At 46.5% G+C, this 57,671-nt stretch carries 57 protein-coding genes, 4 tRNA genes and 1 riboswitch; of the genes, 21 read left to right on the top strand and 40 right to left on the bottom strand.

The window, feature by feature from the left end:
- Positions 1-107: 107 nt before the first annotated feature.
- From OW491_RS09240 to OW491_RS09275, 8 genes are all read right to left on the bottom strand, one after another.
- A tRNA-Thr gene (locus OW491_RS09240) sits at positions 108-182 on the bottom strand.
- A 70-nt stretch (positions 183-252) separates the two neighbouring features.
- A tRNA-Gly gene (locus OW491_RS09245) sits at positions 253-327 on the bottom strand.
- Positions 328-343: 16 nt separating this feature from the next.
- Positions 344-427, bottom strand: a tRNA-Tyr gene (locus OW491_RS09250).
- Between the two features lie 19 nt (positions 428-446).
- A tRNA-Thr gene (locus OW491_RS09255) sits at positions 447-522 on the bottom strand.
- A 20-nt stretch (positions 523-542) separates the two neighbouring features.
- A complete protein-coding gene (locus tag OW491_RS09260; RefSeq protein WP_290035710.1) occupies positions 543-995 on the bottom strand; it encodes a hypothetical protein in 453 nt (150 codons plus the stop codon).
- On the bottom strand, positions 995-1,726 hold the full coding sequence (locus tag OW491_RS09265; protein ID WP_290035711.1) for a type III pantothenate kinase: 732 nt from the start codon (positions 1,724-1,726) through the stop codon (positions 995-997). Before OW491_RS09265 ends, OW491_RS09260 begins: the two co-directional genes overlap by 1 nt.
- Positions 1,716-2,699 carry a bifunctional biotin--[acetyl-CoA-carboxylase] ligase/biotin operon repressor BirA gene (gene birA, locus OW491_RS09270; RefSeq protein WP_290035712.1) on the bottom strand — a complete coding sequence of 328 codons (984 nt, stop codon included), beginning with the start codon at positions 2,697-2,699 and terminating at the stop codon, positions 1,716-1,718. The genes OW491_RS09265 and birA overlap by 11 nt, the downstream gene beginning before the upstream one ends.
- Positions 2,700-3,206, bottom strand: a complete 507-nt coding sequence (locus OW491_RS09275) for a dihydrofolate reductase (RefSeq protein ID WP_075174270.1) — start codon at positions 3,204-3,206, stop codon at positions 2,700-2,702.
- A 255-nt stretch (positions 3,207-3,461) separates the two neighbouring features.
- Here OW491_RS09275 and OW491_RS09280 point away from each other — a divergent pair, with 255 nt between their 5' ends.
- From OW491_RS09280 to OW491_RS09290, 3 genes are all read left to right on the top strand, one after another.
- The gene (locus OW491_RS09280) at positions 3,462-4,040 is read left to right on the top strand and encodes a DJ-1/PfpI family protein (protein ID WP_178967735.1); all 579 of its coding nucleotides are present in this window, start codon (positions 3,462-3,464) and stop codon (positions 4,038-4,040) included.
- A gap of 97 nt (positions 4,041-4,137) precedes the next feature.
- The gene (locus OW491_RS09285) at positions 4,138-4,407 is read left to right on the top strand and encodes a ribbon-helix-helix domain-containing protein (protein WP_075174272.1); all 270 of its coding nucleotides are present in this window, start codon (positions 4,138-4,140) and stop codon (positions 4,405-4,407) included.
- A 164-nt stretch (positions 4,408-4,571) separates the two neighbouring features.
- Positions 4,572-6,743, top strand: a complete 2,172-nt coding sequence (locus OW491_RS09290) for a 4Fe-4S binding protein (RefSeq protein ID WP_290035714.1) — start codon at positions 4,572-4,574, stop codon at positions 6,741-6,743.
- Between the two features lie 83 nt (positions 6,744-6,826).
- Here the strand turns inward: OW491_RS09290 and OW491_RS09295 are convergent, their stop codons facing one another.
- Positions 6,827-6,985 carry a YqaE/Pmp3 family membrane protein gene (locus tag OW491_RS09295; protein WP_075174273.1) on the bottom strand — a complete coding sequence of 53 codons (159 nt, stop codon included), beginning with the start codon at positions 6,983-6,985 and terminating at the stop codon, positions 6,827-6,829.
- Positions 6,986-7,215: 230 nt separating this feature from the next.
- Between OW491_RS09295 and OW491_RS09300 the strand changes: the two genes are divergently transcribed.
- On the top strand, positions 7,216-7,518 hold the full coding sequence (locus OW491_RS09300; RefSeq protein WP_075174274.1) for an antibiotic biosynthesis monooxygenase: 303 nt from the start codon (positions 7,216-7,218) through the stop codon (positions 7,516-7,518).
- Positions 7,519-7,627: 109 nt separating this feature from the next.
- Here the strand turns inward: OW491_RS09300 and OW491_RS09305 are convergent, their stop codons facing one another.
- From OW491_RS09305 to OW491_RS09330, 6 genes are all read right to left on the bottom strand, one after another.
- The gene (locus tag OW491_RS09305; RefSeq protein ID WP_075174275.1) at positions 7,628-8,038 is read right to left on the bottom strand and encodes a hypothetical protein; all 411 of its coding nucleotides are present in this window, start codon (positions 8,036-8,038) and stop codon (positions 7,628-7,630) included.
- Positions 8,039-8,087: 49 nt separating this feature from the next.
- The gene (locus OW491_RS09310; protein ID WP_290035716.1) at positions 8,088-8,939 is read right to left on the bottom strand and encodes a thymidylate synthase; all 852 of its coding nucleotides are present in this window, start codon (positions 8,937-8,939) and stop codon (positions 8,088-8,090) included.
- Between the two features lie 17 nt (positions 8,940-8,956).
- Complete coding sequence (lgt, locus tag OW491_RS09315; RefSeq protein WP_290035717.1) at positions 8,957-9,760, bottom strand: prolipoprotein diacylglyceryl transferase; 804 nt, start codon at positions 9,758-9,760, stop codon at positions 8,957-8,959.
- A 25-nt stretch (positions 9,761-9,785) separates the two neighbouring features.
- A complete protein-coding gene (locus OW491_RS09320) occupies positions 9,786-10,586 on the bottom strand; it encodes a sulfite exporter TauE/SafE family protein (RefSeq protein ID WP_075179669.1) in 801 nt (266 codons plus the stop codon).
- A gap of 125 nt (positions 10,587-10,711) precedes the next feature.
- Positions 10,712-12,988: a phosphoenolpyruvate--protein phosphotransferase gene (gene ptsP, locus OW491_RS09325; RefSeq protein WP_075179668.1), complete on the bottom strand. Its 2,277-nt coding sequence runs from the start codon at positions 12,986-12,988 to the stop codon at positions 10,712-10,714.
- 38 nt (positions 12,989-13,026) lie between these two features.
- Positions 13,027-13,527, bottom strand: coding sequence for an RNA pyrophosphohydrolase (locus OW491_RS09330; protein WP_075174316.1), 501 nt, complete (start codon positions 13,525-13,527; stop codon positions 13,027-13,029).
- Positions 13,528-13,676: 149 nt separating this feature from the next.
- Between OW491_RS09330 and OW491_RS09335 the strand changes: the two genes are divergently transcribed.
- On the top strand, positions 13,677-14,333 hold the full coding sequence (locus tag OW491_RS09335; RefSeq protein WP_290035718.1) for an HAD family hydrolase: 657 nt from the start codon (positions 13,677-13,679) through the stop codon (positions 14,331-14,333).
- Between the two features lie 72 nt (positions 14,334-14,405).
- Here the strand turns inward: OW491_RS09335 and OW491_RS09340 are convergent, their stop codons facing one another.
- From OW491_RS09340 to trxA, 4 genes are all read right to left on the bottom strand, one after another.
- The gene (locus tag OW491_RS09340; RefSeq protein WP_290035720.1) at positions 14,406-15,467 is read right to left on the bottom strand and encodes a 2Fe-2S iron-sulfur cluster-binding protein; all 1,062 of its coding nucleotides are present in this window, start codon (positions 15,465-15,467) and stop codon (positions 14,406-14,408) included.
- 1 nt (position 15,468) lies between these two features.
- The gene (gene ubiD / locus OW491_RS09345; RefSeq protein WP_290035721.1) at positions 15,469-16,944 is read right to left on the bottom strand and encodes a 4-hydroxy-3-polyprenylbenzoate decarboxylase; all 1,476 of its coding nucleotides are present in this window, start codon (positions 16,942-16,944) and stop codon (positions 15,469-15,471) included.
- A 155-nt stretch (positions 16,945-17,099) separates the two neighbouring features.
- Positions 17,100-18,359, bottom strand: coding sequence for a transcription termination factor Rho (gene rho, locus OW491_RS09350; RefSeq protein ID WP_075174283.1), 1,260 nt, complete (start codon positions 18,357-18,359; stop codon positions 17,100-17,102).
- Between the two features lie 205 nt (positions 18,360-18,564).
- Positions 18,565-18,891, bottom strand: a complete 327-nt coding sequence (gene trxA, locus OW491_RS09355; protein ID WP_075174284.1) for a thioredoxin TrxA — start codon at positions 18,889-18,891, stop codon at positions 18,565-18,567.
- Between the two features lie 174 nt (positions 18,892-19,065).
- Between trxA and ppx the strand changes: the two genes are divergently transcribed.
- The gene (gene ppx, locus OW491_RS09360) at positions 19,066-20,589 is read left to right on the top strand and encodes an exopolyphosphatase (RefSeq protein WP_075174285.1); all 1,524 of its coding nucleotides are present in this window, start codon (positions 19,066-19,068) and stop codon (positions 20,587-20,589) included.
- A 92-nt stretch (positions 20,590-20,681) separates the two neighbouring features.
- Here ppx and OW491_RS09365 read toward each other — a convergent pair whose 3' ends face one another.
- From OW491_RS09365 to yrfG, 4 genes are all read right to left on the bottom strand, one after another.
- Entirely contained in the window at positions 20,682-22,229 is a 1,548-nt protein-coding gene (locus OW491_RS09365) for a phosphoenolpyruvate carboxykinase (protein ID WP_178967730.1), read from the bottom strand.
- A 174-nt stretch (positions 22,230-22,403) separates the two neighbouring features.
- Positions 22,404-23,279, bottom strand: coding sequence for an Hsp33 family molecular chaperone HslO (hslO, locus tag OW491_RS09370; protein ID WP_075174287.1), 876 nt, complete (start codon positions 23,277-23,279; stop codon positions 22,404-22,406).
- Positions 23,280-23,376: 97 nt separating this feature from the next.
- Complete coding sequence (hslR, locus tag OW491_RS09375) at positions 23,377-23,772, bottom strand: ribosome-associated heat shock protein Hsp15 (protein WP_083610192.1); 396 nt, start codon at positions 23,770-23,772, stop codon at positions 23,377-23,379.
- Complete coding sequence (gene yrfG / locus OW491_RS09380; protein ID WP_354669560.1) at positions 23,765-24,451, bottom strand: GMP/IMP nucleotidase; 687 nt, start codon at positions 24,449-24,451, stop codon at positions 23,765-23,767. Before yrfG ends, hslR begins: the two co-directional genes overlap by 8 nt.
- Before the next feature lie 39 nt (positions 24,452-24,490).
- Here yrfG and nudE point away from each other — a divergent pair, with 39 nt between their 5' ends.
- Entirely contained in the window at positions 24,491-25,033 is a 543-nt protein-coding gene (nudE, locus tag OW491_RS09385) for an ADP compounds hydrolase NudE (protein WP_290035724.1), read from the top strand.
- 32 nt (positions 25,034-25,065) lie between these two features.
- Here the strand turns inward: nudE and OW491_RS09390 are convergent, their stop codons facing one another.
- From OW491_RS09390 to OW491_RS09400, 3 genes are all read right to left on the bottom strand, one after another.
- Positions 25,066-25,812: an endonuclease/exonuclease/phosphatase family protein gene (locus OW491_RS09390; protein WP_290035726.1), complete on the bottom strand. Its 747-nt coding sequence runs from the start codon at positions 25,810-25,812 to the stop codon at positions 25,066-25,068.
- 9 nt (positions 25,813-25,821) lie between these two features.
- The gene (locus OW491_RS09395; RefSeq protein WP_290035728.1) at positions 25,822-27,231 is read right to left on the bottom strand and encodes a phospholipase D-like domain-containing protein; all 1,410 of its coding nucleotides are present in this window, start codon (positions 27,229-27,231) and stop codon (positions 25,822-25,824) included.
- Positions 27,232-27,494: 263 nt separating this feature from the next.
- The gene (locus OW491_RS09400) at positions 27,495-27,779 is read right to left on the bottom strand and encodes a hypothetical protein (RefSeq protein WP_075174292.1); all 285 of its coding nucleotides are present in this window, start codon (positions 27,777-27,779) and stop codon (positions 27,495-27,497) included.
- A gap of 257 nt (positions 27,780-28,036) precedes the next feature.
- Here OW491_RS09400 and OW491_RS09405 point away from each other — a divergent pair, with 257 nt between their 5' ends.
- From OW491_RS09405 to OW491_RS09415, 3 genes are all read left to right on the top strand, one after another.
- Complete coding sequence (locus OW491_RS09405; RefSeq protein WP_075174293.1) at positions 28,037-28,621, top strand: Fe-Mn family superoxide dismutase; 585 nt, start codon at positions 28,037-28,039, stop codon at positions 28,619-28,621.
- Between the two features lie 62 nt (positions 28,622-28,683).
- Entirely contained in the window at positions 28,684-29,100 is a 417-nt protein-coding gene (locus tag OW491_RS09410; protein WP_075174294.1) for a hypothetical protein, read from the top strand.
- A gap of 14 nt (positions 29,101-29,114) precedes the next feature.
- Positions 29,115-29,579: a hypothetical protein gene (locus OW491_RS09415; protein ID WP_290035730.1), complete on the top strand. Its 465-nt coding sequence runs from the start codon at positions 29,115-29,117 to the stop codon at positions 29,577-29,579.
- On the opposite strand, the gene OW491_RS09420 is transcribed toward OW491_RS09415, so the two are convergent.
- The 8 genes from OW491_RS09420 to OW491_RS09455 all read right to left on the bottom strand — a co-directional run bounded on the left by OW491_RS09420 (position 29,576) and on the right by OW491_RS09455 (position 36,603).
- On the bottom strand, positions 29,576-30,412 hold the full coding sequence (locus OW491_RS09420) for a hypothetical protein (RefSeq protein ID WP_290035731.1): 837 nt from the start codon (positions 30,410-30,412) through the stop codon (positions 29,576-29,578). The two genes, OW491_RS09415 and OW491_RS09420, sit on opposite strands and share 4 nt — an antisense overlap.
- 5 nt (positions 30,413-30,417) lie before the next feature.
- On the bottom strand, positions 30,418-31,233 hold the full coding sequence (locus tag OW491_RS09425; RefSeq protein ID WP_290035732.1) for a hypothetical protein: 816 nt from the start codon (positions 31,231-31,233) through the stop codon (positions 30,418-30,420).
- 41 nt (positions 31,234-31,274) lie between these two features.
- Positions 31,275-32,474 carry a hypothetical protein gene (locus OW491_RS09430; protein ID WP_290035733.1) on the bottom strand — a complete coding sequence of 400 codons (1,200 nt, stop codon included), beginning with the start codon at positions 32,472-32,474 and terminating at the stop codon, positions 31,275-31,277.
- 368 nt (positions 32,475-32,842) lie between these two features.
- Entirely contained in the window at positions 32,843-33,211 is a 369-nt protein-coding gene (locus OW491_RS09435; protein WP_290035734.1) for a hypothetical protein, read from the bottom strand.
- 107 nt (positions 33,212-33,318) lie between these two features.
- On the bottom strand, positions 33,319-34,338 hold the full coding sequence (locus OW491_RS09440; protein WP_290035735.1) for an LLM class flavin-dependent oxidoreductase: 1,020 nt from the start codon (positions 34,336-34,338) through the stop codon (positions 33,319-33,321).
- A 112-nt stretch (positions 34,339-34,450) separates the two neighbouring features.
- Positions 34,451-35,308, bottom strand: a complete 858-nt coding sequence (locus tag OW491_RS09445) for a fumarylacetoacetate hydrolase family protein (RefSeq protein WP_290035737.1) — start codon at positions 35,306-35,308, stop codon at positions 34,451-34,453.
- 58 nt (positions 35,309-35,366) lie between these two features.
- Positions 35,367-35,975, bottom strand: a complete 609-nt coding sequence (locus OW491_RS09450) for a DUF2799 domain-containing protein (protein WP_075179660.1) — start codon at positions 35,973-35,975, stop codon at positions 35,367-35,369.
- Positions 35,976-35,979: 4 nt separating this feature from the next.
- Positions 35,980-36,603, bottom strand: a complete 624-nt coding sequence (locus OW491_RS09455) for an arylesterase (RefSeq protein ID WP_178967720.1) — start codon at positions 36,601-36,603, stop codon at positions 35,980-35,982.
- Between OW491_RS09455 and OW491_RS09460 the strand changes: the two genes are divergently transcribed.
- The 5 genes from OW491_RS09460 to OW491_RS09480 all read left to right on the top strand — a co-directional run bounded on the left by OW491_RS09460 (position 36,602) and on the right by OW491_RS09480 (position 42,236).
- Positions 36,602-37,327: an ABC transporter ATP-binding protein gene (locus OW491_RS09460; protein WP_075174300.1), complete on the top strand. Its 726-nt coding sequence runs from the start codon at positions 36,602-36,604 to the stop codon at positions 37,325-37,327. The genes OW491_RS09455 and OW491_RS09460 overlap by 2 nt on opposite strands.
- Positions 37,324-39,798, top strand: a complete 2,475-nt coding sequence (locus tag OW491_RS09465) for an FtsX-like permease family protein (protein ID WP_290035741.1) — start codon at positions 37,324-37,326, stop codon at positions 39,796-39,798. Before OW491_RS09460 ends, OW491_RS09465 begins: the two co-directional genes overlap by 4 nt.
- 226 nt (positions 39,799-40,024) lie before the next feature.
- Positions 40,025-40,150, top strand: a complete 126-nt coding sequence (locus tag OW491_RS09470; protein WP_277252818.1) for a hypothetical protein — start codon at positions 40,025-40,027, stop codon at positions 40,148-40,150.
- Between the two features lie 163 nt (positions 40,151-40,313).
- Positions 40,314-41,315 (top strand): gluconate operon transcriptional repressor GntR, encoded by a 1,002-nt coding sequence (gene gntR / locus OW491_RS09475; RefSeq protein WP_075174302.1) that lies wholly within the window; start codon positions 40,314-40,316, stop codon positions 41,313-41,315.
- 67 nt (positions 41,316-41,382) lie between these two features.
- Positions 41,383-41,621, top strand: a riboswitch (FMN riboswitch).
- A 135-nt stretch (positions 41,622-41,756) separates the two neighbouring features.
- On the top strand, positions 41,757-42,236 hold the full coding sequence (locus OW491_RS09480; RefSeq protein ID WP_075174303.1) for a 6,7-dimethyl-8-ribityllumazine synthase: 480 nt from the start codon (positions 41,757-41,759) through the stop codon (positions 42,234-42,236).
- 18 nt (positions 42,237-42,254) lie between these two features.
- Here the strand turns inward: OW491_RS09480 and OW491_RS09485 are convergent, their stop codons facing one another.
- The gene (locus tag OW491_RS09485) at positions 42,255-43,448 is read right to left on the bottom strand and encodes a cytochrome-c peroxidase (protein ID WP_290035745.1); all 1,194 of its coding nucleotides are present in this window, start codon (positions 43,446-43,448) and stop codon (positions 42,255-42,257) included.
- 290 nt (positions 43,449-43,738) lie between these two features.
- Between OW491_RS09485 and OW491_RS09490 the strand changes: the two genes are divergently transcribed.
- From OW491_RS09490 to OW491_RS09505, 4 genes are read left to right on the top strand one after another with little or no spacing between them, the layout of a single operon-like run.
- Positions 43,739-45,007, top strand: a complete 1,269-nt coding sequence (locus tag OW491_RS09490) for an imelysin family protein (RefSeq protein WP_290035746.1) — start codon at positions 43,739-43,741, stop codon at positions 45,005-45,007.
- A complete protein-coding gene (locus OW491_RS09495) occupies positions 45,008-46,462 on the top strand; it encodes a di-heme oxidoredictase family protein (RefSeq protein ID WP_290035748.1) in 1,455 nt (484 codons plus the stop codon).
- A complete protein-coding gene (locus OW491_RS09500) occupies positions 46,463-47,554 on the top strand; it encodes an imelysin family protein (RefSeq protein WP_290035749.1) in 1,092 nt (363 codons plus the stop codon).
- Positions 47,544-48,671 (top strand): DUF1513 domain-containing protein, encoded by a 1,128-nt coding sequence (locus OW491_RS09505; RefSeq protein WP_290035951.1) that lies wholly within the window; start codon positions 47,544-47,546, stop codon positions 48,669-48,671. Before OW491_RS09500 ends, OW491_RS09505 begins: the two co-directional genes overlap by 11 nt.
- A 68-nt stretch (positions 48,672-48,739) precedes the next feature.
- Here OW491_RS09505 and OW491_RS09510 read toward each other — a convergent pair whose 3' ends face one another.
- Positions 48,740-50,215: a hypothetical protein gene (locus tag OW491_RS09510; RefSeq protein WP_178967707.1), complete on the bottom strand. Its 1,476-nt coding sequence runs from the start codon at positions 50,213-50,215 to the stop codon at positions 48,740-48,742.
- Positions 50,216-50,503: 288 nt separating this feature from the next.
- Between OW491_RS09510 and OW491_RS09515 the strand changes: the two genes are divergently transcribed.
- Both OW491_RS09515 and OW491_RS09520 read left to right on the top strand, forming a co-directional pair.
- Positions 50,504-50,833 carry a hypothetical protein gene (locus tag OW491_RS09515; protein ID WP_290035750.1) on the top strand — a complete coding sequence of 110 codons (330 nt, stop codon included), beginning with the start codon at positions 50,504-50,506 and terminating at the stop codon, positions 50,831-50,833.
- Positions 50,834-51,147: 314 nt separating this feature from the next.
- Positions 51,148-52,467 (top strand): PepSY domain-containing protein, encoded by a 1,320-nt coding sequence (locus OW491_RS09520; protein WP_290035751.1) that lies wholly within the window; start codon positions 51,148-51,150, stop codon positions 52,465-52,467.
- A gap of 66 nt (positions 52,468-52,533) precedes the next feature.
- On the opposite strand, the gene OW491_RS09525 is transcribed toward OW491_RS09520, so the two are convergent.
- From OW491_RS09525 to OW491_RS09540, 4 genes are all read right to left on the bottom strand, one after another.
- Positions 52,534-53,769: an MFS transporter gene (locus tag OW491_RS09525; RefSeq protein ID WP_075179643.1), complete on the bottom strand. Its 1,236-nt coding sequence runs from the start codon at positions 53,767-53,769 to the stop codon at positions 52,534-52,536.
- A 120-nt stretch (positions 53,770-53,889) separates the two neighbouring features.
- On the bottom strand, positions 53,890-54,771 hold the full coding sequence (locus OW491_RS09530) for a DUF2971 domain-containing protein (protein WP_075174311.1): 882 nt from the start codon (positions 54,769-54,771) through the stop codon (positions 53,890-53,892).
- 53 nt (positions 54,772-54,824) lie between these two features.
- Complete coding sequence (locus OW491_RS09535; RefSeq protein ID WP_290035753.1) at positions 54,825-56,270, bottom strand: mechanosensitive ion channel family protein; 1,446 nt, start codon at positions 56,268-56,270, stop codon at positions 54,825-54,827.
- 290 nt (positions 56,271-56,560) lie between these two features.
- The gene (locus OW491_RS09540) at positions 56,561-57,472 is read right to left on the bottom strand and encodes a hypothetical protein (RefSeq protein WP_290035755.1); all 912 of its coding nucleotides are present in this window, start codon (positions 57,470-57,472) and stop codon (positions 56,561-56,563) included.
- Positions 57,473-57,671 lie beyond the last annotated feature (199 nt).

Below are 57,671 nucleotides of genomic sequence, written 5' to 3' on the forward strand. Positions count from 1 at the left end.
TTACGTTCAAATGATTTCTTAGCCATCGTTAGCTTCCCAAAAAGGTAATACGTGAATCACAAATACAACAAAGGGCAGATATATTGCTACATCTACCCTTCAAATTCTGGAGCTCAAGAGCGGAATTGAACCGCCGACCTCACCCTTACCAAGGGTGTGCTCTACCCCTGAGCTACTTGAGCTTTACCCTAACAGCCTAAACTACAAACATATTAAGCTACTAGATTTACACTTTCGCCCAAAGACATACTCTGGAGCGGGTAGTGGGAATCGAACCCACCTCTTCAGCTTGGAAGGCTGAGGTAATAGCCACTATACCATACCCGCTAAACCGAGCATTATATGGTGGTGGGGGGTGGATTCGAACCACCGAAGCTTGCGCGTCAGATTTACAGTCTGATCCCTTTGGCCACTCGGGAACCCCACCATCAAGGCCACTTCGTAAATGGTGCCGGCACCAAGAGTCGAACTCGGGACCTACTGATTACAAGTCAGTTGCTCTACCAGCTGAGCTATACCGGCTTAACGAAGTGGCGCATATGTTAATGATCAGGTTTTATAGATGCAAGCCCTTTACACACTTTTTTTGCTATTTTTACGTCTGGTTTGCTATCTAAGAGGATTTCATTGATTTTATTGATCATTTTACGATCAAATTTTCCACTTTCGCTGATAAACACCGAGATTTTAACGTGCTCATCCAATTGCGTGTTAATCACCGGCTCTAACCCTTGCTCTACTAAAAAATCGCTAACTTGTGCAATATCGTCTTCATTAGCAGGTATTTCATAATCGAAGCAAACACCCGCCTGATTATTCTGCTTTTGAACAGAGATCGGATCTTGGCCCAACGGCAAATTTAGCTCATTGACCAGCCGTATAGTATGTATATCATTCGACGGCGCCTGCGTCGGGCCAGACGGAGATTCGAGCATACTGAATGCAAATAGCACAACCGCATTAGCCAACAGTAAAAATATAACCCACCATTTCATCACTGTTTATCAGCCCACATGAGTCCGTCCAGTACAAGGTCTGGCACCAATAGCGCACCCGGCATTTGCGCCTGCAGCAAATAACCATCACCACCTGTTATATAAAGCTGCGAACCAGACTTAGACACTTCTTCTAACAATTGACCAGCTAACGCCTGCAATAAGTATCGCGTACCATTATTAACACAGGCTCCGGTATGTGTCCCAGGTTCAATACTCAATAAGTCTTCATCATCATAGCGAACGTTAGCAGTATTATTTAACAAGCTAGCACGCATCATTTGTAAGCCTGGAACAATATACCCACCTAGGTGCTCTCCCTGCGCGCTCAAATAATCAATGGTGATTGCACTTCCGCAATCAACAACGGTAGAGGCCCCGTCATCCTGATGCCGTGCAGCTAACATTGCTAACCAACGATCAACCCCCATCCTAGTAGGCTCTATGTAACTATTGCGCACACCCGCTGCTGAACTTGCTGACACAGCAAATAAAGGCGTTATATCCCAACGTGTTTTTAGTGCCCGCGTGAGTGCTTCGTTAAATTCGCGACCGGCTACTGAGCCTATCCAAATATCGCAAAGCTCATCAAGCACCAATTCTGGCTCATCAATATCAGCAATACGAGACAAAAAGGGCTCTTTCAGACACCGAAGCGCTTTAGTAATCGTGCCGTCAGAAACCCAGCGCCATTTCACAAAGGTATTTCCCACATCTATTTCAAGACGCATGGTAAGCTCTCACGCTAACTTCACCTGCATGAAAATGCTCTACACCGTCAGAGTGATGGATGATCAAGGCTCCTTGCGCATCAACTCCCTGACACTCACCGACCACCTCTCGATGCCCCGAGATAATCCTAACCGGTTGCTGTTGATACGCATGGCACGCGTGCCATGCGTCCTGAAATGCCGCAAAGCCGTCCACTTTAAATTGCTCTAGCATGGGGATAAGGTGATTCAGCACAGTGGCCATTAATTGATTACGAGAGATTGGTGTTTGTGACAGTGAAGACAAATCCGCCCACGGTTGATCTATTCCCTCGCTTGCTTCATCTGACATCGTGACATTGATCCCAACACCAATGACTACTTGGCACTCACCTGATGCATCACCTTGCATTTCGAGCAAAATGCCCGCAAGTTTTTTCGAATCAACCAATAAGTCATTTGGCCACTTTAGCTCAATGCCTGATAAACCCATGGCGGTTAGCGCTTGTTGCAGGGCCAAACCCACAACCAAACTCAGCCCTTCTAGGGCCGCGGCGCCATGAGAAAAATTCCACACCAACGAAAAGTATAAATTACGAGCAAAAGGGCTGACCCATTGGCGTCCGCGCCGCCCTTTACCCGCCGTTTGATACTCAGCCAAATATAGGTGCGCATCCGCTAACCCTTGCTGCATATCACGCATGGCGAGCGTATTGGTTGAGTCAACCACGCGCTGTACGGTAATGTTACGAAGGTGGCGTGCCACCAAATCGCTGCAGTCGGATACAATTCTCTCTTCACAAAGCAGCTCTAAACCGCCGGGCACTCGATATCCGCGTCCACGGATGCTGTATATCTCAACACCCAAGGACTCAAGGTTTTTCATTTGCTTCCAGATAGCACTTCGGCTAATACCTAGATGCTGACCAAGCTCTTGCCCTGAATGAAATTGACCATCCGACAACGCCGCCAATAAACGCTCATCAATAACCATTTATTTGCTCCGCTGATAAACAATGAAGCTGTAGTCATAAGGGTTGGGGCCTTGCGCCGAAAAGTCTTCACGGCCGAGCTCGGTCCATTGCGAGCGATTAAATTCGGGAAAATAAGCATCTCCCTCTATATCCGCATGTACTTGCGTAATATACAAGCGCTCTACTTCAGGCAAAGCTAATGCGTAAATTTGAGCGCCACCAATAATCATTGCCTCGTCTACGCCATCAATTAGCGCCTGACTTTCGGCCAATTCAATGGCCTCAGGTAAAGACATAACAACTTTGATGCCCTGGGCCGTAAAAGAAGCATCTCGACTGATGACGATATTAAGACGCCCCGGCAATGGCTTCCCGATAGATTCAAAGGTCTTACGACCCATAATAATCGGCTTACCCATGGTGGCTTGCTTAAAATATTTGAGATCGCCCGGCAAATACCACGGCAATTTATTGTCTCGACCAATCACACGGTTAGACGACTGTGCGACTATCATTGCTAATCTCATGGGTGACTACCTAACTTAATAGGTAGCGCTCACACGGAGGCTGACCTATCGTTATTATCAATTCTAGGGTGGGCAGTTTACTACAGCCAGAAGCTTGTGCACATTAGCGGCACGTTTACACCGCTAAATACCAATATCTCGCGCTCATCTGCCGCTGAAATTATCGAATGTAGTAACCCACTATTACCCCAAGCCCTCCAACCAAGTCGATACTCCACTTATCGTGCACACATTCACAATAACAAGGAGCATGTAATGTCTAAAAAAATATTATTTTTAGTGGGCGACTACGTTGAAGACTATGAAGTTATGGTGCCATTTCAAGCACTTGCCATGGTTGGCTATACCGTAGAAGCCGTCTGCCCAGACAAGCAAGCTGGCGATTCGATCAGAACCGCTATTCACGACTTTGAAGGTGACCAAACTTACAGTGAAAAGCCCGGCCACAACTTTCAGCTTAATGCAGATTTCGATACCGTTAATACTGACGACTATGTTGGACTTGTCGTTCCCGGCGGCCGAGCACCCGAATACATACGTTTAAATGAGCGCGTTCTTGAGATTACTCGCGAGTTTGCTCAAGCCAATAAGCCTATTGCAGCCGTGTGTCATGGAGCCCAAGTACTAACAGCCGCCGGCATTGTAGAGGGCCGCAAAGTATCCGCTTACCCAGCATGCGCACCTGAAGTTCGCCTATGCGGTGGTGAATACCAAGACATTGCTGTTGACCATGCCTATACTGACGGCAACATCGTTTCAGCACCTGCATGGCCAGCACACCCGGCTTGGTTAAAGCAGTTTTTAGACGTTTTAGGCGCCAAGATAACACTGTAAGAACAAATCGTTCTTACCTAAACAACCTCATAGGTTGATGATACCTGTTACGTGATTTATAAAGAGAGCTAACCTTTGCAGGGAGCTCTCTTTTATTATGTGCCATTTATACTCCAGCACCAGCCCAAGCTTATACGAAACAACAACTCGCTCAGTTAGAATCGAAGGCGCGGTTACAAGCATTCGCTTGGAAAATCATTTTTGGAACATCATTGATGAAATAGCTGAAAGCGAAGAGTCCAGCACTCCCAAGTTCTTGAGCGACCTATACCGTGAAGTGGTCATTCGCCGTGGGGAAACCGGTAACTTTGCTTCACTATTGCGAGTGGTTTGCACTGTCTATCTCGAAAAAATAACGACCACATGATGCAATAACAAAGAATCAGAACTTTAGTCTCAAAAGCCCTACCCCTCTGTACTATTGATAAGCCAACGACTCTGCTCCACAGTTATACCTGATATTCGTTAAACGCCTCCTCCCCCATAACAATAAGTAAAAGCCGGATACCGTGCCGGTAAGGACCGTTTGATATGCTGTACCGTATATTATTGCCACTTTTTGTGGTTGTACATTTGTGGCTGCTAACGAGCGCCGCAGTTCAGGCCAATGAAGCCGTGATGAGCCCTACCTATGCGGGCAAACCACTGGTTGATGGTCTCCCACTACAAGCGCTATTCCCCAAAGCCACCCGTTTTGGCGATAAAGAAGCCGACTTACCTGTCTATGCGGCTTATCAGCTCGATGAGCTGCTTGGATATGCGTGGTTGTCTGATGAGATTAATAATCTTGCCGGTTTTGCAGGTAAGCCAATTAGACTACTGATAGGCCTTAAACCTGACGGATCATTTCAGGATGTCACGGTTATCGATCATCATGAACCCGTTTTTTTACATGGGCTGGGAAACGAATCGATGCATGAGTTTTTAGCGCAGTATCGCAATCGTTCGGTACGTAACCAAATCATTGTTGGCAGCGCACAAAACTCGCAGTTGAGCTCACAATCAGACGGAGGCGCAAGTGGCACGGTTGTTTTTGACGGCGTCACGAAGGCCACTATTTCCGTGATGATAATCAATGATGTCGTGCTATCGACTGCGCTGCAAGTAGCGCGCGCACGCTTGGAAGGCTTTGCATTGCCAACTCAGTCTCGCCTACTTGAAAAACCAATTATTTCGCAGAGCTGGGACGCACTTGCCAACAATAATCTCATACATCAATGGACACTATCGCAAACAGAAGTAGAAGAGTCGTTAGGTCGATCACTCAACAGCTACCCCGAATTTTCAAATACAACAGCGCCAAACACCCCTTTCATCACATTAGCTTATGCCTATCTAAACGCTCCTCAAGTAGGAGTAAACTTGCTTGGCGAAGCACGCTACAAAGCGCTGATGGACCGTTTAACACCTGGCGACCACCTTCTTTGGGTTGGCTCTAGCGGCCTTTACCCCCATGCCGAAGAAAACTACACACCAGCAACCGTTCCATCACGCTTGTCCTTAGACCAAGGAGGCTTATCGGTAGAAATACGCGATATCAATGCACCCAGCGAATTTAATGACATTATTACTCCTGGTGCGCCTCGCTTCTCGACGGCCCATTTTTTAAGAATTAAAGGCAGCGCAGGTTTTGACCCAGGCAGCCCTGTTGATCTTAAGCTACATGTAAACCTTGCAAGAAATCACTTGATTAGCGACAGCGCAACTTTCCTTAGCCACTACCAGCTTCCTGACAGTGAATGGGAACCCGTACAAATAGACACCGCAAAGCCACTACCGTTGTGGATAAAGCTTTGGATGGATCGCTGGGTTAGCGTATGTATTTTATTAATAGGCCTAACTGTTTTAATCGTTAGCTTTATCAAGCAAGACCGCCTAAGTCGCTGGAAACACTTCCATGCTTTTCGCTGGGGGTATTTGGCATTCACTCTCTTTTTCATCGGATTTTATGCGCAAGGCCAATTGTCCGTCGTTAACATTTTCACTTTGTTCCATTCGATAAAAGACGGCTTTGACATCACCATTTTTTTATTAGACCCCGTCATTTTTATCCTGTGGATTGTCACTTTTATTAGTTTATTTATCTGGGGACGCGGACTTTTTTGTGGATGGCTTTGCCCTTTTGGAGCCTTACAGGAAATGTCCTCTTGGTTGGGCAAAAAAATAGGCCTTAAACAGATACGCGTTCCGGCTACACTTCACCGTCGCTTAATCTATCTAAAATATCCCATTATAGGCGGGCTAGTAGCCGTCTCTTTCTATTCATTAACGTGGGCCGAAAAGCTATCTGAAGTAGAACCCTTTAAAACCAGTATAACCTTAGTTTTCATCCGCCATTGGCCATTTGTGCTTTATGCCGTAGGGCTGCTGATTGTAGGGATGTTTATTCATAAGTTTTACTGCCGCTATTTGTGCCCATTGGGCGCAGGCTTGGCAGCTATTGGCTGGTTGCGTCGCTTTGAATTACTAAAACGAGTCGACTTTTGCGGTTCTCCTTGCCAAACCTGCCACCATCGCTGTGAAATAAAAGCCATTAAGAAAAGCGGTGAAATAGACTACAACGAATGCGTACAATGCCTAGAGTGCATCGTTATTTTAAATGATGAGGAGCAGTGCGTTGATAAACTCCTCACACGCAAAAAACAGAAAAAAGCCACTGTTAGCCAACGTATTCCTAGCGTGCAAATACACCAACCGTCTTAACCCGTAGCTTTCTAAGATGCCAGCGCAGATCAAAAAAAGGGCTCACCAGAGCCCTTTTAAACTTAATACGGAAAACACCATCGCTAGCGCTTAGCGATCACCCAAATAGCATGGACAATACCGGGGATGTATCCCAATAAGGTTAATAAGATATTCAACCAAAACGCACCACCGATACCCACCTGAAGAAAAACACCCAATGGCGGCAACAAAATAGCAATAAGCACTCGAATCAAATCCATGACATATACCTCTTTATGATTAAATCATTTAGTAAAGGTAGAGCAGGAACCATGCCACAAATTAAGCTATTGATTTTTAAACACTTAAATAAACCACTATGCAGTTCAGGATAAATTTTTTACACTGATTTTGCAGCTTTTACCGACTGTTAAGGCACTTTATCGCTTTCATGTCGTCCACTCAATTACGCCACTATTCAGGCAAAACGCCACCAGCAAAGGATACTCTCATGTATATCGCTATGAACCGCTTCCGAATTGCATTAGGCAAAGAGCAGGAATTCACAGACATTTGGAAAAACCGAGACAGCCATTTAAGCGAAGTGCCCGGCTTTAAGTCATTTCAATTGCTACGTGGCTCTACCGATGACGAATGCACCTTATTTGCTTCGCATTCTATTTGGGAATCAGAGCAAGCGTTTCGTGATTGGACACAATCAGAAGCTTTCAGAAAAGCACACGCGAATGCGAGTACGTCAAAAGGCATTTATTTAGGCCCCCCTAAGTTTGAGGGCTTTGAGCAAGTCTTATAAAGACTTGCTTATATTCGTTGACTGACAAGCTATGCAGGCAGACCTTATCAACACTTATTCATAGCAGCCTGCGCCATCCGCTATCACTGCCGCAAAAAATAGAAACCCGTTAAGAGCTGCTCTTTAAAGTGCTAAAGTCCTCTTTGAGCAGCTCATGGTAGCGATCAATCATGCTTTGGGCGAGTTCGCTATTGCAACCATCTTGCTCAATAGCTGCTTTGGTTTTCTCGTTGATGGCTTTAGTAAGAACACCCAGCTCATCTCTCGCATCAGCTTCTGTCATTTCAGGGCGTACTTCACTCACTGTTTTAGCCGTCACATCAGTCACTGTTGCTATAGCGCTTTTATACGCGGCTTTTTCTGCCCCTTCATGTGCGTTGCACTCGGATGCAAAAGCTCCGGCAGTGGTGAGCACTTGATACAATTTAATGCTCATAGCTGCATCACGATTTTCTGCAGCATGAGCGCTAGAAAGAGGTAACAACAAGGGTACAAGGATACTTAAATACGATAGTTTCATAACTGACTCCTGTGAAACAGCTGCCCACAGACAGCCTGACAAGACACAATCACACCGAAAAAGGATATTGGATAGGCTCATGATGCTGATAACCTTCCACTTCAAAATCATCCATTGTGACCCAAGTTTCAAGGTCTTCTAGTGATTTTATATCCGGATTAATGTGTAACTTCGGTGGATCAAACGGTTCACGTTGGAGCTGTACATCGCGCATCAGTTCAACTTGATCTTCGTAAATATGTGCATTCACAATATTATGATAAGCCAAACCCGCTTTATGACCGGTAATTTGCGCGATTAATGCTAATAGCGTGAATACTTGAATTTGATTAAACACCAAACCCAGTGGCACATCACAACTGCGCTGATAAGAAGTTAAATGCAACGTATCATTTAATAAAGAGAAAGTGTGGGTATGCATACAAGGTCGCAAGCAGCCCATATGGAACTCACCCGGATTATAAAACGTCAGGATTTCCCCACGGTCATCTATACCTTGGCTTAGGTTATCAATCAGCTTTTTGAGCTGATCAATATGTCCACCATCAGGCTTAGACCAACGACGTCCCTGTACTCCGTATACACGCCCCATATCGTCATCCCCTGTTCGATACGGATTGTTCAGCCATGCCTCATTAAGGTTTGCATTGGCATCCCATGTTTTAGTGCCTAACCGACGGAAATCTGCTGCACTGTCATATCCACGCAAGTAACCAATTAGCTCTGCAATGGCTGATTTCCAAAATGTTTTACGGGTGGTCACCATAGGAAACTGGTTTTGGCCCACATTGTACGTCATGTTTGCATTGATCACGGTAAGACAACGCTTACCGGTTCGCTTATTTTCGATCCACTCGCCCTGATCAATTAACCGCTGACAAAGTGCTAAATATTGTTTCATATCGATGTCCGAACTGACTACGCCTGCTTAGGCTCAGTGTATACATTACGTTGGTATGCCCAAATGATAATAACGATACCAACCACAATCATTGGGAACGACAAAAGCTGCCCCTCTGTCAGCCAGCCAAATGCTAAATAGCCAATGTGCGCATCAGGCTCGCGGAAGAACTCGACAAAACTGCGGAATAAACCATACAGTAATAAAAACAGACCTGATGCCGCTGCTCGCGGTTTAGGCTTACTGGTATACCACCACAGCACCGCAAACATCACCAAGCCCTCTAAGGCTGCCTCATATAACTGAGAAGGATGGCGAGCTACATTATCGCCGATGCGTGGGAAGATAACAGCCCAAGGTACATCAGCTGCGCGCCCCCATAACTCTCCGCCGATAAAGTTCCCAACACGCCCTGCACCTAAACCGATAGGCACCAGCGGAGCTACAAAATCACCAATGTCAAAAAAGGTCTTATGATAACGACGCGCAAACAACGCCAACACCACCAGCACCCCTAACAAGCCTCCATGGAAAGACATGCCCCCTTCCCATACAGCAAACAGCCACAGTGGATTCGCAAGAAATTGATCAAAGTTATAGAACAATACATAACCAAAGCGACCACCGATAACAACACCCAGCGCACCCCAAAAAATAAGGTCTGATATTTGCTCTTCTGTCCACCCAGAGCCTGGCTGCTTGGCGCGCCAAGAGCCTAACCCCCACGCAGCAGCAAAACCAATCAGGTACATCAAGCCATACCAGTGTATCTGTATAAATCCTAAATCCAGTGCAATAGGATCTATGTCATGCACCCACATAAAACGACATCCTTCTTCTTGCTGGTTACAGCAAATTAGCCAGTAAAAAGCGCATTGACACTATGAACAAAAACGCTGCGAATATTTTTTTCAGAAGATCACCCGGTAAGCTATGCGCCCACTTCGCTCCTAATTTAGCAAACAAGGAGCTACTAATGACAATCCCAGCAAAAGCCGGCAAATAAATATAACCTAAGCTATAGGGTGCTACATTTTCATGATTCCACCCCGTGTAAATATTAGTAACAGCGCCCATAACCGCGATGGGCAAACCGCACGCTGCTGACGTTGCAACGGCTTGTTGCATGGAGATTTTTTTCCAAGTAAGGAAGGGTACGGTAAGAGTGCCCCCGCCAATCCCAAAGATCGCGGCTCCCCAACCAATAAAACCACCTGCCCCTGCCAACGTTGGGGTAGTTAGCTCTGAATCTCGGCCTTTGGGGGTAAAACCAAAGGCCATTTGGCAAGCCACCAAGAAAGCAAAAACACCAATAATAATCTGCAAATGGGGCCCGCTCAGCAAATCCGCGGTAAAGGCGCCGAGTACCGCACCGATTGCTATCCCAACCGCCAACGGCTTGAACAAATCCCAGCGCACCGCTCCTCGGCTATGATGAGCCTTAATAGAACTCACCGAGGTAAAAATAATTGTCGCTAACGACGTCGCCACCGCCGCATGCGTCAATACGTCTGCTGACATACCCTGCGCGCTAAAACTAAACACCAACACAGGAACAATAAGTATCCCGCCGCCAATACCAAATAGACCCGCAACGATACCCGCCGCGGCCCCAAGCACTAAATACATCACTAAAGTTAAGAGCATTCACATTTGTCCATACAGGCGTAAATAAGTGCCATTTTACATTAACTTGCTCCATACGCGATGCTCTGTGCGTATAAATGCCTCATGTAAAACGAATTGATAATAAAGAGAAAAATAAGCGAGCGTTATGCAGGCAAATCAGGCTGACTCAGTTGGCCAAGCCCCATTCGTCGAATGGCTTCCGTTAAGAAAGATTGAATTTTATCAGCATCATCCATGCGCCGCACTTTATAGAATAACGTCCTTGCCTGCTCCAACCGCACACCTCTAATGGCTGATTTAACTCGCGGCAGGTTCGTCGCGTTCATAGAGAGCACATCATAGCCCATGGCCATCAATAACAAAGCACCCGCAGGTTCTGATGCCATTTCACCACAGATAGAGACTTGGATTGCCTCTTTATGAGCTTCACGAGCAATATACTCTAAGGCTTTCAACACCGCCGGATGATAGGACATATACAAACCGGCCACGCGCGGGTTGTTGCGATCAACGGCAAGCAAGTACTGAGCTAAGTCATTTGAGCCAACAGAGATAAAATCCACACGTTTAGCAAACAATCGCACCTGATATACCGCTGCCGGAACTTCAATCATCACGCCAACTGGCGGACGCTTAATATCGTGCCCATCTTCTTGAAGCTCGCGAACAGCACGATCGAGCAACCGGTTAGACTCATCTACCTCGTACACACTCGTTACCATTGGCAACATGATACGCAAGTTATCCAAGCCCTCGCTAGCACGCAACATAGCGCGGATCTGAACAAGAAATATCTCCGGATGATCTAAGGTTACTCGGATACCTCGCCACCCTAAGAATGGGTTTTCCTCTTTAATTGGGAAGTAGGGTAGCGACTTATCACCGCCAATATCTAACGTGCGCATCGTTACTGGGTGCGGAGCAAACGCTTCGAGTTGTTTGCGATAAATTTGAGTCTGTTCCATTTCACTAGGGAAGAAGTCACGCACCATGAAAGGAATTTCCGTTCGGTACAAACCGATCCCCTCTGCACCGCGCTCCAATGCTCTGGAAACATCGGCCGTCAACCCCGTGTTAACCCACAAGGGCATACGATGACCATCTTTTGTAATGGCAGGTAGATCTCTTAAGGTTGCTAACTCGGCGGTGACCTCTGCTTGTTCTCGATGGATCTCACGGTAGATCCCCAGCAATTCTTCAGAAGGCTCTACGTACAAGCGCCCTGAGTAACCATCCACAATCACAAGACGGCCATCTAAACGACGAAATGGCAGGTCGACGATTCCCATCACTGTTGGTATACCCATCGAGCGCGCTAAAATAGCCGCATGCGAATTGCCAGAGCCATGTACCGAAACAAGCCCGGCAAGCTTGTCGGTTGAAACTTCCCCTAATATGGTAGGCGAAAGCTCTTCCGCCACTAATATAGCGTTTTCTGGCAGCTCTATATCGCCAGGGTTACTCGCCTCTTGCAAGTAAGTAAGCACTCGCCTTCCAAGATCTCGCACATCGGTTGCACGCTCGCGGAGGTAAGGGTCTTCCATCACAGCAAATTGCGCTGCATTCGTAGTAATCACCTGACTCAATGCCCCTTGAGCCCAGTTCCCTAAGCGGATAACCGTCACCACTTCGCCAGCAATCGCTGAGTCATCTAGCATGCGAAGGTACACATCAAACAGTGCCTTTTCGTCATGGCGTAACTTTTCCGCTAACCGTTCACTGACACCGCGAATATCATTACGTACACGCTCCAATGCGTTATAGAAAATCTGAATTTCTGCATCTATATCGGTAACCGTCTTATCGGGAACCGCATCAAGGTTAGCTAAAGATGCCATAACAACGACAGGACCAATAGCGACTCCCGCGCCGGCTGCTACACCGTCAAAGCGTCGATCAGCCATGCGTGTGGGTGCTCTTTCACGCTGATCCGCACTGCCGGTTGCATCAGCTACTGAGATGAGGCCTGCTAACTGAGCAGATACCGTCACCATGAAGGCTTCTTCGGATTCATCATAGCGACGCGTCGCTTGCTGCTGAACGACCAAGACCCCCAGCACGCGCCGCTGATGAATAATAGGGACACCTAAAAACGCGTGGTAACGTTCTTCACCTGTTTCGGGTAAATAACAGTAAGCCGCATGAGTCTCCGCATCCTCAAGATTAATAGGCTCTGCCCTGCGCGCGACTAAACCTACAATCCCCTCCGATGAAGACAAGGAAGCACGCCCAATCGCATCAACATTAAGCCCTTGGGATGCTCGCAACACATATCGTTGTGTGGGGTGATCAAACAGATACACAGAACAAACATCTGTGTGTAAACCTCGCTGAATACTACGTACAATCATATCAAGCGCAGTCTCCACATTTTGTGCAGAACTCACTTCCTGTACGATTTTACGCAGTAATTCCAGCATTGCTGCTCCTTAATTTAAACGAATTTCGATCCTATCAACTACACTTCTCTCGACTCTAACGTACACAGCCTTGATAGTTTAGGCGATAATTCTTTCATCGCCTTACGGTAGACTTCTCTTTTAAATGAAACAACCTGCCCCAGAGGGTACCAATAACTAACCCAGCGCCATCCATCAAACTCCGGAGAGTCTGTTTCATCAATTATCACAGCATCATCTTGGCTTAACATACGAAGCAAGTACCATTTTTGCTTCTGTCCCACACAAATAGGGTGGGAGTGTTTCCGGATCATGCGCTTAGGCAACCGGTAACGTAACCAGCCACGCGTAACAGCCACAATTTCTACATCGTTAGCTGTGAGGCCTATCTCCTCTTTTAGTTCGCGGAACATTGCCTGTTCCGGGGTTTCATCGTCATTAATGCCACCCTGCGGAAACTGCCAGGCATCCTGTCCGATTCGTCGCGCCCAAAGCACCTGACCCAGAGAGTTAGCCAGAATGATACCTACATTCGGTCTGAACCCATCTGAATCTATCACAATAGTCATCCTAGAAAATTATTACCTTATTGTTCCACACTTCCATCAATCCGCAAATAGCTTGCCAACTTGTTATCACTAATGGGTAGAATAGGCGCTCTTGTTTAGCACTACATGGCATCAACTATTCTTAACGAGGAGCACACAAGGTGAGCTTGGCTATTTTTGATTTGGATAACACGCTATTACATGGCGATAGCGATCACGCATGGGGGGAATTCCTATGTGAGAAAGGCATTGTCGATAGTGAGCTATATCGCCAAGCGAACGACACGTTTTATCATCAGTATGTTGCTGGCACACTCAACATTTATGAGTTTTTAGAGTTCGCTCTTAAGCCGCTAAAAGAACTACCACGGGATCAACTCAACCAACTGCATGAACAGTTTATGCGCGAAAAAGTTGAGCCAATGATTACTGAAAAAGCCGAAGCGCTGCTCAAACAGCACCGCGATAAAGGCGACTTTTTATTGATTATTACGGCAACCAACAAATTTGTGACAGGCCCTATTGCTGCACGCTTGGGTGTTGATGACATCATGGCCACAGACCCTGAAGAAATAAACGGGCAGTACACAGGCAAAGTGGCTGGCACTCCTTGTTTTCAAGGCGGCAAAGTTGAACGTTTAAACGAATGGCTTTCAATGCATGAGCACTCGCTGGCCGGAAGCTCGTTTTACAGTGATTCGCGTAACGACTTACCTTTACTGGAGGTAGTCGAGAATCCGGTAGCGGTCGATGCCGATGAAACATTAACGCAGATTGCTACCGAACGCGGCTGGCCGATAATAAGCTTGCGAGATTAAGGCCTTCAGCCAAGGGAATGAGCCAAACCGATAAACCCCGTCGCCAGACGGGCTTATCGGCTGGCCGATGAATTATTTTTTGGGTCTAGGTGCGTAGGCAAATACGTCTGAGTGCATATTTTTCTCGTCCAGCCCTTTTAGCTCACATGCATCTAGCAAGGCATAAACCATCGCTGGTGATCCACTGGTATAGACAATTGCGTTCTTAAGGGTATCAAAGTCTTGGCTAATAGCATCCGGCAGTAAGTCCGTACGCCCTGTCCAACCGCATTGGTCACCAGGCTCACTTACCACTGGGTGATATACCACATTGCTATGAGTGACAACCCATTCTAGTGGCAGCTCAGGCATGTACAAATCGGCTGCTATCCTCGCTCCCCAGTAAAAATGAATAGGGTTTTGCACTCCTTGTGCTAATAAATGCTCGATGATGCTTTTCATTTGCGAGAAGCCAGTACTGGCCGCCGCTAAAATGATAGGCGTTTCTCCATCCATAGTGGCCGCGTTAACGAAGCAGTCTCCTTTAGGAATTTCTACATCAATCGTTTTCTCGGTTTGCAGCGTAGTGACGATTGCTTTTGAAAACTCGCTTGCATCGCGTATATGCAACTCTAGCAAACGGCCGGCCTCGGGCGCGCTGCCAATTGAAAAAGCGGCTTTTCGCTCATCCGGCATAATAATTTCAAGGTATTGGCCGGCGAAATATTCTACCGCCTGCGATGCGGTAGGTGGCATACGTAAGGTGACTTTATAAACGTCGTAATTCAGGCCTTCAACCTGAACGATATCACATGTAAGGCGTTTCACTATCTGTTCTCCAGGGCGTTTTAACCCTTTGATATGTACCCATAGATCACTTAACGGGGTGGATGTACACGCTAACCCCATAACCACTGGCTGTTGATGATCCTGCATTTCATTATCCTGGCGAAGTCTTTTTTCAGGATAACGCTGTTGCACACTTCCTTTAAGCAAAGTGAACTCACAAATTTCGCAGACGCCATTCCGACAACTGCGAGGCATTCTATAGCCATGCGACTCTAGGGTTTCTAAAATGGTATCACCCGGCTCAACAACCAAGGCTTGCGCATGGTCATTAAGCCGAATCGTCAACGGAACTGGCTGACCGGCCATGTTACAGGATACCTAAACTATCCCAAATATCATCAACATGCTGTTTGACCGCCTCATCCATTTTGATTGGTTCCCCCCACTCTCGAGTGGTTTCACCCGGCCATTTATTGGTCGCATCCATCCCCATTTTAGAGCCTAAGCCTGATACGGGCGAGGCAAAGTCTAAGTAGTCAATGGGGGTGTTATCAATCAACAAGGTATCACGCGAGGGGTCCATCCGCGTTGTAATCGCCCAAATGACATCATTCCAATCACGGGCATTAACATCGTCATCACACACAATAACGAACTTGGTGTACATAAACTGTCGCAAAAACGACCAAACCCCCATCATCACGCGCTTAGCATGCCCGGGGTATTGCTTCTTCATTGTCACAACCGCCATACGATAGGAACAACCTTCCGGCGGCAAATAAAAATCAACAATCTCTGGAAATTGTTTTTGAAGAATAGGCACAAACACTTCATTGAGTGCCACTCCTAATATAGCAGGCTCATCTGGGGGGCGGCCGGTATAAGTACTGTGATAGATAGGGTTAGGGCGATGTGTAATACGCTCAACCGTAAACACGGGAAACTGATCAACTTCGTTGTAGTAGCCAGTATGATCCCCAAACGGCCCTTCATCCGCCATTTCGTCAGGGTAAATATAGCCTTCCAAAATAAACTCAGCACTGGCCGGCACTTGCAAGTCACTTCCAATACAGGTGGTCAATTCCGTTTTTCCACCACGCAATAAACCCGCAAACGCATACTCAGATAAGGTATCCGGCACAGGCGTTACCGCACCGAGAATTGTTGCCGGATCAGCCCCTAGCGCAACAGCAACCGGGAAAGGCTCGCCTGGGTGCTTTTCTTTCCATTCTCTAAAATCGAGCGCCCCCCCGCGATGAGCCAGCCAACGCATGATCAGCTTGTTCTTGCCAATCACCTGTTGGCGATAAATACCTAAGTTTTGGCGTGTCTTATTAGGGCCGCGAGTAATGACTAATGGCCAAGTAACCAACGGGCCCGCGTCGCCGGGCCAACAGGTTTGAATAGGAATAGTCCCTAAATCGACATCATCCCCTTCTATAACATGGCTTTGGCAAGGTGCATTCTTAATCACCTTAGGCCCCATATTCATTACTTGTTTGTATAAAGGGAGCTTATCCCAAGCATCGCGCATACCTTTTGGCGGCTCGGGCTCTTTTAGCATAGCGAGCAGCTTACCAACTTCTCGCAAAGCCGTGACACTACTCTCGCCCATACCCAGAGCTACTCGTTCGGGCGTTCCAAACAAATTAGCCAGTACGGGGTAATCATAACCCTTAGGGTTTTCAAACAAGAGAGCCGGACCTTCAGCACGGAGTGTGCGGTCGCAAATCTCAGTCATTTCTAAATGAGGGTCGATCTCTTGTGAGATACGCTTAAGCTCGCCACGTTCTTCGAGTACCGCAATAAAATCACGAAGATCTTTATATTTCAGCGTCGACATCGTTATCCTTATAAATTGGCAACTGTCAGGAATACTAGCGAGGTAGACAACCGCGCTCGTTCATCGACTCTATGTACGAACGAGTCGCTCCTACCGTGCAAAAAAACTAAAAAAAAGGGCAAGCCTCAGCTCACCCTTTTCATATTACACGACCTTTACTTTCGCTTCATGGAAAGGAAAAACTCGTCGTTTGTCTTAAAGTCTTTTAGCTTGTCGATCACGAACTCAGTTGCTGCTGAATCGTCCATAGAATCGAGCAACTTACGCAGAATCCACATACGCTGTAATTCGTCTTCGCTAGTTAGCAAGTCTTCACGGCGCGTGCCGGAACGACGAATATTGATAGCAGGGAACACACGGCGCTCTGCGATTTTACGATCCAAATGAACTTCTGAGTTACCCGTACCTTTAAATTCTTCAAAGATAACTTCGTCCATTTTAGAGCCGGTATCAACCAATGCGGTTGCAATAATGGTTAAGCTACCGCCTTCTTCGATGTTACGTGCCGCACCGAAGAAACGCTTAGGACGCTCCAAAGCATGCGCATCAACACCACCGGTTAGTACTTTACCGGATGACGGGATGACCGTGTTATAGGCACGAGCTAAACGCGTAATGGAGTCAAGCAGGATAACAACATCCTTTTTGTGCTCAGTTAAACGTTTCGCTTTTTCGATAACCATTTCGGCTACCTGTACGTGACGTGCTGGTGGCTCATCAAATGTAGAAGCGACCACTTCACCGCGAACGGTACGCTGCATGTCGGTAACTTCCTCAGGTCGCTCATCGATCAACAACACGATCATATGGCATTCTGGGTTGTTACGCGTAATGCTATTCGCGATGTTTTGCAGCATTAAGGTTTTACCCGCTTTGGGCGGAGATACGATCAGCGCACGCTGACCTTTACCCATCGGGGACACCAAATCCAATACACGAGCAGTAATATCTTCCGTACTGCCGTTACCTTGCTCCATGCGTAAGCGCTCTTGCGCAAACAACGGTGTCAGGTTTTCGAATAAGATTTTGTTTTTAGCGTTTTCCGGACGGTCATAGTTAATTTCATTAACTTTGAGCAGTGCGAAATAGCGTTCGCTATCTTTTGGCGGGCGAATTTTGCCCGCGATAGTGTCGCCTGTACGCAAATTGAAACGACGGATTTGACTAGGAGATACATAAATATCATCCGGCCCGGCTAAGTAAGATGAGTCTGCTGAACGCAGGAATCCAAAGCCGTCCTGAAGTATCTCCAGAACACCATCACCATAAATATCTTCGCCACTTTTAGAGTGCTTTTTAAGAATTGCGAAAATAACATCTTGTTTTCTAGAACGAGCCAAGTTGTCGAGGCCCATTTCCTGAGCAATTTCTAGCAGCTCAGGTACGCTTTTTGTTTTTAATTGGGTAAGGTTCATATGCTTGTGATGAATTGCCAGAGTCGGCTGATATTGAAGGAAAAATAAGAGGAAAACTTACAGAATCAAGTGTGAAGAAAGACGCAATTAATGAAGCGGTCACGCTTGACGTTTTTAAATATAGAAGGTTGCACCACCGGTGTCTAGTAAAAAGGAGAATAAAATCGCTAAAAGACGATAATTTTCTCCTTTCTTCGCCAATCAGCTACAGATTCGCGTCAACAAAAGCAGCTAATTGTGATTTTGACAAGGCGCCAACCTTAGTTGCTTCAACATTTCCGCCTTTAAACAACATCAGTGTTGGAATACCACGAATGCCAAATTTAGGCGGCGTGTCGCTGTTTTCATCAATGTTGAGTTTGCAGATCTTAAGACGACCATCGTACTCTTTGGCAATCTCTTCCAGAACTGGCGCTATCATTTTGCATGGACCACACCATTCAGCCCAGTAATCAACCAGAACGGGAACTTCTGCTTTTAATACATCATCATCAAAAGACGCATCAGTAACATTTACGATATTTTCGCTCATCGAACCTCTCTCCAAACGCACCTGAGTTTCGTGCTTTATCTTCTTTGGGTATCGATAATACCACCGCTACCAAAAAAAAGTGAACCTATTAAAGGAATGTTGTTATCGACTGATTCTGTAACAGTGTTCTGGTAATCTAAATAAAAATAGCTTTTTGAGTAGAAGACCCATTGCATGGATAACAGTGATAACGCCACAACAATCACCGAAGACGGTGCTTTATTAGCCGCCATTGACCTCGGTTCTAATAGCTTTCATATGGTCGTTGCCAAGCTTTTTCAAGGCGAGCTAACAACCGTTGACGTCATGTCCGATAAAGTTCAGCTGGCCGCCGGTATGAATGGCGATAAAATGTTAGGTGAAGAGGCGATAGAACGCGGCCTCAACTGTTTGCGCCGCTTTGCTCAACGCATCAGCGCAATCCCTCGCAGTGCAATCAAAATAGTCGGCACGAACGCTCTACGCGAAGCTCACAACAGTTCAGCATTTGCCACTCAGGCTGAAAAAATCTTAGGAGTGCCGTTAGAGATCATTGCCGGACGAGAAGAAGCGCGCCTTATTTATTTGGGTGTTTCACATACATTGGCTGATGTAGCCGGTGCACGACTCGTTGTGGATATAGGTGGAGGCAGCACCGAGTTTATCATCGGTGAACGCTTTGAACCCCTCGAAACAGAAAGTTTAGATATGGGCTGCGTCAGTTTCACACAGCGTTTTTTTAATGACGGAAAGATGAACGCGACTAACTTTCGTCGAGCAGAATTCGCTGCCAAACAAGAGCTACTTTCTATCCGCGAGCGCTATCGCCAAGTAGGCTGGTCCAGTAGCGTGGGAGCATCAGGCTCAATCAAAGCGATCCGTAACGCCTGTGTTGAGTGCGGGTTTACTGATAATGAAGAAATAACGCCCAAATCGTTGGCCAAACTTAAGGATAAATTCCTCTCGTTTGATACCGTTTCAGATCTAGACATACCCGGCATAAAGCAAGAGCGTTTAGCGATTTTGCCAGCAGGTTTAGCTATTTTGACGGCACTTTTTGAATCGCTTGGTGTTAAGTCTATGGGCTTTTCGACCGGTGCTCTACGCGAAGGGTTGCTCTATGACATGGCGGGACGTTTACAGCATGAAGACGTACGCGAACGTTCAATATCGGCTTTGTGCCAGCGTTATCACGTTGATTTAACGCACGCGCAACGTGTTGAACATACCGCTATGATTTTGTTAGCTCAGGTAAAAAGCGCTTGGGAGCTCGACTCGCCTGAGTATCATGATTTACTGGCATGGGCTGCGCGCACCCACGAAGCAGGGCTAACCATTGCCCACAGCCAATTCCATAAGCACAGCGCCTACCTTGTACAGCACTCTGATTTGGCGGGCTTTACGAGTTCAGAGCAACAGTTATTAGGTTTTCTTGTGCGCGCTCATCGCCGTAAATTCCCTAAAGATGAGTACAAGCTACTGCCTGATAATCGCCAAGAAGCCATGAAGCGACTTTGCGTATTACTACGCCTTGGAGTGATTCTAAATCGCAGCCGTGACGATGTTCGCTTACCCGCGTTGAGCTTACAAGTTGATGATAAAGACATGCAGCTCACCTTCCCTGAAGGCTGGTTCCCGCAGCACCCCTTAACGGAAGCAGATCTTGAGCAAGAGCAAGATTACCTCAAGCATATTGATATCAATCTATCAGTAAGCTAGTACTCGCTTACCGCATAAGCAATATATTATAAGGCTCTACAAACAAAAACGCCCCTGAATCATCAGAGGCGTTTTTACTTAACCAGCGAAGCTTATTGTTGAGGACCTGCCGCAACAATCTCTTCTGCAACACCGCTAAACTTGGTGAAGTTATCCACAAACTGGCTAATCAACTTACCAGCCGCATCGTCATAAGCGGCTTTGTCAGCCCACGTATCACGAGGGTTTAGCAAGCTTGATTCGACACCCGGCACTGCCAACGGTACGTCAAGGTTAATACCGTCTAAGTGCTGAGTCTCAACACCTTCTAATGCGCCGCTTTGGATCGCTGCGATGATACCGCGCGTTGTAGGAATGCTGAAACGCGAACCTGTACCATAAGAACCACCAGTCCAACCGGTGTTAACCAGGTAAACTTGTGATCCAAACTCTTCAATACGCTTAATCAATAACTCAGCGTACTCACGCGCTGGGCGTGCAAAGAATGGAGCACCAAAACAAGTGGAGAAGGTAGATTTAATACCACCACCAGAACCCATTTCGGTTGAGCCGACTAACGCCGTGTAACCAGACAAGAAATGATAAGCCGCCGCTTCTTTCGATAAGATAGAAACCGGTGGTAACACACCTGTTAAGTCACATGTCAGGAATACGATGCCTTTCGGCTCACCACCCATGTTAGTCTCTGAACGTTTTTCAACGTGCTCTAACGGGTAAGCACAACGACCATTTTCTGTCAGTGTTGTATCGTCGTAATCAGCCGTACGGTTTTCATCCAGCGTGACGTTTTCAACAATTGAACCAAAACGAATCGCATCCCAAATGATAGGCTCGTTTTTCTTACTGAGGTTAATGGTTTTAGCGTAGCAACCACCTTCCAAGTTGAAGACAACACCTTTGCCCCAGCCGTGCTCATCATCACCAATAAGGTAACGATCAGGGTCAGCGGACAGTGTAGTTTTACCTGTTCCGGACAAACCAAAGAACAATGTTGTGCTGTTATCTTCACCAATGTTGGCAGAGCAGTGCATTGGAAGTACGTCTTTTTCTGGCAAAAGGAAGTTCTGTACAGAGAACATCGCTTTTTTCATCTCACCAGCATAACGCATACCCGCGATCAGGACTTTGCGTTTAGCAAAGTTGAGGATCACACAGCCATCGCTCTTAGTACCATCACGCTCAGGCACACATTCAAAGCCAGCAGCGTTAATAATCTGCCATTCTTCCTTGGACTTAGTGTTGTATTCAGCGGGACGGATAAACAAATTGATACCGAACAAATTTTGCCACGCTGTTTCGGTCGCCATGCGAACCGGCAGGTAGTGGCTTGGATCAGCACCAACATGTACGTTGGAGACAAAGTGCTCTTTACCAGCTAGATACTCTTCAACACGACTCCACAGCGCATCGAATTTTTCTGAATCGAAGGGACGGTTAATATTACCCCAGTCGATCGCATCAGCAGTGCTTGGCTCTTCAACGATGAAACGGTCCATCGGAGAACGGCCTGTACGCTTGCCGGTAGTGACAACCAGAGCGCCGGTATCTGCTAACGTGCCTTCGCCTCTATTGATTGCATGTTCAATCAACTCAGCACGTGTCAGATTTAAGTGAACGGTATTCTCAGTTTCTTTGGTCATTACTGGATTCCCTTGGCTCGCGCCAAAAACGTTACCTGAAAAGCAAAAATCCCCTGAGTCTGCCTAAGGCAGTTATTATAGTATTGTGGGGGCGGTGATATTATCACAAAAACTCGTGCCAAGTTCTATGAGCAAAACGACGAATACACCGCATGCTCTTGTTCTCAGCCTAATTTAGTGAACTTGATCTGATTTGGGCACATGTGCGGAATCGCTAAACATGGCTTTAATGTCCGTTTCATCAAAACGATAGTGGGCATTACAAAACTGACAGCCAACCTCGATAACTCCTTGTTCGGCAATCATTTCTGAGAGCTCTTCTTGGGTCATAAACTGTAAAGCATTGGCGCTACGCTCACGTGAGCAGTCACACTTAAATACGACAGGATCAGGATCAAAGAGACGGCAGTTTTCTTCATGAAATAGGCGGTACAGCAGCGTTTCGTTATCTAACTCAAGCAGCTCTTCAGACTTGAGCGTCGCCCCAATATGCGAAATATGCTCCCAGTCATTCTCTTTCGTTCCTACGGCTGGCATCACCTGCAGCAAAAAGCCGGCGGCGCGTTGATCATCAGCCGCTAGGTGAATTTGAGTAGGCAATTGTTCAGACTGTAAAAAGTAATCTGTTAAGCAATCCGACAAGGTATCTTTTTCCAGCGGTACAATACCCTGATAGCGCTGTCCTGATTCTGGCTCTACAGTGATGACTAAATGTCCAGCATCGCCGATTAAATCAATAATATTAGCGCTATCATCCACCTCACCCTCATAGCGAGCAATGGCACGGCATTCGCGATTCTGGTTAATTTCGGCCATCAATGCGCGAACCCGACCACTCCCTTGGGCTTGCAATAAAAGACGGCCTTCAAATTTGAGAGTCGTACTTAACAGGGAAACAGCGGCTAGCATTTCGCCTAGTGCTTGGCGAATAGCCATCGGATACTCATGCAATGCTAAGATATCTTGGTAAGTCTCTTCTATACCTACCACCACGCCACGAATGTCGAGGTTATCAAATAAAATACGTTGGATTTGATCAGGATTACTCATGGCTTATTCTCTCGCTGACACCGGTTTGCGCTTATTAGGCTAACCAGCGGCTTTTTAGATATCATTGATGGCCGCATTTTATCACAGAGTTTCGCAATCATCCGCGCTGAAGCTCTTTAACTTCGAGTAACTGACGACGGCTGCGTTTATCGGGTCGGTGGCCAGGATTCAAGGAAGCGCCACCCATGGCTTTACGCTCTAAAGCACGCTTCTCTCGACGTTCAATACTGTCAGCCGTTTCTTCGTATAACAGCTGAGCTTCTGGCGCCCCACGACGCTGTCCCGATAACGCTTTAATCACGATGATGCGTTCATCCATACCTTGACGAACCTGCAAGGTAGCCCCCACTTCAACCACTTTGCTGCATTTAGCGCGCTGGCCTTCGTAATGGACTTTGCCACCTTCAATCATCTGTTTAGCTATCGCCCGCGTTTTATAAAAGCGCGCGGCCCAGAGCCATTTATCCAAACGTATTTTTTCTTGATCAGACATCGCGGTTGACTCCTTTAGGAATAATTTCACTAAACTCATCGAGGATCATAAACTCGTTATTTGGCTTTTCCTCACCTTGGCTATCAGGCTTTAAGATAGAAAGTAAATAGCGAATGCCATAGCGTTGCGCAGAACGTAGCACGGGCAAACTGTCATCTATAAATAACGTATGGTGTGGATCAAAAGGCTCGATATCCTGCAGGCAATCCCAAAATTCGGCCTTTTCTTTAGGCTCCTGAAAATCGTGTGAGCTAATGATCCGATCCACCCGATCTCCTAGATCGGTATGCTCTAACTTAAGATCCAAACTACCTCGATGGGCATTGGTAATAATGACCGAGCGCATGCCCGCGTTCTGTATCGCGGCTAAAAAGTCCTGAACGTGCGGCCGAAAGCTAATGCGGTCCGTAATTTCTCGTTTGAGTGCAACAATATCCACTTGTAGCTCTTGAGACCAATAGTCCAAGCAATACCAATTCAGCGTCCCGTGCTCTTGCATAATGCGTTGATGGAGCCAAGTACGTACTTCAACAGGATCCAATTGATGCAGCTCGGCATAGCGTAACGGCAGGTGTTCTAACCAAAAATGTGAGTCAAAGTGAAGGTCGAGTAATGTGCCGTCCATATCCAACAGCACTGTATCAATACTAGACCAATCCAACATAGCAGGTACAATCAAGAGGCTACCCTTTCTTAATCATTAGGATGTGACAACAGTATGCCCGTGAAGCCCGATCTTTTGAAGGTAACTCCCACCGCAAAGAGCCGATTGTTTCAGGTTGAGGAGCTAGAGTTACGATTCAGCAATGGTGTTGAACGTACGTATGAGCGTTTGGCCTCGCGAGGTAATGGTGCTGTGATGATTGTTGCCATCGATGATGACGACAACGCCATTCTTATCCGCGAATATGCTGGCGGTATTAACGATTACGTACTGACGCTTCCTAAAGGGTTGATAGACCCTGGCGAAGATGCGCCAACGGCAGCCAACCGTGAGCTAAAAGAAGAAGCAGGGGTTGGCGCCAATAGCATTTCTATATTACGAGAAATGACAACCGCACCGAATTACATGGGCCATAAGATCACAGCTCTGATAGCGCAAGACTTATATCCGTGTAAATTAGAGGGCGACGAGCCTGAACCTTTAGAAGTGATACGCTGGCCTCTACGTGATTTAGATACCTTGATTTATCGCGAGGATTTTTCAGAAGGCCGCTCTATTGCTGCACTATTGATGGTTAAACAAAAGCTGGGGTTGTAGACAGCAATCCTAGCGGCATTCCTAATCCAAGTTTAAATATCAATGGATAAGGTCGCTAAGACCGGATTATGATCAGAGATGGCCACGTCAATGGCGCTGGCCTGCTCTACCCGAAGACCGCGATAAAATACGTAATCTAACGGGTGAGACAAAAAGCATTTTATATGCTGTTTATCAGTAAACTCGACTTCGCGTAACCCTAAACGTGTCATGAGTGCTCGTAAGTGGTTAATGCGCTTTAGGTTCCATGTATTAAAGTCCCCCGCTATGATCAACGGCCCTTTATGATGAGCAATCAACTGGCTAATACTGGCCATCTCTTCATAAAAGTATTGGTTAAACACAAAATTAATAGCATGAACATTGACCACCAGCAGGTCACCCCCGCCTTTCACTGGATGATGAGTCACCAGTGCACTTTTGTGCGTCGCTAACATTAGCTCTTGGCGCTGAGAAATAAACGGCGTACTTTGATCACATCGCACATTGAACGCGCTCATAACACCAAACAACTCTTTACGCGTTTGGATATTAGGCGACATCGACCACGAGTAACCATGCAGGTCAAACTCTTCTTTTTGAAATGTCCGCGCCTCTTGCAGTAACACTAGGTTTATGGGCGTTTGCTCCAGCAAGCCGCCTATCACTGAGCGAAATACCGGTTTACCACTAAGTTTAGCGACATTCCAACTTAGTAACGTTAACCGCGTTGGGCACAGGTCATTTTGGTGCCTCAGTCGCGTATATTGGTCAGTTGTTGGCGGTCTTGGCTTTAACATCAGCAATCACTAGAGTTGCGGCGCTAAGATGCGCATAAAGTTTTCCATTACACGTCGGACTCTGCTTTTAGAACGCGGTTCACTCACCGACATAGCAAGCAAACCTTGCATCCAGGTTTCAATCTCGCCCAGCACCCGCTCAGAAGCAACAAAGGTTGCTACCTCATAGTTCAGAAATAAACTGCGATTATCTAAGTTAACGCTCCCCAGCATAGCGCCTTGGTCAAACAACACGGCTTTGGCGTGTAGCATGGTGCCTTTATATAAATGAATAGCAATTCCATGTTCTTCTAGCTCACGCATAAAGGAACTGCGCGCCAAATCGGCTATCGTATGATTCGAGTTCTTGGGGGTAATGAGTTTGACATCTACGCCTCGGTTATGAGCAATCATTAACGCCCGCGTGAGCGCCTCATCAGGCACGAAATAAGGTGTAACAATCCAAATGCGCTGCACCGCTGAATAAATAGCATTGAGCAAGGATTCGTACAGCACATCGCCTTTTAAATCTGGCCCAGATGGTGCAACTTGCACGCGCGTATCGCACTGCGAGCCAGCATGGCTGTGCATGCATAGGGTTTTAATAGCCTCGCGCTCTGGCAAAGTCAGTTTTTCATGCGTGGCGTAGCGCCAATCAGACGCAAAAATTTTAGAGTAATCCCGCACCGATTCGCCTTCTACCCGAAATAACACATCCTGCCACCGTTTGGGATCAGACTGCGGGCCAAAATACTCACGTGATAGATTCATTCCGCCACTGAGTACACGGCAATGGTCGAATAAAAAAATCTTACGGTGGTTTCGCAGATTAATGTAATTTCGAAACGGCATTTTTAATACCGGCATAAAAAACGCAACTTGGGCACCCGCTTCGCGTAAGGCTTTAAATCGATGCTGCATAAAATAAGCACCAAGCGAACCTAACGAATCGATTAGCAACCGCACCTCAACGCCGGCTTTGGCACGCTCAGCGAGGCGATTAATCATCTCATGCGTTACTGCATCAAATTTAAAGACATATGTGCTCATGCAGATTGTATGTTCAGCCTGGCTGATAGACTCTAATAATGCCGAGTTTGCCTGCGTGGCATCCGTAAACAAATCGAATTGCTGTCTAGGTAAGTCATGCCCTTGCCCCACCAGCAGACCATTAAGCAGGCTTTTTTCGGTATTGTTATCCGCCAATGCCTGTAAACTGTAGTTCTCTTTTTTATATTTTGGCTTTCGCTTACGACTACCAAATATGAAATATAAAAATACCGCAACATATGGCATCAGCAACATTAACAGCAGCCAAGAAATCATGTTTACAGGACTACGCCGCTGATAAATCATATGAAACACGGTTATAAAGATCAGTAACTCACCTGTGATCAATATAAGGTGATACAAATAAAACGATGTCAATTCTTCCAACATAGGCCCTCTATCTAGCACTCCCACAGCTTGTGTTGCGCATCGCACACCTTATTCACAAACTTAGACAAGCGCAATGCATCCACTCTACAGTAAAAAAAGCAGACGCTGAGATGAGCTTTGATGGGAACTACCTGTTATCGCGCTTAACTCTTTCCTTGAGAAAACCCAGAAGAAACAATAATACTTTGAGGGCAATGGTACGAATAGACAGCAGAGCACAACCATGGCTGCGCCTGCTTTATGATGAACGAGTGCGTTTTATATTAGGACTCAGCGGCACACGACGCAGACCCTAAGCGGACATCGCGAGCAACCTGTTTTTGCATCAACGTATCTGAAATCGCGTTATCCATAATCGATTGCATTTCGATGTCACTGTAACGCTTGTGCATGTACTTGGATAGGCACTCGCACTGTTGTGCAGATGCCGATCCAGACGCCATGCACCCATCAATAAAGGGCTGGTAAGTTTTAGAAGTTAAATACTGTGACTTCACCACATAAATCGCCAACATGACGACCGCGATCCAGACGAGAATTTTGCTCATTTTTATTCTTCTTATGCAAGGCACTATTGATGACTCACCAAAGCGCGGAACTAATTAAGGCAATTTGCAGACTCATTGTATGAGCGAAGTGACGAAATAACAGGCCACTTTAGTCGCACAGCATAAGATCCATTAATCACACACAATTTGTGTCATGAAAAGCAGTTTCAAGGGTGCTATCATCGGGGAACTAAAAAAGTTGGGTTACCACCCAATACATAATGGCACTAAACGTGTAGACAAGAAGGTGAACAAAAATGAGCTTTGAATTACCACAACTGCCTTACGCAATGGACGCATTGGAACCACACATTTCTAAAGAAACGTTGGAATTCCATTACGGTAAACACCACAAAACTTATGTTGATAAACTAAACGGTCTAGTACCGGGTTCAGAGTACGAAGGCAAATCTCTGGAAGATATCATCAAGTCTGCACCCGCTGGCGGCGTATTCAACAACGCAGCGCAAGTATGGAACCACACGTTCTATTGGAACTGCCTATCTCCAAACGGTGGCGGTGAGCCAACAGGCGCTATCGCAGACGCTATCAAATCTAAATGGGGTTCTTTCGAAGAGTTCCAAAAAGAATTTAACGATAAAGCTGTTAACAACTTCGGCTCTAGCTGGACGTGGTTAGTTAAAAATGACGACTTCTCTTTAGAAATCGTTAACACAAGCAACGCAGGCAACCCAATGACAAGCGGCCAACGCCCTGTTATGACTTGCGACTTGTGGGAGCACGCTTACTACATCGATTACCGTAACGTTCGCCCTAACTACTTAGGCGGCTTCTGGTCATTAGTAAACTGGGACTTCATCAACGAAAGCTTCGCGGTTTAATACACATCACAAAGCACCCTAGCTTGGGTGCTTTTTTTTCGTCATGTCAAAAGGATAGGACAATGCCCTCTATACCAAACACCGTTAACGACGTAACTATTAACTTCTCAGCGCAAGCTAACAATTCAGTCGATCAGCGTATTGTCGATGCCCTGAATGAAATTATCACCAGCGAGCTAGTCGAGGATCATTCGTTAACATCTTTGTACGTATCTTCTGCAAACGACCAGCACTCACTCCCTAGTCGCCATGTTCAAGGGCAAGGTAAAGCGATCGATATTTCGAGAGTAAACGGGAAAAAAATCGTCCTTTATTACAACTCAGATGACGATGTAAAAGCCGTAGTTGATGCTTTACAAGCTAACTTTGAAAACTACCAACATCGCCGAGAAAACTTTGGTCCATCATTAAAACACAAGCTTGGTAGTAGCTTTCCAGTAAGCGGCCATAACGATCACATCCATCTATCTGTCAACTAAGGGCTAAACTACCCATGAAAACGATAGGACTCACTTTACTTTTGCTGCTGACAGGTTGCTCAGCCATTCAAGACGTCCCTTATATAAAAGAGACATTGGCTTACGGCGAGTTTACTGAACTAAACAGCTTAGACACAGCCGTTGAGAAAAACCTCATACTAAGGCTCTATAAAGTACCGTCGCATGATCACAGTTGTGGCATTGAAACAGAGCAGGCATGTAATTATGTTTATACACTAAGCGTTTCAACTTTTGACGAGCATCCCGAAGTAAATACCTACTCACTAGGTACGGGTTATATTTCGGATATTTCTTGGCTCAATGAAGACGCTGTAGATACTGTAAAACTTCAATACACAATGAAGTCTTACAGCGACTCAGCAACTCCGCCGACGGAGCAACGGGTTGAACAACATGTCATTAGCGTAACACCCAAAACGTTAATTCAAATGGAATCAGCAAACCCCTCGAAACTTTAAGCCTGACCTATCTGGCCACTTTCAGAGAGGTATTGATCTAATTGCTTTTGAATTTTCTTCGGTAATGTTGGTGACTGGTCTTTCCTTAACGAGAAACGCCCCAAGGCTCGTAACCAATTCCAGCGGCTGGATGGTGGCTTTTGATTAAGAACTGCCTCCCATTCGGCCTCTGTTTTAGCATCATAATCTGTCATAAAGGTGGTAACCAATTCTCGGATATCATCACTCATGGTCTCCGACGTTCCCGGATACTCTCCCAGCCAAAAAACCTTTGTTGAGCGCCCTTTATATTTAGTCAACCTGAGCATCAACGGTCCAAACGCATGATGGCGAGTTGTGGTTCTTACTGTGCGGTGAAATGGAGGCCACGCACCGTTGTAGAGGTTTTCTTCATTAGCTATGGATGTAAAATCATTGATATATATCTTTCCCATGAAATAAGAGTAAACCAGCTGATTGGTTCTATCGAAGAAGATTTTTGGTTTGTTTCTTACATAAAGCAAAATATAGCATATAAAAGAGAATCCTAATATAAAGAAAGAGTTACTTACAAAGAACCTTATTATTGCTACCTTTTTGTCTAAGGGGAATTTATTCATTAGGTACTGCACTCTTTGATCACTAATTTCGACTCCTCGACTCCAAGCGTTTCGTGTGGCCGTTTCCGGAAAAAAAGCATAATTAAAGCCTCTCACCCAACGATCATCAGAAACTATTAAATTGATTAAAACTGCACTTAACGCCAAGAAGAAAACAATCATGGATAATTTTATATAGCTGATATGGCTATCTCTAAAAACGATCGTCGAATTGTCAGTATTAGAGTTAATCATCGTCGCTATCCACTGATAACGATACCTTTATCCTGCGCATATTCATCTAGCTGCTTCTGAATTTTCTTAGGTAATGTTGGTGACTGGTCTTTCCTTAATGAGAAACGCCCCAAGGCTCGCAACCAATTCCAGCGGCTGGATGGTGGCTTTTGATTAAGAATTGCCTCCCATTCGGCTTCTGTTTTAGCATCATAATCTGTCATAAAGGTGGTAACCAATTCTCGGATATCATCACTCATGGTTTCCGACGTTCCCGGATATTCTCCCAGCCAAAAAACTTTTGTTGAGCGCCCTTTATATTTAGTCAACTTGAGCATCAACGGCCCAAACGCATGATGGCGAGTTGTTGCTCTTACTGTGCGGTGAAATGGGGGCCACGCGCCGTTGTAGAGGTTTTCATCATTGGCTACTGACGCAAATTCATTGATGTATAATTTCCCCATGAAATAGGAGTAAACCAGCTGATTGGTTCTATCGAAGAAGATTTTTGGTTTATTTTTAACATAGAACAAAAGATATGTTGCACAAGAATATGGCAATAGAAATATAAGGTTCTCTATTAAAAAAATTTTAAATGTTCTAAACCGATCGACTGGCAACGCTTCCATATAGTAAGCAAGATCTTCAGCACTTAAGCCGTTATCCCCGCCATAACTTTTAGTAAAAGCCTTTTCAGGAAAAAACGTATAATCAAAGTAGAAACTCCAATCATCATCAAAAAAAATTATATTTCCATAAATAACACTAAGAACTATCAAAAACCAGATCATTGATAGTTTTATGTAGGAAATATGCTGATCTCGAAACCAAATTTTTCTCATAATTTTCTCTATAAATAAAAACCCATACCAGACCTAAAAACTCAAATACTTCCTGCCGGAAATTTTTTATAGACGTTAAATTCTCCGTTTGGATAGCGGTCCATCGACAATGAAACAGACACCCACTTCCTCCTGAAATCATTTAAATTTTCTAACTTAACTTCAATAACCCCATCTGATAAAAATCTAGTTACGAAAGGTATCGACCCAGACCTTCTACTGCGACCATTAATGGATCCAGAATTAGCATAAATATTTATTTCTAGGGTTTCATTAATTTCTTTTGAAAAAGGATAAAATACTATTTCTAGCTTACCATCACCTAAATTATTATCAGTGATTTCCGGTTTATAAATCATATGTAAAAGGTATTTAAGCTCATTGTTGAAATACTCATCGATTTTCCCTTCTTTTTTAAATCCATCAACCTGAGTAATTTTTAATGAAAACACTAAAGCACGTACTGCATCATTAAACTTAGGTGAGCTTCCCCAAAAACCTCGTTTAGCCCATTTTTCATAATCGGTATCTTTAAAGAATGAGATTACAACGCCAGCCACGATACACAGTGCACCTAGAATAGCGACAGGCCATGCTACAGCAACACCTGCAAAAAAGATGACAGCCCCGACCAATGACAAGGCTACTGCTAGCCCTATTCCTACCCACCCTACGAGTTTAGCCAACGTAGTAGGCGCCGCACGTCCTAAACCATTGCGGATTATCTCTGAGCCACTTCTTGCCGTTCGGGCCAACGCTGGGGAAAAGCTCAGTATGCGATTAGAAACACTTTGCGTTAAAAAATTTGAAGTCAGTGATGTTTCAGGGAAGGCGGCACTTACCCCTTCCATGAACGCGGTTGTTATTTTAGTTCTTGGGTCATTCGCAAAATAACCTAAGTGCGTTGTGGAGTAATTAGGGTCGTCATATTTTTTTAACGTGCTGTAAAGGGAGTAGCTCGCTGCAAAAAATCCGATCCCGTTCTTTAAAAAGTCTTGTTCTGCTGACAAGACATTTTCGCGGTTCAGATTCAATATTTCTTTTCGCACCCCAACGGTATTAACAATGTATTGCCCCGTTGGTATTTCTGGCACAGGAAAACGAGTGTAATTTCTTCCCAATAAATCAGATCGTGTCGGCACGCCATACCGCTGCATTAACCCACTGGCCATATAGAAATAGTATCGTTGTACCGCACCTATATCTTGATAGACTTGATATACGCCGTTTACGAGCCGCATAGTGAGTCTTAAAGAAAGGTTAGCGACAGCAATGCCTGATCGGGTCGCATGCTTAGCAATGGCAGATCCAAAAGCTCGCATAAATTCATTTAAGCTAATGACAAAAGATTTGGTTGTGTCAGGGGATAGCTCAAGAAAGGAAACGGTCGACTTTAAAACCGCTTCTATAATTTTCCCCGTATCGGTTTTATCTTCGTATTTAACGGTCCACTTTAAAGTAGGGTCTATTCTGCATTCTGCGTACTCTTGGCCTTCTCTACATAAGGTCGCGCTGTAAAAAACTCGACCGTAAGTAATTAGCATGTATTCAGTGATGCGCCCTTTTCTGTCGGAGCCAAGCTGCTTTGATAAAGGCAGCATTTCGGAAATCACGCTACCTTGATATAAAAATAGCCTTTTCGTATTCGGAGTAACTCATGATTTGGGTGAACGTCAATACTTTGCGGGTGGGGCTGAGGACTAGCGCCATCGATAAATGACAGCAACGTATCTTCTGTTAACGCGAAGCGCATCGGGAAGATAGGAATAATATTAATTTCATCGCGCGACGGCGGTTCGACTTTTTGTTCTTTCCCCGCACTGGACAAACCAGTGCCCTTGGCATTGGGAGAACCGGCAGGCGTGCTCTTTGGTGGTAAAATCGCCTGTGCATCCTTGATAGTTGGCGATTGCAAAATTCGATCTGTAAAAGCCGATAAGCCTTCGACTGTTGAGGTTTTACCGTTACTAGATGCCATTGAATGCACTCCTTGCCTCAATGTAATTAATTCAGTCCATGAGTGGCCTATAGTACCGTTGATACTTCTCAAACCCAAGCTGATTGCTTGGATTTAAGATAGATAATTTACTTCGTCAACTCCGCGAGTCTCGCCAACAATTCGTAAGATTTCTGCCGCGCTGTTTGATCATATACTGCCGTATTCACGATCAGTTCGTCTGCTTGCGTTTTATTAATAAACTCATCTAACTGCTGCTTTGCGGTTTCTGGTGAGCCGACAACTGACGCGCCTAAAAAGTCATGTACCGAGTGCTTTTCGTGCGGTAGCCAAAGGTGGTCCATCGAGTCGACCGGAGGTTGCATTTTACCCAGATCATTCCTAAATAAGCGCAACACATGTTGCTGCTGGCTGGTAAAGAGTCGCTTGGCTTCTTCATCGGTCTCCGCAATAACGACATTCATCCCCACCATGGCATGTGGTTTTTCCAGATACGCAGATGGAGTAAACGCTGATCGATAAATGCCCAGCGCTTGCATCATGTAACCCGGAGCAAACTGCCCAGCAAAGGCATACGGTAAACCGAGCTGCCCTGCCAGTTGCGCGCTAAAACCACTGGAGCCTAGCAACCAAATGGGAATATCCAGACCGGCTCCTGGTACAGCGGTTACGTCGCTCTCGTTAAAGAAATAACGTTGCAGCTCTTCTAAACGCTCAGGAAAATCATCGCCGTTGGAGCCTGTTTGGCGGCGCAGTGCACGCATTGTTTTACCATCGCTACCGGGTGCACGACCTAAGCCAAGATCAATCCGACCGGGGTAAAGTGACTCTAACGTGCCAAATTGTTCAGCGATGACTAGCGGCGCATGGTTAGGCAACATGATACCGCCTGCGCCTACACGGATATTTTGCGTTCCTGCCGCTAAATGGCTAATCAAAATGGACGTCGCTGAGCTGGCGATACCCGGCATGTTGTGGTGCTCGGCTACCCAATAACGTGTGTAGCCTAAGTTATCCACATGTTGTGCTAGCGCTAAGCTGTTGTTGAAGGAATCAGCCGCTACTTGCCCTTCAAGAATGGGTGCCAGATCCAAAACAGAGAGCGGTGTGTTAGATACTGTTTTAGGGGGATGCGTTGCATCAGCCATGATAAGTTCAGCCTAATCTTTAAGTGTGTAGGCTCAGTATGGTGGCGATCAGAAGCGGTTTAAATGCTCGTAGGCTGCAACGCAGTGTTGCAGCCTCGGGCGAGCAATCATCTTATTTATCAATACTAGGTTCTTGCGCGATGGGGTTACGCAGTAGGCCTACACCACTGATCTCCACCTCGATAACATCGCCGGGCTTCATGTATAAGCGCGGTTTACGCACAACGCCAACACCACCGGGCGTACCAGTTACAATGACATCTCCAGGTACTAAGGTACAAAAAGTGGAGATATACGAGATAAGCGCGGGTATATCAAAAATGAAATCAGAGAACGCAGAATGCTGTACTTGCTCCCCATTTAAGCGCGTTGTAACAGTTTGGTTGGGCAAATCCGCATCATTGATCTGGTCGCGAGTGACCATCCACGGCCCAAAAGCACCGGTATTATCGAAATTTTTACCAGCCGTAAATTGGCGCGTATGCATCTGCCAATCTCGAATACTCGCATCGTTATAACAGCTATAACCTGCGACATGATCAAACGCGTCCTTTTCAGCAATATGGCGACCGCCCTTGCCAATAATAACGGCCAGCTCGCCTTCAAAATCAAGCTTTTCAGAAACAGTTGGGCGGATGATCGGCTGGCCTGAAGCGACCTGCGTTGAACTGAAGCGAGTAAAGAGCACCGGGTGCTCCATCTCTGGCATACCTGTTTCTAACCGATGACTTTCGTAATTGAGACCCACACACAAAATTTTCTCGGGGTTGGGGATCACGGGCAATAAATCAACGGCGGCTAATGGATAACTAGGGACACTAGTTAGCACATCCGGCACGTCAAATGGATCGGCTAGAAACTGCCGAAGGTCATTAATTTCTGGATCTACGCCACCTAGGTCATAAACATTTTGATCGACCACGGCGCCAAAAGTCGGGCGGCCATCGATAGAAAAAGAAGTCAGTTTCATGTGATATCCTTAAAGAGATAAATCGAGCTGGGCGCTCTAGCAGAGCAAGGCACCCAGCTTATTGCGGCTGGCCATGAATGGCGTCCATTAATGTTTGATGCGTGGTTTCCCACTGACGCAATGCTTGCAGAACATCTTGCCGCTCCATTCTAAGCCAAAACAATGCTTGGTAATGCTCGTGTGTTTGCAGTGCATCGCGCGCAGCATGCTCTGCGCTATTAACGCGCAAGGGTCGCCGATGTAAAAAGCGCGTTTGTTCTTTTGCTATGAGCCGCTCTAGCTCATCCACTCGTCGTTCCAGCTTATAGCGCTCTGTTGCTGGCTGGTAGCCGCTCATAAAGCTGGCTTCGTCAGTGGCAGGAGTATGGCATGTCCCTTTGTACTGGCCGCCATGCAATCCAAAATAGTAGCCCTTCGATTGCGTACAGAAATGCTGCAAGCCTTGTTGATAGCCTTGCTCATATTGTGTTTTATCTGGCACCACGCTCACATCCGCACAAGAGCGATAGTACTTTTCAAGCCGGGTCGCTGATACACGCCCTTGCTCTGCATCGAGCTGACCAACAGTAGACCAGTCGGCTTGCAGACATTCTTTATCACTCATGGCGCTGCATGCACTTAACGCACTAACCATCATAATGAGCTGCGAGCAACGCCATATATTCATCGTCTTAATCCGCCAGCATCACAGAAGACAATGTAGGCCATACCTGCTCTAACACAATCGGTTGTGCTTCGGCTGTCGGGTGTAAACCATCGCTTTGCATCAGCTCAGGTTTTAATGCGACATCTTCTAGTAAAAAAGGGACGCGAGCTAACTCATACTCTTGAGCTAAACTTTCATAAAGCCCAAAGAAGCGACGCGTGTAACGTGGGCCGTAATTAGGCGGCAGCTGGATTCCTACAATAATCGGCTCCGCACCCGCCTCTTGGGACTGGTCGATAAGCGCACGTAAATTTTGTTCTATACGGGGAATGGGCGTGGCACGTAATCCGTCATTTGCGCCCAGCTCAAGAACTATCCAATTGGGCTGATGTCTATTAAGTAATTCGGGTAGACGGGTTAGTCCTCCTTGGGTGGTTTCGCCACTAATGCTCGCGTTAACGACTTTAATATCCGACCCTTGCTCAACTAAACGATTTTGAAGCAAGGCAACCCAGCCCTCTTCCGGTTTTAAGCGGTAAGCGGCCGATAAGCTATCACCTAATACCAAGAGTGTTTGAGCCGATGCATTATTCCATGCCAACATGGGAATGAGCGCTAAAGACAACATAACGAGACGGAAATACGACATGCCAGAGACTGCTCCTATTGCTATTAACGCCAACCATCTCGCAAAAACCTTCAAGACTCAAGCGGGAGAGCTAACTCTCTTTAACAACTTATCACTGCAAGTACAGCAAGGTGAAAGCATTGCTATTATTGGCCAATCCGGTGCGGGAAAGTCGACATTATTAAGTTTGCTTGCGGGTTTGGACACACCAACCAGCGGAAATGTTCAGTTATCAGGCGTTGACCTAAGTACATTAGAAGATAGCGAACGGGCCGCATGGCGAGCTCAGCACTTGGGCTTTATTTTCCAATCATTTCATTTGCTCCCAGAACTCAATGCCACTGAGAACGTGCAACTTCCTTTAGATATCCGAGGCGATAAACTAGCGAGCAACAAAGCCATGAGCTTATTGGATCAGGTTGGTTTAAGCCACCGACATGATCATTACCCGGCACAGCTCTCCGGTGGTGAACAGCAACGTGTGGCGATAGCTCGCGCCTTTGTCACATCGCCCACTATCTTATTTGCCGACGAGCCAACGGGAAATCTAGACGCCGAAACCGGCGAGAAAATTATCCAACAACTGTTCGACTTAAACGCAAGAAAGTCCACTACGCTGGTACTGATCACACATGACGATCATTTAGCCTCACGTTGCGATCGGCAATTCCGACTCTCGAATGGTCAATTGGTTGACGTTAGCCGTGCCCAACCGGATCTGTTGGCGGAGGCCTCGCCACTATGATTGCTCGCCTTGCATATAAACAGTCTAAGGCTCAATGGCGGCGCTCCGACTGGCGTGCGTTATTAGTGTCTCTTTTTCTAATGACAAGCTTGATTACCCTTTTGAGTTTAACGGGAGACCGACTGCAAAATAGCTTGGTTTTACGCAGTGCCGAAGTCCTTGGCGCGGATATGATCATTAGTAGCAGCCGTCCACTGGACGATGAATTACGCAAAACAGTCGCTGACAGTGGACTTGCCTCTACTGAAGTCACCCAGTTTTCTACGGTAGTCGAAGCTGGCGACGCTATTTTACTCAGCTCGATCAGAGCCGTATCTCCGCCGTACCCCATGCGCGGAGAAATAGTCACCCAACCACCCTTGCCCTCATCCGCCACAGCGAATGAAAGACTACCTTCCCCTGGGAATGTTTGGGTTGAGCAATCTGTTTTAGATCGACTAGGCGTCAACGTGGGCGATACGATTAACATCGGCTATGCTCCGCTGGTGATTGATCGGCTCATTATGAGCAGTCCCGACCGAGGCAGCGGATTTCGCAGCTTTAATCCGCAGATAATTATGCGCAGTGAGGACTTAGCCGCCACTCAGGTTATCTCACCTGGCAGCCGAGTGCGTTACCGCCTGTTATTAGCCGGTGATACTGAAGCGGTTGCTAATTTGGACGCGGCACTCAAACCCACCCTTAAAACATGGCAACGAGCCTTTACCGCCCAAGGAGACCAGCCGGTTAGCCGCAATGCCATTGGTAACGCTGGCCAGTACCTCAAGCTTAGTGCCTTATTCGCGCTGCTATTAGGCGGTTTTTCTATTTTCCTAAGCTTGCGTCGTTTTAGTGCTGACCAGCAACACAGAACCGCCCTTCTCTTGAGCTTAGGGCTCTCTCGTCAACAGCTCATGCAACTGTTTGGTTTGCAGCTCTTTAGTGGATGGCTAATAGCGGCTATTCCCGGGATGCTGCTAGGTTTGGGTTTGCATTATGGTGTGATGAACTTGCTCAGTGGCCTTCTACCGCAGCCACTACCTAGCTTGAGCATGCTCATGTTACTCAGCAGCCCTTTATTGGCGGCCGCCATATTACTGGTACTCGGTTTGCCAACCTTACTCCCCCTCAGCCAAATATCGGTAATGACTCTGCTACGCCAAGACAGCGCGAACAACACCCATACGCCTAAATGGGTACAGTTAGTCACGCCATTACTATTATTTGGATTGATGTCCTTGTTTGTTGAATCGCTGGTCTTAGCCGCGTTAATGACCGCAGGATTGCTGCTGATTGGCTGGTTGTCTGGCTACGCCGTCCAGTGGTTAATCCAACAACTCAACCAACGCTTAAAACATCGGATCAGGCTCTTCCCGTTACTCACATTGCGTATACGACAACAACGCCATTGGCATCGCTTGCAAGGTGGCGTTTTAACCTTGCTATTGACCTTAATGTCCGTGCTATTTTTTGCCCGCCAAGACCTGCTTAATGACTGGGAACAACAACTACCCGCTGATACACCTAACAACTTCGTTATTAATATTCAGCCTTGGGAACGAGATCAAATTGATACCTGGCTAAATGAGCATGACGTGAGCGCGACCCTGTACCCAATGATACGTGGTCGCGTAACGACCATTAACGGCGTGTTACCGGAGGAAATCCTCACACCAGAACAACAGGATCACAACACACTCAACCGAGAGCTTAATCTGACATGGGGCACCGGCATACCAGCGCACAACACGCTGGAAGCAGGTGAATGGAGCAGCGACAACAATGCTATATCTATCGAAAAATCGATGGCCGATGAGCTAGGTTTAGTGCTTGGAGACGAGCTTGGTTTTCAAGTAGGCAGCGATACCTTTACCGGCACTATTACCAGTGTTCGCGGTGTCGAGTGGACGTCATTTCAGCCTAACTTTTATGTGGTCTTTTCTCCTGGAGTTATCAACGATTTACCCGCAACCTACATCACGAGTTTTAGGCTAACACCGGAACAAAAACCGTATTCAGCGCAGCTGGTTAAAGCGTTCCCCACATTGACGTTAATCGATGTGGAGCAACTGTTAAACCAAGCTCAGGACCTGATTAATAAACTAAGCGACAGCGCCTCGTTTATCATGCTACTCACCGTGCTAAGCGGCCTATTGCTGGTGGTGGTGACTCTGCAACAAGACCTAGCCAAACGTCGGTTTGAAGTCGCCTTATTACGCACGTTAGGCGCGTCTATGCACCAAGCCCAATGGCTGGATCGCATGGAATACATACTGATGGGCTTTAGTTGTGGCATCGTGGCCGCCGTGATGAGCGAAGCGTTATTATTGGGTATTTATTGGGGGCCATTGGATCTACCACCGGCTTGGCACCCGTGGCTTTGGATATCACTACCATTGCTAGCTACCGTTTTGTTCGCACTCACCGGCAGCCTAATCCGACGGGGTTTAAGCCTGCCCCGCAGTTATCAGCTATTAAAAAGCCATGATTAGCATGGCTAGATAGTTATGCCTGCTACTCTAAGGCTTTAGGCAAGGATTAGGCGACGGGATGACTAGCCTAATCCTTTGGTCGCGGTTTGATGGCATTCCTCGGCCATCTCCGCCAGCTTGCTATAAAAATCCGGCATTGGCTGTTAATATGCAGCCCAAACCACACTAGGCGGCTGGTTTAGCGGTACTAGTATTATAAAAGCAATAAAGAGATAGGTGACATTCAATGGCACATGACGACGAAAACTTTCGTGATTCATCTGGCTACGGCTGGATCATCATCAACATTGCTGCACTCTTGTGGATAACTATGCCTGTGAGCATAGCATTTACTAAAGTAGTTCAGTGGTAAGCATTTCTAATAAGCCGCTACGCAGCCATTCGCTCTCCATTTGAATGTACCTGAATAGCGGCTGCCTTCACACTACCCGCCCTTTTAGACCACCCATTTTTTTATTTTAGCCCTCTCCTAGCTGTGCTAATGTTACAGGTAACATTGGATCTCAGGCACAAGCATGACCACTAAAAAAAGAAGACCAACATTACAGGATGTAGCCGAACAGGTGGGGGTCACTAAAATGACCATCAGCCGCTTTCTTAAAAACCCCGAGCTTGTCTCGGAGCAGCTGCACGATAAAATTAAAGCGGCCTTGGACAATTTAGGCTACATACCTAATCGCGGCCCTGACATCCTTTCAAAGTCCAAAAGCTACGCCATTGGAGTCTTGGTGCCGTCGCTCACCAACCAGGTTTTCTCAGAGGTTATTCGCGGAATAGAATCTGTCACAGATCCGGCGGGTTACCAAACGATGTTAGCGCATTATAGTTATAGCTTGGATGCTGAAGAATCACGCATAGCAGCCCTATTATCCTACAACGTGGACGGGCTTATTCTATCGGACAGTTTTCATACTGAGCGCGTTCGCAAAATGATCAAAACAGCCGGAATTCCTGTGATTGAGGTCATGGACTCTGTATCACCAGCCATTGAACAAGCGATCGGTTTTGACAACGAGGCCGCCGCTTTTGCTATGACCGAGCTAATGATTGAGCGAGGCCGTACTAAGATCATCTACTTTGCCGCTCGAATGGACGCCCGCACTCGCTTTAAAATCCGCGGCTATGAACAAGCAATGCGCAAGCACGGACTAGCTCCATTTAGCCTGCAAACCGAGGAAGCCTCCTCGTTTACACGCGGCGCCAAGTTACTGGATCAAGCGCTAGCAACCCAGCCGGATATGGATGGTATCTTTTGTACAAATGATGACCTAGCGATTGGCGCCCTCTTTGCCTGTCAGCGCCGCGGCATATCCGTTCCCAATCAAATCGGCATTGCGGGCTTTCATGGCCATGATATTTCCTCAGCCATTGTTCCAAAACTCGCTACCGTCGTGACACCACGCGAGCGTATGGGGCAAATGGCCGCTGAGCAGCTGTTAGCTCGGCTATCGGGTCAACCTATTGTCGATAGGGTCATTTCGCTGCCCTTCACCCTCGAACCCGGCGAAAGTCTGTAGTCATTTGACGTCGGTCTTTACACACACGCCATAAAGTCATATATTTCTGTAATCGGTATTACACCGATTTCGTTCTCGGGGCGGGGTGAAATTCCCCACCGGCGGTAAAGCCGATCAAGCTTGCTTGAAACGCTAAGCCCGCGAGCGCCTTTTTAGCTCAGTTGTCATATGCGCTATATGATGTGATCTACTCTCGGAGTAGGCAGTACATATCATGCTGTTAGCCATATAGTGAGTTAAAAAGGGTCAGCAGATCTGGTGAGACTCCAGAGCCGACGGTTATAGTCCGGATGATAGAGAGCGTGTCAGACATTGTCCTCCATGGCGTATTACGCGATGGTGGGAGACCTATGGGCTGTTACGTCCGGCATACGCCGTCGTAGCGCCCGTGGCTTGCCTGTCCGTTCGCCCTGATTCAGTGATTTTTAGTAGGATAAACCCATGAATCAGAGCTCAACGAATTCTAATACACTTAACATTCGCGATCAGCGCATCGCTTTTATACATGCCTCATGGCATACCGACATCGTCCTTAATTGCTGGGAAGGCTTCCGCAATGAAATGGCTGAGCGCGGCTATGATGTGGATAAATTTGACTTAATTGCCGTACCGGGCGCTTATGAGATACCACTACAAGCCAAGCTACTCGCCAAAACAGGTCGCTACGCAGCCATTGCTTGCAGCGCACTGGTAGTGGATGGGGGTATTTATCGCCATGACTTTGTTGCCCAGACGGTATGCAACGGCTTAATGCAAGTGCAACTAGAAACCGAAGTACCCGTGCTCACCGCTGTACTCACGCCGCATAACTTCCACGAGCATGACGAGCACAAGCAATACTTTAGCCGTCACTTTGTGCAGAAAGGTCAAGAACTGGCCAATGCTGCCGATGGTGCTATTCGTTTAAAAGCGTCCATATAACAGTGTTAACTCAGGGCGCTATTGAGCGCCCTTTTTCTTACTTTTCTGCTTTTCTAACAGCGCCTCATACCGCTTATCCGTAAGCGTTTCTAAAAACGCCACCAGTGCATCAATACGTTTATCATCTAATGCGGGGCCTGTTTCAAGCTCTGTTAGCGAAAGGTTTTCATTCACCTCTGGTGCTCGCCATGGTTTTCCGGTTTCGGGGTTGATCTGGCGTTTTTTACTACGGCTGTTGTACTTGTTATAAAAAAGAATGACTGTACGTAAATCTTTAAACGTTCCGTTGTGCATGTAAGGAGCAGTTACCGCAACATTGCGCAAGGAAGGTGTCTTATACTTACCGCGGGCTGCCACATCTTGTTCGACCGCTGGATTATTTAGCAAGCCTTCATCAATGGCTTTCACTCCGTTTTTATGACGCAAGTGGCTGTTCTCTGGCACTCCGATATTGTGATATTGATAATTTGTGAATGTCTCATCGGCCCTGTTGGGGGTTGTCCGCAGCTGGTGGCATAAGTTGCAGTTAGTGAATTGTTGGGAGAAGAAAAGCGTACGGCCCAACTCCTCTTGTGACGTCATTGTGTACTCGCCACGTAAATAACGGTCATATTTCGAATCAAATGGCGAGAAAAAATCACCCTTTTCAAACTCGGCTATCGCATCCGTCATAGCGTCATATGCTGTATCGTGATCCTGAAAAACAGCATCCCCATAAATACCTTTAAAAGCACTTTGGTAATGATTGTTTTCTAGCAAACGCTCAACGACACTGGTTTTATCTGGCATTCCCATTTCAATTGGGTTTAACGGGGGGCCACCAGCTTGCTCAGCTAACGTTGACGCGCGGCCGTCCCAGAATTGCCCGCCCGCATATATACCATCTTTGCGCCGGTGGAACTTAGGTGCGAATGCCGCATAACCAACACTCGGCGCATTACGATCGCCAAACGATTTTGCGTCGTCACCTAGAGAAGCCGCCATACCAACGTCAGGGCTACGGTGGTCAACAAAACCATCCGCTGGGGCATGGCAGGTAGCACACGACATAGTGCGATTGAAAGATAAATTAGGATCAAAAAATAACTGCTGGCCCAACTGAGCTTTTAACTCAGGCGACGGTGTCGCGTCTTGCTCCGCCCACACCAGACCGCCAATACAAACACTCATACACGTTACGATGGCTAACCAAGACTTGATGACGCTTTTCATGATACCTCTCTACGATTGCTTAATACCTAATGGGTATCGGCCTCGCCAAATACTCCCATAAAACAATCGGCTAACTACATGGGTTGTTATGCCTTTAATACCGTGCGGCAAAGGATACGCCGAAAAAACACACCGAGCAGGCATAGTAAAATAAACAAATTATATAAGAAATGATCCCGATCAATACGCTAAGTTTCAACACAAGCCATAATTGTAATAAGAAGTGTTATCATTTATATTACTTAGATAACGTGTTCAACGTATTTTCCATCGCTTTAAAGGAGTGTTTTATGAAAACGGTTTCCCGGCTGGCACTTGCCATCGCCATTAGTGCTGCCACACCCGTTGCTCTTGCAGCGACAGCAACAGAAGTTTTAAAAACTTACGGCGATATTGCTGAAGCGACCTATTCTGACTCATTAAGCACGGCCAACACATTAAAAGCTAAAATTGATGCACTATTAGCTGAGCCAACACAAGCAACATTGGAGGCAGCACGTAAAGCATGGTTAGCCGCACGTGTTCCTTACCAACAAACGGAAGCGTATCGTTTTGGTAACGCTATTGTTGATGACTGGGAAGGCAAGGTCAATGCATGGCCATTAGATGAAGGCCTGATCGATTACGTTGACGCGAACAGTTACGGTTCTGAATCTGATGAGAACCCCGTTTATGCTGCCAACGTGATAGCTAACACATCAATTACTATTGGTAACGAAACCGTTGATGTAACCGATATCACGCCTGTTTTGCTGTCCGATACTCTACAAGAAGCCGATGAAGTTGAGTCTAACGTAGCAACGGGCTACCACGCTATTGAGTTTTTACTGTGGGGCCAAGACCTTAACGGTACAGAACCTGGCGCCGGTAATCGTCCAGCTACTGACTTCAGCCTAGACAATTGCACCGGCGGTCATTGTGATCGTCGTCGTGCTTACTTGGAAGCAGCGACTGATCTCTTGATTTCTGATCTAGAAGAGATGACTGAAAACTGGAAAGAGGGCGGTGACGCTCGTAAACAGTTAGCCGAGAAAGGCGAAAAGGGCGGTCTAGCGACTATGCTCACAGGTATGGGTTCGCTATCTTATGGTGAGCTCGCGGGTGAACGCATTAAACTAGGTCTGATGCTGCATGATCCAGAAGAAGAGCACGATTGCTTCTCTGATAACACGCACAACTCCCACTATTATGATGCTAAAAGCATAAAAAATGTTTACATGGGTACTTATACCCGTGTTGACGGCAGCGTAGTAAGCGGCCCTAGTTTATCTGATCTGGTTAAAGCTCAAGCTCCCGAAGTGGATACCCAGTTGGTTAGCGAGCTCAATTCAACAGAAGCCGCCATGCAAGCGATGGTTGATGAGGCAGAAAAGGGCAATACCTTTGATGTACTGATTGGAAGCGGTAACACTGAAGGCAATGCGGTTGTTCAAAAAGTAGTGGATGCCCTAACAACACAAACCAAGTCAATCGAGAAAGCGATTAGCACTCTCGGCTTGGACAATATCGAATTGGAAGGATCCGACAGCTTAGACAACCCTAGCTCAATTCAGGGATAAATGTCGGTACTGCACCACACCCTGTTCATTGTGGGAACAGTAGCGATCTCATGCTTAACCGCCGAGATCGCTACCTCGTTACCATTGCTGTCGATCCAGGGAAACGCACCAACGGCGGACGCTGCAACACTGCATAAGCCCGCGTCGCCTAACGCTTTCGCGCAGCCTGCCAGTAACTTGTCTTTTGAAGAGCGCATGCCCTTCAACTTAGGGCACAGTTTATTCAAGAAACTCTGGGTATCATCACCGTCTTCGACTACCGCTAGCGATGGCTTGGGGCCTCTGTTTAATGCTCGGTCTTGCATGCGCTGCCACGTTAGGGACGGGAGAGGCCACCCACCCGATGTAGGTCAACTTAAGCCCGCAACATCGACGGTTATACATCTGAGCATTGCTCCACAGAACGAGCAGCAAGAAACATTACTCGCCCAAGGTAAACTGGGAGTCATTCCGGAACCAGCTTATGGCAATCAATTACAAGACATGTCTATTCAAGGGCTACCCGCTGAAGGGCGCATAGCACTGGAGTATGACGAGCACACCGTTACGCTTGCTGATGGCGAACAAGTTATCTTACGAAAACCTAGAATCACGATCACCGACTTAAGCTATGGGTCGTTCCACCCCGATACTATGATGTCCATGCGCGTAGCACCAGCGATGGTAGGCCTCGGTTTGCTCGAAGCAATTTCTGAAGCCGATTTGCTAGCCCACGAAGATCCCGAGGACCTTAACCAAGATGGCATTTCGGGCCACGCCAATCGAGTCTGGGATTACAAAACGCAACAGACCGCCATAGGCCGTTTTGGCTGGAAAGCCGGCCATCCCACTATTGAACAACAAAATAGCATGGCGTTGCGCAATGATATCGGTATATCCAACACACTGTTCCCTGCTGGTTTTGCCGATTGCACTGAGGCACAATCTTTGTGCCAATCGTTACCCGACGGGAACAGTCAGCACCTAGATGGTGTCGAAGCATCTGACGACATGGTAAAGATGCTCACATTTTACACCCAGCATCTTGCCGTACCCGATAAGCGTAATCGCCATTCTGGTTCCGTCAAACGAGGCGAGCAGCTATTTTCGCGCATTGGTTGCAGCCAATGCCATATACCAAGTTACCAAACACGATCCGACACGGTAGCAAGCCTGGCCGACCAAACGATTTGGCCGTACACCGACTTACTACTGCATGACATGGGAGAGGGCCTTGCTGATCATCGCCCCGAATACCAAGCCAACGGGCGTGAATGGCGCACTCCCGCTTTGTGGGGTATTGGGTTAACTCAGATGGTGAGCGGTCATACTCAATTCTTACATGACGGCCGTGCGAGGAGCCTACAGGAGGCCATCTTATGGCATGGCGGGGAAGCCGACGCTGCTCGACAACACTATAGCCAGCTCACGGCAAATGAGCGAAAGGATCTGATCCAATTTCTGGAGTCATTATAAATGAAGTTTTCGACTACCTTATTAGCGGCCGCATTAGCTTCGGCCACTGGTTATTCTAGTTTAGTTTTAGCAGCACCAGAGCCTTCTACATGGGCCGAACTGAACCAGAGCATTATTCATAGTCACGTTATGCCGCGCTATGAACAGCTAGGGACGAACAGCCTTAAACTGTCCGAAGCCACCCAAGACCTCTGCTCAGTAGACACTCCCGCGGCCCAAAAAGCTAACCGGTTAACCGCCGCACAAGACGCCTACCGCAACGCTATGGATGCTTGGCAGGGGATACAGCACATTCAATTTGGCCCTATTACACTGCTCATGCGTAACTTTAGTCTTGAGTATTGGCCCGATAAAAAGAACACAGGCGCTCGCCAGCTCCGCCAAGCACTTACAATGCCCGAGCCAGCCTATGATACCGAGTTTTTTCATGCGGCCAGCGTCAGCATCAAAGGGTTTCCTGCACTTGAGCGCCTATTATTCGCCCCCTCTGCTACAACAGACCTAACTCCCAACTCTCCTCATTGTGAGTTAGCCGTAGGCATTGCAGAACATATCAACTGGAACGTCGCTTCTGTCCATGATGAGTGGGAAGCCGAGGCCGAATCGATGGCCGTTGTCGGGGAAGAGGAGAACTATGAATCTCATAAAGATGCCGCCACCGCATTTATGAAATCATTAGTTGAACCGCTAGAAGCCATTCGTGATAGCAAGCTGCTGGCACCTTTAGGTGATACACCAGAAGAGACACGATGGAAAAAAAGTGAGTCTTGGCGCAGCGGTATTTCGATTGCGAATGTACGTACAAATATAGCCACATTGCATGAGCTATACAGCGATACGGGCCCTCTTAACGTAGAAGCCGTGCTAGCGGATAATGGTCAATCAGACCTAGCGACAGAGATCGACGCACTCTTTGAAAAAGCTCAAGCGCAACTTGCGCCTATTACCGAACCTGCAAATACCGTCACGCCGAAGCAACGCGAACAAATGTTAGCGGCAGCGGACACTATTCGAGCGCTTAAAAACAACTTACTTGATGCCATGCAATTGTTAGATGTGCAATTAGGATTTAACAGCCGTGATGGAGATTAATCGTCGTCAGTTTTTAAAATGGCTTACCATTGCGCCTGCCGTCAGCAGCTCCTTCTCGCTAGCGGCCAAGGCTGAGGATAGCCAAGCGATAATAGATGGTCAGGCGCTATATGCTTCGGCCAGCCAAGGCGACGACGGGCTGTACTATATTCATGTTGTAAATAGTGAAGGCCATGAGCTGATGAGACACTCCGTTCCGGATCGCGCTCATCAAGTAATCAGCCACCCTACACGTCCGTGGATTCTGGGAATTGCGCGTCGTCCCGGCACTTTTATTGAAATTGTCGATTACCAGACATTAACGCTGGTTAAACGGGTGGAGAGCGAGCCGGGTTACCATCTATATGGTCATGCTCAAGTCTCTGACGATGGCCGATATATCATCACTACCGAAAACAATATGGCAACTGATGAGGGCATGGTCATTGTTCGGGATATTGAAGACGACTTTGCCGTCGTCAAACGCTTTCGTACACAAGGGATAGGGCCGCACCAAGTCATTTTATCTCGCGATCAGAAAACGCTCGTCGTTGCCAATGGAGGTATTCGTACCGAAGGACGCGAAAAGACAAACCTCGATACAATGAAGCCGTCGCTTGTGTATTTAGATGCACACAGCGGTGCTTTATTGGAGCAAGCTTTTTTGGCCGATGAATATCACCAATGCAGCATCCGCCATATTGACCTGTCTGCACAGGGGCAGGTCATTATCGCAATGCAGTATCAAGGGCACCCAGCCGATCAAGTTCCCATCATGGCTAGCCATCGACGAGGAGAGCCGCTAAGGCCACTTGAGATTCCTCCCGCATTACAAAGCCAATTGGATCAATACTGCGGTAGCGCTTGTTTTGATCAGTCTGGCTTATATGCTGCAGTATCCGCCCCTCGCGGAGATCAAGTCATGATCTGGGACATGATGGATTACACCCTGATAGGCACGGTGAAAACCAAAGATGGATGCGGTTTAGCACGCACCCATAAAGCAGGGGAGTTTATTGTCAGTACGGGACGAGGGCGCTTATACCATGTGGATGTAGCCGGTCTAGAGCGCAAAGCTATTCGTTTTGATGCTACGCCAGTCCATTGGGATAATCATTTATTTCCGGTCATAGCTTAACAAAGCCACAGCCTTACACTGAAAAAGAGCCTGAAACAGATACGCTTCAGGCCCTTTTTTATGGCTGTTTACTGCAGTGCAAAATTGAAATCACCTTCAATATCATCACTGTTATCCATCACCAGATCAAAGCTTCCCGATGCACTGTATGTACCTAAAGCGCTCAATGTTATTGTTCCGCTAACAGCACGTATCACCTCAGGATCGTCTAAGTAGCCACCCATTTCCGCCGCAGACGTATGCAGCCTTACTAACACTTGGTTGCCTACTAGATCGTCTGTTACATAATTATTGACGACCGTGTAGTTACCCGCCGTAGGCTTATTCAAAAACTCGAAATAGAACATGATGTATTGGCCACCATAGGGCGCCATAACGCCAATTTCGTAGCTTTTAGAATCACCAGATTCAACGGCGTCTAAGGCAGGAGTAACCGTGGTTTGCGTCTCAAGGTCTTCAAGCTGGCCGCACACTCCATCAGAACTGTCTAGGTCATTGTAAAGGCCAGAAGTAAAGCTGAGCGTACCAAAATCAAATGCAGGCACATCGCTAAGGTGTTTAAAATCGATGCGGCCATACGCATCAGCACCACAATAAAGCACCATGGCTAGCTCTGAGCCATCGGCATTACGATAGTACTTTTGCGTTTCGTCATCACAAATATCCATGTCCTCTTCGCCGGTATCTGCATCTAACCAGTCGGACACATCGATTGTTTCAGGTCCATTCACATAACAACTGGTCACAAGCGATGACGTCGCATTGACCTCTTCGGAAATGCTCACAGCCACACTTTCCATTCCGACATCGGCGGTCATCGTGTAGGTTTGTCCGCCAAAAGAATAGCTGTCATTCAAGGTGAACGAGAACGCCGAAGCCGAGCGCCATACCCCAGCCTCCTGGTAATTTATAATATCGGCTTCTGATATTTCTATGAGGTCATCAATATCATCAGCCACATCTAAACTGGCCAACGTAATCTGAAAATGAGCTAACGCATTAAACGCACTTACTAACTCCCGATCGTTGCCGATTTCATCCAATGGAATTTGATCAAGTATTGATAATAGGGTCTCATCTGCTTCAAATGCTTCTACCGTTTGCTCGAAATCGATAGTTTGATTATTGAAGTAGTCTTGTACCGTTGCCGAAATAGTTATTCCGTTATCAGGATCGCCATCCGCATCCAGCGATTGTAAAAAGCGCAGTAAATTAACAACCGTATCGTCGTTTTCATCTGCCGCATCAGGGACTAAGTCCAACGGCGTAATCACGGTCGAGCCATTGGCGCTTCCTAATACCACATCTCCCACCGTGAATAATACCGTCCCGCCTACCGAATAAATAAAGGTACCGTTAGCGTCGGTAACACCCGTGATATCACCAGAGGTGTACTGTAAACCTTCCACAGGACTGTCTAAAAATCGGCCTTCTGCTGTTGCCGGTTCGTCATCATCACTGGATGATCCGCCGCCACCGCCGCATCCTGTTAGCGCAAGCATAACGCTTAATGTCGTTATTGCCGCAAAACGTGTGTTCCACATAGCCCTCTCCTTGACCTAATTAGTTCCGAATACCCCAGCCTTAGTAAAGCTGATCCTATCCCCTCATCCTTTGAATTGCCCTAACCATTTTTAGTGAGTCATTAAAGCGACACTCACTCATTCTTGCGCCAGGCGAACCCCTCTGCAACGTGATGTGCCATCAGGCGATAAAAAATATTAAAAAAAAAGTGTAAGGAATCGCTCCGTGTTTCGACTAAAGCTATTAGTAAGCAACATATCGTTTACCGTTTCTCTTATAAACCCAACATAAATTAGAAGGTAATAGTTATGAACGCAGGTAAAAAAATCGTAGCCACATTAGGTACCGCTGTTTTATTGAGCACAACATCCCTTGCTATCGCAGCCGACATGGACAAGACAGCAGAGATGAAAAAAGCTGACATGATGCACAAAGCTGATGACATGAAAAAAGAAGGCATGATGCATAAAGCAGACGATATGAAAAAAGATGACATGATGCATAAAGCGGACGACATGAAAAATGAAGGCATGATGCATAAAGCAGACGACATGAAAAAAGATGACATGATGCATAAAGCGGATGATATGAAAAAAACAGACATGATGGGTGAAGCAAAAAAGAAAATGGAAGGTTAAGCATCTCTTTCCAGCCAAGATTGATCATCCTGTAAGGGGCCACTTGATCTTGGCAGTTTCCCACCGGCTAGCTTTTAGAAAACGACCAATAGAAGCTAGCTGGTCGCTTAACCTTCCACCCCAGTTCCTGTGAAGATAAAACTACGCTGTTGATGATAATCCTGTCACGTACACCGGTTTATACGATCCAAGGTGCGTCAATGCACCACATACTGCACTCAAAACGTTTTTGATAGATTACACGCCAAAACAACTAGCCCTGCTTTACTAGTCGCCATGCGCTATTAAGAAGCGGGTAATAGGGAGATTTAGGCGTGAGCCACTCAACATCCGGTATTGCCTCTATCAACGGTTCAGCAACCGATACGTTAGAGAAATCACACAGCGATTCAGCCATGCATAAGCGCCGTTATATGACCTTATGGCGCATTCATTTTTTTGCGGGTTTGTATGTCGTCCCTTTTATGCTAATGCTCAGCATTACAGGCATCATTATGATGTTATACACGCCTGTGCTCGAACCGTTATTGCACCCCAACCTTGTTAAACTACCCACCCATGAAGTAGGCGCTAGCTATCAAACATGGGAGCAACAACGCCATGCTGTCAGCCTCCAATATCCCGACGCGACCATCAAACAAATGATTGTCCCGCATGCTCCATCCGAACCCACACGATTTGTCTTGAGCACCTCCGAAGGAGCCAACCAGCTCACCTTTGTTGACCCTTATACTAGCCAGGTTTTAGGCAGTCTTAATCAGGATGGTACTCTGTACGCATGGGCCGATAATATTCACGGGACTATTTTGTTAGGCTCCTGGGGTGACGCTATGATCGAGCTGGCGGCGATACTCACTTTTGTGATGCTCTTTACGGGTGTCTATTTATGGACCGCGCGTCGGCGTACGGGCCTATCGCAATGGAAGCCTCACTGGAAACGTAAGGGGCGCTCATTATGGCGAGAGCTGCATACCATGACAGGTGTCTATGTAGCCATGGCGCTATTGTTGTTCGCAATCACCGGTTTATCCTGGACGGGGATTACCGGCGCTAAAGTGCTGCAAGCCTGGGGGAGCTTCCCCGCTGGCGTATACGACGGCATTCCAACCTCTGAACTTACCCATGCCGACCTCAATCCTGGAGTGCACGAAGAGGTACCGTGGAACTTAGAACAATTACCGCTACCGGCATCTGGTTCACTAGCCGGTTTACCCGGTATCCCAAAAACCCAACCCGTTAACCTAGACACCGTAGTTAGCTACGCACGTGATAACGGCATGACCTATTTCCGTGTAAATCTGCCCAAAAGCGAAACGGGAGTCTACTCTGTGATGGCCGCCACCATGAGCCGCGATATTACTGATGCAACTCAAGACAGAAGCCTGCATTTGGATCAGTACACAGGGAACGTTCTGGCCGATATTACCTTTGATGAATACGGGCTAATGGCAAAAGCGATGGCCATAGGGATCCCATTACACATGGGGACGTGGACAAAGCTCAACCTTGTTATCAACACGGTGCTCTGTTTGCTCATTATCTTTTTATCCGTGGGTGGCTATGTGCTCTGGTGGAAACGCCGTCCGACAAAGGCCGGTTTTAAGCTAGTACCGCCACCAAAAGCCAAGTCGTAAGCCGCATACATCACTCACCAAGGCACCTAGCAGGCGCCTTGGTCTTTCTTGTACGCTTTATAAGCTTTATGCGGGACTAAACCGCTCCATACGCAACGGCGTTATGGGCAAGTGCACTACGGCGGCCAGCAAGCCTAATAGGGCGCTCACGATTAACGCTAAATCATAAGAACCAAACCATTCAAAGGTTAAACCAGCCCACCAGCTGCCAAAAAAAGCACCGATTTGATGGCTAAGCATTACCATGCCGAACAATGAAGCTAAATTTTTCGTCCCAAAAATTTGTGCAACACTACCGCTGGTCAATGGCACGGTAGACAACCACAACATGCCCATCAAGCCACTAAACAGATAGAAAATCGTGTCAGTTTTAGGCAGCAAGAGCAACGCGATCAATAAACACGCACGCAACCAATACACTAAAACAAGCAACCACGGTTTATGCCACTTATCCCCAGCCCAGCCGATTAAGATCACACCTATTACATTCATGATACCGATGATAGCTAAGGAATCTGACGCCACGGCGGGTAACAAACCACAATACGCTACCAGCCCAGACATATGCACAGTGATAAAAGCAATATGAAAACCACACACAAAAAAACCTACATTGAGCAGCTGATATTCGCGCACTTTAAAAGCGCGTCCAATCATCCCCCAGTCAAAAATGGCCCTTAGCGATAGCGGCTTAGCCGTTTGGCTAGAGCTCATATTCGATGATGGCGCTTCACGATTCACAAACCCTAAGACTAAACACAAAGCAGCAACACTGGTCACAGCACACCAAAAATACGTACCCGACCAGCCAGCAACCGGAGCCAGCTTACCAACAAACAATGCAAAGCCAAACTGGCCTAGCGAGCCACCAGCCGTGGCAATACCTAACGCTAGTGACCGTCTATGAGCCGGAAAGCGTTTTCCCACTACAGCCAACACAATAGGGAAGGTGGTTGCACCCGCGCCAATACCAATCAACAACGCGTTACCCACAAAAAAAAGAACACCGCTATCGGCAGCACTGGCAACGAGAAGGCCCACACCATAAATGAGAATGCCCCCCAGCAGTACACGCGCTGTACCAAAACGCTCGGCTAATAAGCCAGCCACGGGCGCAACAGCCCCCCAAATTAAATTTTGAACAGCAAAGCCTAGCGAGATTTCAGAAACAGGAATCGATAAACCCGCACTCATTTGCGGCATCATCAAGCTCACGCTTTGCCGAATCCCCATGTTGTACGCCAAAATGAGTACAGCACACGCTAAAAGCCACCAGGGGCTTATCGCCTTTAGTTTTTCCATGCCCTTTCCTATTTGCACTTATTCATTGTTAGTGAAATACCGCTCTATCGGCATATTCACCACACAAGCTAAGCGAGGCAATCAAAACTTGGCTTTATATAACGCAATTCACTGTTTACCTTAGCGCTGGCGATAAGGGATCTGACAATAAGTAATACCGCGAATAGGCGATACGCCATTCTTGGCTAGATACATACTCAAGGAGTTCATAGACGGGCTAATGTTGGGTGTGGGACCTAAGAAGATATGCAAAATCTTAGGTTTTTCCTGCTGTGGAGCAACTAACGAAAACTTAAAGTAGGGGACTAACATGTGCGTCCCTTCACGAAAATGCACCGACGAGTCTTTAAAATCCGTTACGATAGGCGAAACGATTCGCCATTCAGCTTCTTCTTGGAATGATGGGTGCTTTAAAATAGCCGCAATACGTAATAAATCACTTTCGACCCGCTCAAACACATCCGCAAAAATCTCATCAGTCTGGCAACCGTGTACACCACACGCACTGGCGGCAAGGTCTTCTACATGATCAACAATTTGATGGATCAATTGGCGCTGACGTTTGGGATCGTACACACACCGCCCAACCATAAACCCTTGCTTACGTGCGCAAGTTAATAAATGGTTGGGATCAAACCCAATGCTTACACCTTTACCTAAATCACTGTAGCCTCGCCACTGGCTCAGCAGGTTGCCGTTAGCACGGAACGAGCCAGAAAAAAGCATATGCCCATTGGTAACACGGCGGGTAATCCAATCTAAAAACTGATTTAGCAAGCGCGGGTTAGGGTGGCCCAATGCGATCCGCTCTTCCACTTCGGCACGCGTTAACGTCACCATATGATTTAGCTCGGCTGAATCATTCATATAGCGAATATCGCTGGCCCACAGGCTGCCGCTTTCGACAATGCCCATCAGACCAGAAAAGGTAGTGTAGTGATAAACAGCTTCAGCCGGTATGTCAGCGTAAAGCGCTTCGGTCATTGAACGTATATTTTCCATGAAGCAGACTATACGACTCTTTTAGTGATAGGTTTATTAAACCATAGCACAGGTTAAAGAATATTCCGGCCTTGCTCTGGATCACGCGACGCGGCAGCCTGCTCACGAATCTCGTCAGTATCACTGCTAAGGTCATCATGCTCACCCACTTCTAAATCCTCATCAACCAAGGCGTCAACGCTTCTATCAACGCCTAATGGCGAAGCATTCGGGAGCGTTCCTGAAACAATGGGGGCGTGTGCTTCATTCCCCGTAACCACGACAGGAACACCTTGTGGAAAGATAATCTCACGCGAGTCATCTGGCATACTAATGCCGTTTCTTTCCAGCTCTCGCATAATTAAACGCATCAGAATCGAACCTACTTTTGCCCCACTGTGCGAGCGCTGATCAACCCAGTAATAGATACGTAAGTTAATAGTTGCCGACCCTAATGACTCCACCAGCACCTGCGGCTCGGGATCACCCAATACCGCCTCATGTTTAACCAGTACTTGCATCGCCAGATTTTGCGCCTTTCGAATACTGGCATCATACCCAATGCCCAACATAAAGCTGCCGCGAGCAAGCGGGTTGGCAGTCCAGTTTTTTATCACGTTGGTGTAAATAGTCGCATTAGGGATTTGAATATGATTACCGTCAAAATCGACCAGTGTAGTCGCCCGAGCTGTCATTTTTTGCACAACCCCTTTATGACCATTCACTTCAATCACATCGCTAATTTGGAAGGGGCGCTGAACGCTCAACAATAAGCTAGCGATAAAGTTTTCGGCGATATCTTTAAACGCAAACCCCACCACTAAACCAATAACCCCAGTGCCGCTAATAATAGCTACCGCCACTTGAGTGAGCCCCGCAATACGCAAGAAAAAGTAAAAACCAAAGAGAATAATAAACAGCGTAATCGCACGACGTAATACAATTTGAACCAGCTGGCTTTGGCCTGCTTGAACAAAAGGCTTCATCAATACATTGGTTAGTGGCCGAGCCAACACAAAGCATACAAAAAGCACCACTAAACCAATCGCGATCATAGGAAGCACGTGCAAACTGGCATACCACAAGCGCGTCATCTCCGCGCGCACAGGAGCCATGTCCAGCACACTCGTCTCCGCGACAGTTATATTGTTGATCACGGCAACGACGCCTTCCACGTTTTTAGCGATGTCAGCCGCCCAAGCAACAAAACGCTCCTGCGTCACCTCTCCCGATAAAAAGACCAACCCCTGACGGGACTCGACTGATAAATCCGTGTACTGCTCAGCCGTGGTTAAAATACCGAGGACTCGTGACTGAATCTGTGCATCATTAATAGGCTGGTTCGCATCGATAACACGTTCGGTATTTTCGAACTCGGCCGCAGTTACAGCAGAAGTAGAAGAAGCCTCATTGACCGCATGATGTGTTTCAGATGTCAGCCCCCACGCCGGCGCACAAAAAAGCCAAACACAAAGCACTGTATTAATCATGTTCCTGCAGCGGGGTAAGCACTTATTCATATCACATCCTTATTAGTACGCGTGGCTTGAGTCTCAGATAATAAGTACAAAACTCATAAATGAACAACGAAAGGCGGCAACTTAACAGAACCCGCCGATAGGATTCAGGGGCGATTGCTGCTGATCTAATGCTTTCATTACTGATTAACTGATGCACTTGATCAATTGTGTGAGGTTCTTTTTCAGTCGGTTAAGTTAAAGCGATGGCACAATTACGTACGAAGCTGGATCTTTAAGAAGGGTGCCAGCTTGGCTGACTTTTCAGCCGTCGTACGCAACGGGCTTCATAGTTAGTCCTTAATATTCCACATGCCGTTTTTATCTTTCCAAAGCATAATCATAATTCTTTCCTCCTCACCTAAGACATCACTCGAATATGATATTGGGCTTGGATCTAATAGTGCCAGTTTACCATTACCAACTATAACGAGCTTACTATTAGATATATCAAAATTGTTTAACTCATAGTTGAGTTCTGGATCCAAAAAATCCGAAAATAAACTTTCATATATTTCATCATTTTCCATACCGGTATCATGGCTATACTTATCTAAGAATCCTTTCAACAGAGGCTTTAAAGAATTACTTTCAATTGCAAGATAAATATCTTTATACGCCTTAAAAACTCCATCATAATCTTCATCAGACAAAGCCAAACCTAAATTTCTATATTGGCTCTCATAGAAATCATAAGCCAGATCAAAACTAATTCTATATTTATTCCACTCTTCTAACATCTCAGAACCTGAGACTTTTCTAAAATCAACATTAGAAACTGATTGATTTCCCTTACTTTCAACTACTTCAAAAGAATTATCGTCATGATTCACATTAACCTTAAAATCAAAAACGTAGTTATCATCTGAGAAAACATCTGAATTTAAACCACTATTTTTTATAGAAAGCCTTATCCGCAACCCATCTTCACTTTTCTTTTTAACCTTGAATTCAATTTCTATAAAGTTTCTACCTTTATATAATAGTTGGTTAATTGGAAATCGACTTCTTATATTCCCCATCGTACCAATCTGATAGCTTGGAGACATTGCAGGAACATCATTGACTCTAAATTTAAAACCAGAAGCAGCCAGAGAATACTCTAAAAAAAACCTATTTTCTGAAGGACTGTTATCATCTCCATAAGCAGCCAAACCAAAGAAAGCAAAACAAGTAAAACCTAGAACTTTATAAAAAAATCTCACATAACCCTCCACCTTTATTTAAAGGAATTTTCTTTTTATATTCAGTGTTAACATCTGCCGTCCATTCCTCATTTTCCCAATCAGTTTAGTCTTCATTAGACCAACCAAGCTGTACCTTAGATAAGAATTCTAACGTTATTCCAGTCAATTTTAACTAATATTTCGCAACACATAACTTCCCTTCATCACCATTTCCCAC

The sequence above is a fragment of the Neptunomonas sp. CHC150 genome (assembly GCF_030397555.1).
GTDB lineage: Bacteria > Pseudomonadota > Gammaproteobacteria > Pseudomonadales > Balneatricaceae > Neptunomonas > Neptunomonas phycophila.

Excerpts from the sequence above, each read along its gene's own strand:
- OW491_RS09320 (WP_075179669.1), bottom strand. The coding sequence starts at position 10,586 with ATGCTCTTAACTTTAGTGATGTATTTAGTGCTTGGGGCCGCGGCGGGT.
- OW491_RS09395 (WP_290035728.1), bottom strand. The coding sequence starts at position 27,231 with ATGTTGGAAGAATTGACATCGTTTTATTTGTATCACCTTATATTGATC.
- OW491_RS09480 (WP_075174303.1), top strand. The coding sequence starts at position 41,757 with ATGAATCAGAGCTCAACGAATTCTAATACACTTAACATTCGCGATCAG.
- OW491_RS09415 (WP_290035730.1), top strand. The coding sequence starts at position 29,115 with ATGAAAACGATAGGACTCACTTTACTTTTGCTGCTGACAGGTTGCTCA.
- OW491_RS09450 (WP_075179660.1), bottom strand. The coding sequence starts at position 35,975 with ATGAATATATGGCGTTGCTCGCAGCTCATTATGATGGTTAGTGCGTTA.
- OW491_RS09410 (WP_075174294.1), top strand. The coding sequence starts at position 28,684 with ATGCCCTCTATACCAAACACCGTTAACGACGTAACTATTAACTTCTCA.
- OW491_RS09300 (WP_075174274.1), top strand. The coding sequence starts at position 7,216 with ATGTATATCGCTATGAACCGCTTCCGAATTGCATTAGGCAAAGAGCAG.
- OW491_RS09485 (WP_290035745.1), bottom strand. The coding sequence starts at position 43,448 with ATGAAAAGCGTCATCAAGTCTTGGTTAGCCATCGTAACGTGTATGAGT.
- OW491_RS09425 (WP_290035732.1), bottom strand. The coding sequence starts at position 31,233 with ATGAGAAAAATTTGGTTTCGAGATCAGCATATTTCCTACATAAAACTA.
- OW491_RS09280 (WP_178967735.1), top strand. The coding sequence starts at position 3,462 with ATGTCTAAAAAAATATTATTTTTAGTGGGCGACTACGTTGAAGACTAT.
- lgt (WP_290035717.1), bottom strand. The coding sequence starts at position 9,760 with ATGTGGGTGCATGACATAGATCCTATTGCACTGGATTTAGGATTTATA.
- ppx (WP_075174285.1), top strand. The coding sequence starts at position 19,066 with ATGGATAACAGTGATAACGCCACAACAATCACCGAAGACGGTGCTTTA.
- ubiD (WP_290035721.1), bottom strand. The coding sequence starts at position 16,944 with ATGTCGACGCTGAAATATAAAGATCTTCGTGATTTTATTGCGGTACTC.
- OW491_RS09440 (WP_290035735.1), bottom strand. The coding sequence starts at position 34,338 with ATGGCTGATGCAACGCATCCCCCTAAAACAGTATCTAACACACCGCTC.
- OW491_RS09455 (WP_178967720.1), bottom strand. The coding sequence starts at position 36,603 with ATGTCGTATTTCCGTCTCGTTATGTTGTCTTTAGCGCTCATTCCCATG.
- OW491_RS09515 (WP_290035750.1), top strand. The coding sequence starts at position 50,504 with ATGAACGCAGGTAAAAAAATCGTAGCCACATTAGGTACCGCTGTTTTA.
- OW491_RS09305 (WP_075174275.1), bottom strand. The coding sequence starts at position 8,038 with ATGAAACTATCGTATTTAAGTATCCTTGTACCCTTGTTGTTACCTCTT.
- trxA (WP_075174284.1), bottom strand. The coding sequence starts at position 18,891 with ATGAGCGAAAATATCGTAAATGTTACTGATGCGTCTTTTGATGATGAT.
- OW491_RS09530 (WP_075174311.1), bottom strand. The coding sequence starts at position 54,771 with ATGGAAAATATACGTTCAATGACCGAAGCGCTTTACGCTGACATACCG.
- OW491_RS09390 (WP_290035726.1), bottom strand. The coding sequence starts at position 25,812 with ATGTTAAAGCCAAGACCGCCAACAACTGACCAATATACGCGACTGAGG.
- OW491_RS09365 (WP_178967730.1), bottom strand. The coding sequence starts at position 22,229 with ATGACCAAAGAAACTGAGAATACCGTTCACTTAAATCTGACACGTGCT.
- birA (WP_290035712.1), bottom strand. The coding sequence starts at position 2,699 with ATGGTTATTGATGAGCGTTTATTGGCGGCGTTGTCGGATGGTCAATTT.
- OW491_RS09505 (WP_290035951.1), top strand. The coding sequence starts at position 47,544 with ATGGAGATTAATCGTCGTCAGTTTTTAAAATGGCTTACCATTGCGCCT.
- OW491_RS09510 (WP_178967707.1), bottom strand. The coding sequence starts at position 50,215 with ATGTGGAACACACGTTTTGCGGCAATAACGACATTAAGCGTTATGCTT.
- OW491_RS09490 (WP_290035746.1), top strand. The coding sequence starts at position 43,739 with ATGAAAACGGTTTCCCGGCTGGCACTTGCCATCGCCATTAGTGCTGCC.
- OW491_RS09405 (WP_075174293.1), top strand. The coding sequence starts at position 28,037 with ATGAGCTTTGAATTACCACAACTGCCTTACGCAATGGACGCATTGGAA.
- OW491_RS09460 (WP_075174300.1), top strand. The coding sequence starts at position 36,602 with ATGCCAGAGACTGCTCCTATTGCTATTAACGCCAACCATCTCGCAAAA.
- OW491_RS09430 (WP_290035733.1), bottom strand. The coding sequence starts at position 32,474 with ATGCGGCTCGTAAACGGCGTATATCAAGTCTATCAAGATATAGGTGCG.
- OW491_RS09535 (WP_290035753.1), bottom strand. The coding sequence starts at position 56,270 with ATGAATAAGTGCTTACCCCGCTGCAGGAACATGATTAATACAGTGCTT.
- OW491_RS09260 (WP_290035710.1), bottom strand. The coding sequence starts at position 995 with ATGAAATGGTGGGTTATATTTTTACTGTTGGCTAATGCGGTTGTGCTA.
- OW491_RS09265 (WP_290035711.1), bottom strand. The coding sequence starts at position 1,726 with ATGCGTCTTGAAATAGATGTGGGAAATACCTTTGTGAAATGGCGCTGG.
- OW491_RS09525 (WP_075179643.1), bottom strand. The coding sequence starts at position 53,769 with ATGGAAAAACTAAAGGCGATAAGCCCCTGGTGGCTTTTAGCGTGTGCT.
- nudE (WP_290035724.1), top strand. The coding sequence starts at position 24,491 with ATGCCCGTGAAGCCCGATCTTTTGAAGGTAACTCCCACCGCAAAGAGC.
- gntR (WP_075174302.1), top strand. The coding sequence starts at position 40,314 with ATGACCACTAAAAAAAGAAGACCAACATTACAGGATGTAGCCGAACAG.
- OW491_RS09445 (WP_290035737.1), bottom strand. The coding sequence starts at position 35,308 with ATGAAACTGACTTCTTTTTCTATCGATGGCCGCCCGACTTTTGGCGCC.
- OW491_RS09470 (WP_277252818.1), top strand. The coding sequence starts at position 40,025 with ATGGCACATGACGACGAAAACTTTCGTGATTCATCTGGCTACGGCTGG.
- OW491_RS09340 (WP_290035720.1), bottom strand. The coding sequence starts at position 15,467 with ATGGCCGGTCAGCCAGTTCCGTTGACGATTCGGCTTAATGACCATGCG.
- OW491_RS09465 (WP_290035741.1), top strand. The coding sequence starts at position 37,324 with ATGATTGCTCGCCTTGCATATAAACAGTCTAAGGCTCAATGGCGGCGC.
- OW491_RS09420 (WP_290035731.1), bottom strand. The coding sequence starts at position 30,412 with ATGATTAACTCTAATACTGACAATTCGACGATCGTTTTTAGAGATAGC.
- OW491_RS09495 (WP_290035748.1), top strand. The coding sequence starts at position 45,008 with ATGTCGGTACTGCACCACACCCTGTTCATTGTGGGAACAGTAGCGATC.
- OW491_RS09500 (WP_290035749.1), top strand. The coding sequence starts at position 46,463 with ATGAAGTTTTCGACTACCTTATTAGCGGCCGCATTAGCTTCGGCCACT.
- OW491_RS09400 (WP_075174292.1), bottom strand. The coding sequence starts at position 27,779 with ATGAGCAAAATTCTCGTCTGGATCGCGGTCGTCATGTTGGCGATTTAT.
- OW491_RS09290 (WP_290035714.1), top strand. The coding sequence starts at position 4,572 with ATGCTGTACCGTATATTATTGCCACTTTTTGTGGTTGTACATTTGTGG.
- hslR (WP_083610192.1), bottom strand. The coding sequence starts at position 23,772 with ATGTCTGATCAAGAAAAAATACGTTTGGATAAATGGCTCTGGGCCGCG.
- ptsP (WP_075179668.1), bottom strand. The coding sequence starts at position 12,988 with ATGCTGGAATTACTGCGTAAAATCGTACAGGAAGTGAGTTCTGCACAA.
- OW491_RS09310 (WP_290035716.1), bottom strand. The coding sequence starts at position 8,939 with ATGAAACAATATTTAGCACTTTGTCAGCGGTTAATTGATCAGGGCGAG.
- hslO (WP_075174287.1), bottom strand. The coding sequence starts at position 23,279 with ATGAGTAATCCTGATCAAATCCAACGTATTTTATTTGATAACCTCGAC.
- OW491_RS09285 (WP_075174272.1), top strand. The coding sequence starts at position 4,138 with ATGTGCCATTTATACTCCAGCACCAGCCCAAGCTTATACGAAACAACA.
- OW491_RS09295 (WP_075174273.1), bottom strand. The coding sequence starts at position 6,985 with ATGGATTTGATTCGAGTGCTTATTGCTATTTTGTTGCCGCCATTGGGT.
- OW491_RS09275 (WP_075174270.1), bottom strand. The coding sequence starts at position 3,206 with ATGAGATTAGCAATGATAGTCGCACAGTCGTCTAACCGTGTGATTGGT.
- OW491_RS09435 (WP_290035734.1), bottom strand. The coding sequence starts at position 33,211 with ATGGCATCTAGTAACGGTAAAACCTCAACAGTCGAAGGCTTATCGGCT.
- rho (WP_075174283.1), bottom strand. The coding sequence starts at position 18,359 with ATGAACCTTACCCAATTAAAAACAAAAAGCGTACCTGAGCTGCTAGAA.